The 56634-nt window shown below is 69.3% G+C and carries 51 protein-coding genes and 2 pseudogenes (1 of these 53 only partly in view); 19 read left to right on the top strand and 34 right to left on the bottom strand.

Annotation, left to right across the window (positions count from 1 at the left end; translation table 11 throughout):
* From E8A74_RS37080 to E8A74_RS56120, 3 genes and pseudogenes are all read right to left on the bottom strand, one after another.
* Positions 1-110: the start of a cellulose binding domain-containing protein gene (locus E8A74_RS37080; RefSeq protein WP_136933821.1), read on the bottom strand. 1249 nt of this gene lie to the left of the window's left edge; 110 of the gene's 1359 nt are visible here — the first part of the coding sequence; the start codon lies at positions 108-110; its stop codon lies off the left edge, out of view.
* A 229-nt stretch (positions 111-339) separates the two neighbouring features.
* A pseudogene (locus tag E8A74_RS55130) lies at positions 340-552 on the bottom strand (CocE/NonD family hydrolase C-terminal non-catalytic domain-containing protein); the annotation flags it as partial.
* 247 nt (positions 553-799) lie between these two features.
* Positions 800-1102: pseudogene (locus E8A74_RS56120) on the bottom strand (CocE/NonD family hydrolase); the annotation flags it as partial.
* Positions 1103-1139: 37 nt separating this feature from the next.
* Here E8A74_RS56120 and E8A74_RS54275 point away from each other — a divergent pair.
* Complete coding sequence (locus tag E8A74_RS54275) at positions 1140-1493, top strand: hypothetical protein (RefSeq protein ID WP_211365536.1); 354 nt, start codon at positions 1140-1142, stop codon at positions 1491-1493.
* A gap of 207 nt (positions 1494-1700) precedes the next feature.
* A complete protein-coding gene (locus tag E8A74_RS37070) occupies positions 1701-1997 on the top strand; it encodes a hypothetical protein (protein WP_136933820.1) in 297 nt (98 codons plus the stop codon).
* A gap of 43 nt (positions 1998-2040) precedes the next feature.
* Here E8A74_RS37070 and E8A74_RS37065 read toward each other — a convergent pair whose 3' ends face one another.
* The 10 genes from E8A74_RS37065 to E8A74_RS37020 form a co-directional block, all read right to left on the bottom strand.
* Positions 2041-3174, bottom strand: a complete 1134-nt coding sequence (locus E8A74_RS37065) for an alpha-hydroxy acid oxidase (RefSeq protein WP_136933819.1) — start codon at positions 3172-3174, stop codon at positions 2041-2043.
* A gap of 12 nt (positions 3175-3186) precedes the next feature.
* Complete coding sequence (locus E8A74_RS37060) at positions 3187-3690, bottom strand: hypothetical protein (RefSeq protein WP_136933818.1); 504 nt, start codon at positions 3688-3690, stop codon at positions 3187-3189.
* A 64-nt stretch (positions 3691-3754) separates the two neighbouring features.
* Entirely contained in the window at positions 3755-5440 is a 1686-nt protein-coding gene (locus E8A74_RS37055; RefSeq protein ID WP_136933817.1) for a hypothetical protein, read from the bottom strand.
* On the bottom strand, positions 5437-6744 hold the full coding sequence (locus E8A74_RS37050; protein ID WP_136933816.1) for a hypothetical protein: 1308 nt from the start codon (positions 6742-6744) through the stop codon (positions 5437-5439). The genes E8A74_RS37055 and E8A74_RS37050 overlap by 4 nt, the downstream gene beginning before the upstream one ends.
* Entirely contained in the window at positions 6741-8456 is a 1716-nt protein-coding gene (gene cysC / locus E8A74_RS37045; protein WP_136933815.1) for an adenylyl-sulfate kinase, read from the bottom strand. Before cysC ends, E8A74_RS37050 begins: the two co-directional genes overlap by 4 nt.
* A 6-nt stretch (positions 8457-8462) precedes the next feature.
* Positions 8463-9011, bottom strand: a complete 549-nt coding sequence (locus E8A74_RS37040) for a M67 family metallopeptidase (RefSeq protein WP_136933814.1) — start codon at positions 9009-9011, stop codon at positions 8463-8465.
* The gene (locus E8A74_RS37035) at positions 9005-9955 is read right to left on the bottom strand and encodes a PLP-dependent cysteine synthase family protein (RefSeq protein WP_136933813.1); all 951 of its coding nucleotides are present in this window, start codon (positions 9953-9955) and stop codon (positions 9005-9007) included. The genes E8A74_RS37040 and E8A74_RS37035 overlap by 7 nt, the downstream gene beginning before the upstream one ends.
* Before the next feature lies 1 nt (position 9956).
* A complete protein-coding gene (locus E8A74_RS37030; protein ID WP_136933812.1) occupies positions 9957-10235 on the bottom strand; it encodes a MoaD/ThiS family protein in 279 nt (92 codons plus the stop codon).
* A 34-nt stretch (positions 10236-10269) separates the two neighbouring features.
* Positions 10270-11235, bottom strand: a complete 966-nt coding sequence (gene cysK, locus E8A74_RS37025) for a cysteine synthase A (protein ID WP_136933811.1) — start codon at positions 11233-11235, stop codon at positions 10270-10272.
* Positions 11236-11242: 7 nt separating this feature from the next.
* On the bottom strand, positions 11243-11701 hold the full coding sequence (locus E8A74_RS37020) for an RrF2 family transcriptional regulator (RefSeq protein ID WP_136933810.1): 459 nt from the start codon (positions 11699-11701) through the stop codon (positions 11243-11245).
* A gap of 536 nt (positions 11702-12237) precedes the next feature.
* On the opposite strand from E8A74_RS37020, the gene E8A74_RS37015 reads away from it, so the two are divergent.
* The 4 genes from E8A74_RS37015 (at position 12238) to E8A74_RS37000 (ending at position 15085) form a co-directional block, all read left to right on the top strand.
* Positions 12238-12759, top strand: a complete 522-nt coding sequence (locus E8A74_RS37015; RefSeq protein WP_136933809.1) for a hypothetical protein — start codon at positions 12238-12240, stop codon at positions 12757-12759.
* A gap of 380 nt (positions 12760-13139) precedes the next feature.
* Positions 13140-13598 (top strand): DUF6978 family protein, encoded by a 459-nt coding sequence (locus E8A74_RS37010; protein WP_136933808.1) that lies wholly within the window; start codon positions 13140-13142, stop codon positions 13596-13598.
* Positions 13595-14368 carry a DUF1828 domain-containing protein gene (locus E8A74_RS37005; RefSeq protein WP_136933807.1) on the top strand — a complete coding sequence of 258 codons (774 nt, stop codon included), beginning with the start codon at positions 13595-13597 and terminating at the stop codon, positions 14366-14368. The genes E8A74_RS37010 and E8A74_RS37005 overlap by 4 nt, the downstream gene beginning before the upstream one ends.
* 246 nt (positions 14369-14614) lie before the next feature.
* Complete coding sequence (locus tag E8A74_RS37000; protein ID WP_136933806.1) at positions 14615-15085, top strand: NUDIX domain-containing protein; 471 nt, start codon at positions 14615-14617, stop codon at positions 15083-15085.
* Positions 15086-15095: 10 nt separating this feature from the next.
* Here E8A74_RS37000 and E8A74_RS36995 read toward each other — a convergent pair whose 3' ends face one another.
* The gene (locus tag E8A74_RS36995; RefSeq protein ID WP_136933805.1) at positions 15096-16244 is read right to left on the bottom strand and encodes a hypothetical protein; all 1149 of its coding nucleotides are present in this window, start codon (positions 16242-16244) and stop codon (positions 15096-15098) included.
* 65 nt (positions 16245-16309) lie between these two features.
* Between E8A74_RS36995 and E8A74_RS36990 the strand changes: the two genes are divergently transcribed.
* The 3 genes from E8A74_RS36990 (at position 16310) to E8A74_RS36980 (ending at position 20405) form a co-directional block, all read left to right on the top strand.
* Entirely contained in the window at positions 16310-18004 is a 1695-nt protein-coding gene (locus E8A74_RS36990) for an acyl-CoA dehydrogenase family protein (RefSeq protein WP_136933804.1), read from the top strand.
* 13 nt (positions 18005-18017) lie between these two features.
* Positions 18018-19844 carry a feruloyl-CoA synthase gene (locus tag E8A74_RS36985; RefSeq protein WP_136933803.1) on the top strand — a complete coding sequence of 609 codons (1827 nt, stop codon included), beginning with the start codon at positions 18018-18020 and terminating at the stop codon, positions 19842-19844.
* Between the two features lie 234 nt (positions 19845-20078).
* The gene (locus E8A74_RS36980; RefSeq protein WP_136933802.1) at positions 20079-20405 is read left to right on the top strand and encodes a hypothetical protein; all 327 of its coding nucleotides are present in this window, start codon (positions 20079-20081) and stop codon (positions 20403-20405) included.
* A gap of 6 nt (positions 20406-20411) precedes the next feature.
* Here E8A74_RS36980 and E8A74_RS36975 read toward each other — a convergent pair whose 3' ends face one another.
* The 7 genes from E8A74_RS36975 to E8A74_RS36945 form a co-directional block, all read right to left on the bottom strand.
* Positions 20412-21341: an RpnC/YadD family protein gene (locus E8A74_RS36975; RefSeq protein ID WP_136933801.1), complete on the bottom strand. Its 930-nt coding sequence runs from the start codon at positions 21339-21341 to the stop codon at positions 20412-20414.
* A 99-nt stretch (positions 21342-21440) separates the two neighbouring features.
* Positions 21441-22994: an ATP-binding protein gene (locus E8A74_RS36970; RefSeq protein WP_136933800.1), complete on the bottom strand. Its 1554-nt coding sequence runs from the start codon at positions 22992-22994 to the stop codon at positions 21441-21443.
* A gap of 62 nt (positions 22995-23056) precedes the next feature.
* Complete coding sequence (locus E8A74_RS36965) at positions 23057-24469, bottom strand: inorganic phosphate transporter (protein ID WP_136933799.1); 1413 nt, start codon at positions 24467-24469, stop codon at positions 23057-23059.
* 261 nt (positions 24470-24730) lie between these two features.
* Entirely contained in the window at positions 24731-25702 is a 972-nt protein-coding gene (locus E8A74_RS36960) for a tetratricopeptide repeat protein (RefSeq protein ID WP_136933798.1), read from the bottom strand.
* Between the two features lie 16 nt (positions 25703-25718).
* Positions 25719-27524 (bottom strand): DUF885 domain-containing protein, encoded by a 1806-nt coding sequence (locus E8A74_RS36955; RefSeq protein WP_136933797.1) that lies wholly within the window; start codon positions 27522-27524, stop codon positions 25719-25721.
* An 81-nt stretch (positions 27525-27605) separates the two neighbouring features.
* Positions 27606-28811, bottom strand: a complete 1206-nt coding sequence (locus tag E8A74_RS36950) for a hypothetical protein (protein WP_136933796.1) — start codon at positions 28809-28811, stop codon at positions 27606-27608.
* Between the two features lie 165 nt (positions 28812-28976).
* Positions 28977-30428 (bottom strand): sigma-54-dependent transcriptional regulator, encoded by a 1452-nt coding sequence (locus tag E8A74_RS36945; protein ID WP_136933795.1) that lies wholly within the window; start codon positions 30426-30428, stop codon positions 28977-28979.
* A gap of 224 nt (positions 30429-30652) precedes the next feature.
* On the opposite strand from E8A74_RS36945, the gene frr reads away from it, so the two are divergent.
* From frr to E8A74_RS36935, 3 genes are read left to right on the top strand one after another with little or no spacing between them, the layout of a single operon-like run.
* The gene (gene frr / locus E8A74_RS36940) at positions 30653-31210 is read left to right on the top strand and encodes a ribosome recycling factor (RefSeq protein ID WP_136933794.1); all 558 of its coding nucleotides are present in this window, start codon (positions 30653-30655) and stop codon (positions 31208-31210) included.
* 33 nt (positions 31211-31243) lie between these two features.
* Positions 31244-31402 carry a hypothetical protein gene (locus E8A74_RS53170; RefSeq protein ID WP_170229649.1) on the top strand — a complete coding sequence of 53 codons (159 nt, stop codon included), beginning with the start codon at positions 31244-31246 and terminating at the stop codon, positions 31400-31402.
* A gap of 14 nt (positions 31403-31416) precedes the next feature.
* Positions 31417-32265, top strand: coding sequence for a Stp1/IreP family PP2C-type Ser/Thr phosphatase (locus E8A74_RS36935; protein ID WP_136933793.1), 849 nt, complete (start codon positions 31417-31419; stop codon positions 32263-32265).
* Positions 32266-32454: 189 nt separating this feature from the next.
* On the opposite strand, the gene E8A74_RS36930 is transcribed toward E8A74_RS36935, so the two are convergent.
* The 4 genes from E8A74_RS36930 to E8A74_RS55125 form a co-directional block, all read right to left on the bottom strand.
* Positions 32455-32997, bottom strand: a complete 543-nt coding sequence (locus E8A74_RS36930) for a hypothetical protein (RefSeq protein WP_136933792.1) — start codon at positions 32995-32997, stop codon at positions 32455-32457.
* A gap of 106 nt (positions 32998-33103) precedes the next feature.
* Positions 33104-34270: a cystathionine gamma-synthase gene (locus E8A74_RS36925; RefSeq protein ID WP_136933791.1), complete on the bottom strand. Its 1167-nt coding sequence runs from the start codon at positions 34268-34270 to the stop codon at positions 33104-33106.
* A gap of 14 nt (positions 34271-34284) precedes the next feature.
* Positions 34285-35142 (bottom strand): protein kinase domain-containing protein, encoded by an 858-nt coding sequence (locus E8A74_RS36920; protein ID WP_136933790.1) that lies wholly within the window; start codon positions 35140-35142, stop codon positions 34285-34287.
* Positions 35143-35215: 73 nt separating this feature from the next.
* Positions 35216-37477, bottom strand: coding sequence for a DVUA0089 family protein (locus E8A74_RS55125; protein ID WP_232379919.1), 2262 nt, complete (start codon positions 37475-37477; stop codon positions 35216-35218).
* 186 nt (positions 37478-37663) lie between these two features.
* Between E8A74_RS55125 and E8A74_RS36905 the strand changes: the two genes are divergently transcribed.
* Positions 37664-38008 (top strand): sigma-70 domain-containing protein, encoded by a 345-nt coding sequence (locus tag E8A74_RS36905; protein WP_136933788.1) that lies wholly within the window; start codon positions 37664-37666, stop codon positions 38006-38008.
* Positions 38009-38025: 17 nt separating this feature from the next.
* Positions 38026-38514 carry an LptA/OstA family protein gene (locus tag E8A74_RS36900; RefSeq protein ID WP_136933787.1) on the top strand — a complete coding sequence of 163 codons (489 nt, stop codon included), beginning with the start codon at positions 38026-38028 and terminating at the stop codon, positions 38512-38514.
* Positions 38515-38519: 5 nt separating this feature from the next.
* Here the strand turns inward: E8A74_RS36900 and E8A74_RS36895 are convergent, their stop codons facing one another.
* Entirely contained in the window at positions 38520-39224 is a 705-nt protein-coding gene (locus tag E8A74_RS36895; protein ID WP_136933786.1) for a hypothetical protein, read from the bottom strand.
* Positions 39225-39804: 580 nt separating this feature from the next.
* Positions 39805-41070, bottom strand: a complete 1266-nt coding sequence (locus tag E8A74_RS36890; RefSeq protein ID WP_136933785.1) for a PucR family transcriptional regulator — start codon at positions 41068-41070, stop codon at positions 39805-39807.
* A 151-nt stretch (positions 41071-41221) separates the two neighbouring features.
* Here E8A74_RS36890 and E8A74_RS36885 point away from each other — a divergent pair, with 151 nt between their 5' ends.
* Positions 41222-41683, top strand: coding sequence for a hypothetical protein (locus tag E8A74_RS36885; protein WP_136933784.1), 462 nt, complete (start codon positions 41222-41224; stop codon positions 41681-41683).
* On the opposite strand, the gene E8A74_RS36880 is transcribed toward E8A74_RS36885, so the two are convergent.
* Entirely contained in the window at positions 41675-42268 is a 594-nt protein-coding gene (locus E8A74_RS36880; RefSeq protein ID WP_136933783.1) for a GNAT family N-acetyltransferase, read from the bottom strand. The two genes, E8A74_RS36885 and E8A74_RS36880, sit on opposite strands and share 9 nt — an antisense overlap.
* Before the next feature lie 92 nt (positions 42269-42360).
* Between E8A74_RS36880 and E8A74_RS36875 the strand changes: the two genes are divergently transcribed.
* The 4 genes from E8A74_RS36875 to E8A74_RS36860 all read left to right on the top strand — a co-directional run bounded on the left by E8A74_RS36875 (position 42361) and on the right by E8A74_RS36860 (position 46920).
* Entirely contained in the window at positions 42361-43212 is an 852-nt protein-coding gene (locus E8A74_RS36875; RefSeq protein WP_136933782.1) for a hypothetical protein, read from the top strand.
* A gap of 19 nt (positions 43213-43231) precedes the next feature.
* Entirely contained in the window at positions 43232-45157 is a 1926-nt protein-coding gene (locus tag E8A74_RS36870; RefSeq protein WP_136933781.1) for a redoxin domain-containing protein, read from the top strand.
* Positions 45158-45241: 84 nt separating this feature from the next.
* Entirely contained in the window at positions 45242-46051 is an 810-nt protein-coding gene (locus E8A74_RS36865; RefSeq protein WP_136933780.1) for a hypothetical protein, read from the top strand.
* Positions 46048-46920: a hypothetical protein gene (locus E8A74_RS36860; RefSeq protein ID WP_170229648.1), complete on the top strand. Its 873-nt coding sequence runs from the start codon at positions 46048-46050 to the stop codon at positions 46918-46920. Before E8A74_RS36865 ends, E8A74_RS36860 begins: the two co-directional genes overlap by 4 nt.
* Before the next feature lie 22 nt (positions 46921-46942).
* Here E8A74_RS36860 and E8A74_RS36855 read toward each other — a convergent pair whose 3' ends face one another.
* The 6 genes from E8A74_RS36855 to E8A74_RS36830 all read right to left on the bottom strand — a co-directional run bounded on the left by E8A74_RS36855 (position 46943) and on the right by E8A74_RS36830 (position 56471).
* Positions 46943-48421: a sensor histidine kinase gene (locus E8A74_RS36855; RefSeq protein WP_136933778.1), complete on the bottom strand. Its 1479-nt coding sequence runs from the start codon at positions 48419-48421 to the stop codon at positions 46943-46945.
* A gap of 4 nt (positions 48422-48425) precedes the next feature.
* Positions 48426-48878, bottom strand: a complete 453-nt coding sequence (locus E8A74_RS36850; protein WP_136933777.1) for a response regulator — start codon at positions 48876-48878, stop codon at positions 48426-48428.
* On the bottom strand, positions 48875-51217 hold the full coding sequence (locus tag E8A74_RS36845) for a PAS domain-containing sensor histidine kinase (protein ID WP_136933776.1): 2343 nt from the start codon (positions 51215-51217) through the stop codon (positions 48875-48877). The genes E8A74_RS36850 and E8A74_RS36845 overlap by 4 nt, the downstream gene beginning before the upstream one ends.
* A 51-nt stretch (positions 51218-51268) precedes the next feature.
* Positions 51269-52015 carry a hypothetical protein gene (locus E8A74_RS36840; RefSeq protein ID WP_136933775.1) on the bottom strand — a complete coding sequence of 249 codons (747 nt, stop codon included), beginning with the start codon at positions 52013-52015 and terminating at the stop codon, positions 51269-51271.
* 342 nt (positions 52016-52357) lie between these two features.
* Positions 52358-53059 (bottom strand): hypothetical protein, encoded by a 702-nt coding sequence (locus E8A74_RS36835; protein ID WP_136933774.1) that lies wholly within the window; start codon positions 53057-53059, stop codon positions 52358-52360.
* An 82-nt stretch (positions 53060-53141) separates the two neighbouring features.
* Positions 53142-56471: a class I SAM-dependent DNA methyltransferase gene (locus tag E8A74_RS36830; RefSeq protein WP_136933773.1), complete on the bottom strand. Its 3330-nt coding sequence runs from the start codon at positions 56469-56471 to the stop codon at positions 53142-53144.
* Positions 56472-56634: the final 163 nt, after the last annotated feature.

Genomic DNA, 56634 nt, shown 5'->3' with positions numbered 1-56634 from the left:
TGCGCAAACGTTTCCGCGTCGTCGACCTCGAAATCCTCCCCGCCGCAACCAATCAAGGCGGCAGGGACGCAGAGGGAGACAGCGCTGAGCAGGGAAGCGAATTTCGTCATGAGGACTCTCCATGCCGCAACTCGCAGCGGCGCGGTCGGGTTCACGGGACGGGGGGGGCCCGTCGATGTCAGGGCGTACTTGCAGGTTATGGGCCAGCCCTGGTCGCACAGGAAGACCGCGGAAATCGCAGCGCTCGACGGGCTCGACCGATGCGCGGGTGATCGGATCGATCATGAGGGGATGAACGAATCGATCACCCCCCACAGGCACGAAGCGGATCCCGCTCGCTCAGTCGAGCACCGAGAGGAGGATGGCCGAGGGGCGCTCTGGGTCGTGATGAATCGTTTGGTCCGCGCCGACGAGGCGTGTCGTCGTGGCGAGCGGCTCGCCGGTGCCGGGGTTGCGGGCGAAGCGCGGGTGCGCGCCGCTCGAGATCTGCACGCGAATGTGGTGGCCGCGGCGAAAGCGGTGCGCGGTGGGGGAGAGCTCGACGGTGATGGCCAACGTGCCGTCGGGCCGCGGCGCCGGTCGGCCCGGTTCGAGGCCAGCTCGGGTACTCGCGCCATTCGTCGGCGCCCATCACGTAGATACGCACGGGCGCCTCGCGCAGGAGGCTGCGATCGCCGAGGAGATGCGCGCGAAACCAGGCGAGTGATTCGCGCACGCTGGTCGAGAACACGGGCCTCGAGGTATGGGACCAGGGGCCGATCGTGAGGTACGGGGTCCGGCCCGCCGCGACGAGCGCGGCATAATCTCGAAGTTGCCAGGGCAGGAAAACATCATAGAAGCCGCCGATGAACAGCACGGGCGCCGTCACGTCGGCCACGGCGCCGCTATGGTCCGCCGGCGCCCACCACGGGTCGCCCGGGGCATTGTGTTCGAGCCAGTCCTGGAAGAACCCGACGCGGTGACCGGTGGCGACGCGATCCGCCTCGTTGAGCGGGAGGTGCGCGAGGCCTTTTTCGAGCGAGCGGCGCGAGGTGAGGCGGCCGAGCAATTGCTCGTGGAGTGGTTTTTTCTGCTCTTGCATCATCTGCGTCCAGCGCAGCATGGTGTCGAGCGAGAAGCTCTCGCCGGGGTACTTGAATTTGGAAGAAGCCGCGCTCCGTGAACGGGCGGGTGAGAAACGAGAAGAGGGGATTGCGGCGGCCATACGGGGAGCGGAGGAGAAGGAGCGGGCGCTTGCGGGCGTCGCGCGCCGTGTGGAGATCCGCGAGGAGGACCGCGCCGTCGGACATGGGCACGCGAAGATCACGCTGGACGACGATGTCGCGCGTCTCGGCGGGCGGGAGGTCGAGGAGCCATTCGAGGAGGTGGCTTGGGAGGGTCATGAAGTCGTTCACAGGCTTCAGGAAGACGCAGATCCGAGGAAGACGCAAGGCGGAGGCGGGAGCGTCTTCTCCATGGCAGCCGCGAGGGTCTCCTCGGTCGCCCGCGAGTGATGCCCCTCCTGAGGGCTGTAACAGAGGTGTATCTTTTCCGGTTACAGGTACACCTCTGCCTCCCTTCAACCGATGACGTCGGCGCTCAGCTCCCACGGATTCGTCCAGGAAATCGCCCCCGCATCGCAGGTCCGAGCCGTCGAGTGCCACTGGCACGTGCCGTGCTCCCAGGGGGCAGCCGTAACGATAAGGAAAGGTGGTATCGTCATGGGACAAGCATTTGGATGTATCAACGGCGACGGCTCGATCGACAGCGGCTCGGGCAATTTCCGGGTCGTCAAAAAGGCCCCCGGTCAGTACTTCTTCACGGTGGACGGCGAATCATCGTCCGATCCCGTCGTGGTGGTCACTCCGGGTAGCGCCTACATGACGGCCAATGCCATTATCACGGCGACGAACGGTGGCAACGCACCGAACTTCACCATCTCGACCGGCTTCACCGATCAGGGCAGCACCAAGACCATGGATGTCGACTGGTTCTGCTTCGTCGCGTTCTGGAGCTGAGCGCTCCCCGCCAAGCGCATGAGGCCAGCGGCAGCAGCAGCGACTACCGCGGCCGTCGTTCGACGAGCGCGCGGTCAATCGACGCAAGCGAGGGGCACCCTGCGAGCGCCATGGCCGTCGCGAGCTCGTCGCGCAGAATGTCGAGCACCCGCAGGACGCCCGCCTCCCCCGCCGCCGCGAGCCCCCACAGCACAGGCCTGCCGAGCAGGACCGCGTTCGCCCCGAGCGCGAGCGCCTTGAGCACGTCCGTCCCCCAGCGCACGCCGCCGTCGACGAGCACAGGCACCCGGCCCGCCGCCGCCTCGACGACACGCGGCAGCACGTCGAGCGTGGCCGGCGCGGAGTCGAGCTGACGCGCGCCGTGGTTCGAGACGATGATCCCCGCGGCGCCCGCGTCGATCGCGAGCATGGTATCGTCCGGACGAACGATTCCTTTGAGGAGCAAAGGCAAGCGGGTGATGCCGCGCAGCCACGCGACGTCGCGCCAGGAGAGCGAGGCGTCGTGCCGCGACGCGATGTACCGGTGGAGGGCCGATCCCGAAGCACCGGCGGCGACCTTGGCGTCCACGAGGTTCGCCATGACGAGGCCATTCGGCAGGCCGAACCCGTTGCGCACGTCGCGCAGGCGGCGACCGAGGACGGGGGTGTCGACCGTGAGCACGATGGCGCGATACCCGGCCGCCTCGGCGCGCTCGACGAGCGAGCGGGTGAGCTCGCGGTCCTTGTGCACGTAGAGCTGGAACCAGAGCGGGCCCTTCGAGGCGCGCGCGATGTCTTCGAGGGAGGTCGTCGCGAGGGTGGAGACGGTGAAGATCGTGCCGGCGCGGGCGGCGGCGCGCGCGGTCGCGAGCTCGCCCTCGGGATGCGCGAGCTTGTGATAGGCCGTCGGCGCGACGAGGATCGGCATCGAGACGGGCGCGCCGAGGATCTCGGTTTCGAGGGTGAGGCGCGAGACGTCGACGAGGACACGCGAATGGATCTGCCAGCGGCGATACGCGCGCAGGTTCTCCCGGAGCGTGCGCTCGGCGTCGGCGCCGGAGCGGTAATAATCGTAGGCCATGGCCGAGAGGGCTGCGCGCGCGGCCCTCTCGAAGTCACGCACGGTGAGGAGGCCGGAGGAGGCGTCCTTCTGCGGCGCGTGGAGCGTGGTTTTGCCGGTGTCGTCGCTCGAATGCATGCCGCGCGGTCTTTACCACTGAACGGTGATGATCGACGAGAAGCCCGAGGAGGGGCGCGAGGACGGGCTCGATTGCGAGATCGTGTCGGGGACGTCGAGCGTGGAGAGGGCTTCGAGCACGCAATGGCGCATCTTGTCGTTGGCCGTGGAGCCAGGGTCGACGGCAAACGACGCAGACGTGTGGTTGCCCGCGACCCGGATGCGGACCGTGCCGCCGCCGCTGTTCCCGCGGCACTCGTTCATCGGCGCCTTGGAGGCGGCGACGATGGCGTCGGCGAGCGCCTGCTGGCCCTCGGCCACGCCCTCGACACCGACGCGCGGCGCGAGCGCTTCTTGTCGAACGCCCTCCGCAGGGGCCGCGGGCTTGGGCGGCGTGGCTTCTGCGGTCGCGGCGGTGGCGCCGGGCGAGGCGCTCCCGCGGGGATACAAGGGCGGAGGCGCGGCCTCGATCTCCGCACAGGCGGCGAGCCCGAGCAGGGAAATCACGAGGAGACAGGAGCGGAACGAGGAGAACATCGGCCTCCAGCATAACGCCGGGGGGCAGCCCCGGAGGAGGGGTCGGGCGTTTTCGGAGACGTGTTCAGGGCGGCAGCGGTCGCACGAGCACGAGGGCGTCGGCCTTGCCCGCGAGGAGGCGGATCTCGGCGTTGCCCTTGGCCCCCGCGTCACCGGCGCAGAGGCGATCGCTCAGCACGAACCGGCCGCGGGTGACGGTGTTCTCGCCGGTGGAGGCGTCGGCGAGGCGCAGATCGAGGCCGCTGCCGCCTCGATCGAGCGCAGCCGTGACCTCGACGCAGCCGCGCGCGGAGACGTCGAAGGGCAGGGTGGTGCGCGCGCCGGCGTCGAGGGCGACGACCTGGGCCGACGAGGCCGCCGCGGCCGAGATGCGCGCGCCGCCGGCGTCGAGCACGGCGAGCAGGCGCGCGGCTGCGAGGGGGTGGGCGACGAGCGCGGCGGGCGCGGCGTCGTCCTTGCGCAGCTCGACGGCGAAGGGGCCCGGCCGCGCGAGGGCCTCGACGTCGATCCGCGCCGGGCTCGTCGGGCCACACGAAAAGAGCGTCACGCCCGCGCCGCCGCGGCCCTCGGCGAGCAGCGCGCCGCGATCGTTCCAGAGCGAGGCCGCGGCGTCGGCGAGCGGCTTGCCCGCGACGACGTCGATGCGCGCGCAGCCGGCCGGCAGTTCGAGCGCGGCGGCCGCGCGGCTGCCGAGCTTGGCCGAGCCGACGAGGACGGTCTTCGGGGCGCCGAAGCCCTTGCCGGTGAGGTCCTTCGCGAGCGCCGCGCGCGCCGCGTCGAGCTCGCGTGTCTCGGTCACGTGCTCCGCGCGGGCAGACACGTCGAGGGCCGCGCCCGCGCCGGGGGCGGAGCGGCTCGCGACGACGGCGACGATCCCGGTGGAGGCGCGTGGCCGCATCGCCACCGTGACCTCGTTCGCCGTCGCCGAGCAGAGGACGATCGCGCGGTCGCGCCCGCGCTCCTTGCCACGCGCGAGGATGCGGCCCGCGGCATCCTCGGCGACGACTTCGAGGGAGCCGACCTCGTCGCTCGGGGAGACGAAGACGTCGAGGCAACGGCCTGCCTCGACCGTGACCGTGAGGCGCGTGGGGGCGCGCGGCGCGACGGGCACGGCCGCGCGGCGCACGTCTTCCCAGCGGCCGCCGAGCCAGGCGCGGTGCGCGAGGAGCTTGGCTTCGAGCCCCGGCCACGCTTCGAGCCGGCCCGTCTCGCCGCCCGATCGACCCCGCGCGCCGGCCGCTTGCTCCACCGCGGCCATCGCCGACGTCGGCACGCTCTGCACGCCGAGGCTCACGAGGCCCGAGCCCGACACGACACGCGCCGCGAGCCAGAGCCGCTTCGGGTGCGGCGGGCAGACGAGGATCGCCGGCCGCGCGTCGGTCGACTCGTCCACGGCGAAGCTCGCGCCGTCGTCCTCGTACGCGAAGAGATCCACGTCGACGACCGAGGGGGATCCGCGCGCCATGACGAGCGCGCACGCGTCGAGCGGGACCTCGACGAACGCGCCGGCCTTGTCGCCCTCGGAGAGGTACTCCGCGGCGACGACCTCGAGCGCGCCCGCGCCCGCATCCTGCACGCGCGCGGCGTCCATGGCGAGCAGCGCGCGTCCATCCGCCTTCCCCGGGAGCACGCGGGGAGGGGCAGGGGGCGCCGCCGCGGGCTTCGTGGGGGAGGCGGGCGCGGCGCCGCCGCAGCCTGCGGCGAGCGCGGCGAGCACGAGCGAGGCGATCCGCACGGGCAGGCGCGTCAAGGTTCGCCCCCTCCGAGCGCGAAGAGCGCGAACGTCCACCAGACGCCCGAGCCACGCGCCTCGACGTCGATCCGCGCCGATTCCTCGCTCTCGGCGCAGAACGCGAGCACGGCGCCCTCGGGCCGATCGACCACCTCGTCGCGCATGTACCTGTCGCCGACGGTCGCCGCGAGCCGGAGCCCCCGCGACTCGCCCCGCGCCACCGCGAGGGCCGCGAGGTAACAGCGCCCCGGCTCCAGCGTGACCGGCACCATCGTCGGACCCGCGACGCCGAGCGACTCGAAGACGGGCGCCGCCGTGGGCTCGGGCGCGTTGCGCCGCCGCAGCGCGAAGGCGAAGCCGGCGCGCGTGCGTGCGCCCCAGTAGTTCGGGATCACGCGCGGGATGGGCCAGACCGCGTCGATCACCATCATCGGCACCATGCCCGCCGCGCCCGCGAACGGCACGGTCACGCGGGTCGCCTCGCCGAGGCAGAAGTCGAGCCGCGCGTCCGCGGCCTCGCTGCGATCCCGCGCGAGCATGCGGCCCGCGTCGTCGCGCGCCTCCGCGTCGACGTCGGTCGCGCGGTGCGGGAACGTCGACGGCACGGCGGCCATGACCTGCACACGGTGGCAGCCTTCGCCGAGGCGGAGCTGGTACTCGCCCGCGCCCTCGACCGAGGCGACCATGGGCACGCGCGTGAACCGGTCCGCGCCCTCGGATCGCGCCCGCTCCTCGGCGCGGACCGTACGCTCGGCGAGTGGCCCCGGCTCGATGGGCCTCCCCGGATTGCCGCGCGGCGCGACGAGGCCAAAGGCGCGCTCGGGCAACGCGTCGCGCAGATCCCCGAGCGGCGCGGGCGAGCGCGCCACGAGGATCTCGATCGCGCCGCGGGGCGAGCGCATCGAGACGACGAGCGACGCGAGGTCCTTGCGGCGCGGCCCGCATCGCACGAGCGACACCACGCCGAGCGAGCTCTTCGTGCCGCGGTCCTCCGGGTCGAGCGCGGGATGGCCGTGCGGCAGCAGGCCCGCCGGCAGCGGGGGCAGGTCCGCCTCGGAGGCCGTGAGCACGGCGAAGTCCGCGCTCGGCGCGCCGAGGAGGACGACCGTCGTGCAGCCGGGCAGCTCGTCGTCGGCGATGTCTTGCGGCACCACGAAGCGCTTGTTCCGGCCGTGGTCGAGGAAGAGCGGCGCGAGGCGCGTGGTCACGGCGCCGCGGTCTTTCCAGGTGCCCGCGAGGCGATCGGCGTCCTCGGCGAGATCGGCGTGCGCGTTCGTGGAGACGAGCGTCGCTGCCACGAGCGCCACGAGGGCGCCGATCAACCGCCCTTCGCGCGCTCGTACATGCTGCGGATCTCGCGCGTGATCTCGGGGCGCACGACCTCCGGCGGGGGCGCCTCGCCGCGCTGGATCCTGTCGAGGATCTCCGCCTCGGTCGCGGTGATCCGGGTGGACGTGTCCCCCGGCGCGCTCCTCTCGGTGGCCATCGCGTTCAAGGTGGTGGAGTAGAACGGTTCCTCGATGCAAAGCGGCGTGACCCCGAGCTCTCCCGGAGCATAGACGCGGAACGCCCGCTCTGCACCGCTCGCGCCGCCCTCCTCCGCGGAAAGCGTGACGACGGCGTGAGAGGCCCCGTGGTTCTGGCTGAGGATCGCGTCGAGCACCGCCCTGCGCGCGCCGGAGCGCCGCACCTCGATGCCGTCCGAGACGAGGACACGCCTGGGCGGAAAGGACGAGGCGAGCACCTCGTAGAGGGATCGTCTCCCGCGGGCCCCGGGGTCGACGCGGGAGGCGTCGCCGCCCTCGACGTTCGTCAGCACCTGGATCCAGAGGGCCCCCGTGAGGTCGAGGGCGAGCCGCGCGAGGTGCTCCTCGGCGCGCCGGGGGATCGATCGGACCCGCAGCGCCGTGACCTTCGTTTCGCCCTCGTGCTGGAAGAGCTGCCGCGTCCTCCGGGGCGGATCCGTAGCCCCGGTGGCGGGGAAACCCTCGCGGAGCACCTGCACCTCGCCGCCGACGAGGAAAGGCCCACGGCGGAGCTGCCTCGTGATCTCGGGGTCGTCCTTGCCGAGCGGCCCGAGGAGCTTGCGGCCTCGCACGAGGTCCTCCGGCCGGTAGACGTCGCTGACCTCGACGATCGCGACGACCTCCCCCGCGGCCGTGCAGAGCGCCGCTTCCCCACGCGCCTGCGCCGCGCGCGCCGCCTCTTCGCTCGCGGCGAGCGTGACGAACGTCGGCCACGGGAGGCCCTGTTCGAGCCGCATCTCGTCCGCGACCCGCAGCCAATCCTTCGAGCCCAGGAAGCCCTTGAGCGGCGAGAGCGAACCGTCGGCGAGCCGCGCGAGATCAACCTCCGCCTCCCTGTCGAGCGTGATCGTCGGCAGCGAGCGGGCCCGCTCGGCGAGCGCCTCGCGTCGCTCCTGCGCCTGCACCGCGCGGATCACGAGCTCACCGCCGTGCGGCGCGACGAGCGAGAGGGCCGTCCCGGGCCCGAGGATCGCCGACGCTCGCCGCGGGACGAACCCGAGCTCCTCGAGCTTGCCGACGATCTTCGCGAGGCTCTCCTCCTTGCTCTCGTGGTCCGTGGACAGCGTGACCTCGGGCGCGAGGGGCGGCTCGTAGGGATCATCGACCCCCGTGAACCCCTTGATCTCTCCCGCCAGCGCCTTGCGGTAGAGCCCCTTGGGATCCCGCGCGGCGAGCGCGTCGATCGACGCGCTGCAATACACCTCCACGAACCGCTCGATCTGCGCGCGTTGCTCGTCGCGGATCGCTCGGAACGGGCTGATCGCGCCGGTGATCGCGCACGCGCCGCTCCGCGCGACGAGCTTCGCCACGAAGCCGATACGTCGCACGTTCGTGTCGCGATCCTCCCGGGAGAACCCGAGCCCCTTCGACAGATGCGTCCGCACCTCGTCGCCGTCGAGCACCTCGACGTGCACCCCGCGCGCGCGCAGCTCCGCCGCGAGCATCGCGCCGAGCGTGCTCTTGCCCGCGCCGGAGAGGCCCGTGAACCAGACGACGAAGCCGCCCACGAGGCGTTACTCCTCGACGACCGTGATCGCTTGGCCCACGAACGATCGCGTCTCCGCGTCCCACACGAAGAGCCGGTGCTCGTCGATCACGCCGTCGCGCACGCTCGTCACGAGGAACGCGAGCGGCCAGGCCGGCCCTGGGCCCATCGTGATGGCGCCGCCTTCCTCGGCGGGCGGCTCGCCCATGCTCATCACGGCCGCGTCCGTGGGGCTGAAGTACGCGCCCGCGTCGAGGTGCGAGTGGTAGAGGATCTTCACGGGCCGGCCTTCACGCGCCGCGGCGCGGACCGCGTCGTCGAACTTCTTCTCGTTGAACGAGAAGAACGTGCGCGCCGTGCGGAAGTACAGCTCCGGATCGATCGCGTGCAGCTTGTTCGCGACGTTCTGCATCACCACGGCCTCGTCGCAGCGGAGCGGGCTCTCTGCGGGCCCACGCAAGTACCCGCACGCCTCCTCGTCGGCTGCGTAGCCGCGCAGCGCGTCCTTCTCCACGACGGCGAGCGCGCTGCGCGTGATCGTCAGGTCGCCGCGCGTCCACGGAGCATCCGTCACCATAGATATCGCTTCTCCCATTTCATCGGCGCGAAGTACCGATCGCCGCGGTCGCACACGATCGCCACCACGCACCCACCGCCGACCGTCTCGTGCAGCTTCTTCGCGATCTCGACGGCCGCGAACACGTTCGCCCCGCTCGAATGCCCGACGAGCAACGCCTCCTCGCGCGCGAGCCGGTCGGCCATGTCCCAGCCGTCCTCCGTCGTCACGCGGAACGTCTCGTCGTAGGCGCTGCTGTCGTGGATCGCCGGCACGAGCGAGCTCGGCAGGTGCTTCAGCCCTTCGAGCCCGTGCATGGCCTCCGTGGGCTCGACCGCGACGCAGCGGACCTTTCGCGTGTGCTCCTTCAGCCGCCGCGACGTGCCCACGATCGTCCCGCTCGTGCCGATCCCGGCGACGAAGTGCGTCAAGCGATCGCCGAGCGCGTCGAGGATCTCCGCGCCCGTGCCGTGGTAGTGCGCGAGTGGGTTGTGCGGGTTCGAGTACTGGTCCGGGTAGAAGTACGTCTCCGGATCCTTCGCCACGATCTCCCGCACGTAGCGGATCGCGCCGTCGGAGCCCTCCATCGGGTCGCTGTAGATGATCTCCGTGCCGAAGGCGCGCGCGATGTCCTTGCGCGCCTTCGTCACGTTCGAGGGCATGACGAGGCGCACGGGCACGCCGAGCGCGGCGCCGAAGATCGAGTACGCGACGCCCGTGTTGCCGCTCGTCGAGTCGATGAGGATCTTGCCCGTGCCGAGCTTCCCCTCCTCGATCGCCTTCGTCATCATCCGGAGCGCGGCCCGGTCCTTCACCGAGCCGCCGGGGTTCGCGAACTCGAGCTTCGCGTACACCTCGACGCTCGGCGCCTCCCGGGCCACCCGATCGAGGCGGACGAGCGGCGTGTTGCCGACGGCCTCGGTCACCGAGCCGAGGCGGCGCGACCGCACGAGCGTGGCGCGCATCCTAGGCGTCGCTGCCGCCCGCGATGGCGGGCACGATCGAGATCTGATCCGTCGACTTCACCTCGGTCTTGAGGCCGTCGAGGAAGCGGATGTCCTCCTCGCCGACGAAGATGTTCACGAAGCGGCGCACGCCCTTCGCGTCGAGCAGCCGATCGCGGATGCCCGGGTGGCGCTTCTCGAGGTCCTCGATGATCTCGCCGACGGTCGCGCCCGTCGCCTCGACCTCGTCTTTGCTTCCGGTCAGCGTGCGCATGGGGGTGGGGATACGAACGACAGGCATGGGGATCTCTCCGTGGGTGCTTGGGGTCTCGCTGCTACTTGAAGTACTCGTCGAGGCTGAAATACCGCTCCCCCGTGTCACAGAGCACCGTGACCACGTGGGCGCCGGGGCCAAGCTCGCGCGCGACGTCGAGCGCGACCCGGACGGCCGCGCCCGCGCTGATGCCCACGAGCAGCCCCTCCTTGCGGGCGAGCGCGACCTTCGTGTCGTACGCCGCCTGCTCGCTCACCGTGCGCACCTCGTCGACGTGCTCGGGGCGATAGTTCGCGGGGACGAACCCCGGCGCGAGGCCCTGGATCTTCGTGGGGCCGCGCTCGCCGCGCGAGATCGTGGCGCAGGCCTCGGGCTCGACGGCGATGATCCGAGGGGCCGGGCTCTTCTGCCGCAGCACCGCGCCGACGCCGCTCACGGTGCCGCCCGTGCCGACGCCCGCGACGAATGCGTGGATCGGCTCGTTCGCCATCGCCTGCAAGATCTCGCGGGCCGTGCTCTCGGCGTGGATGCGCGGGTTCTCGGGGTTCTCGAACTGCCCCGGCATGAACGCGCCCTTCGTCGTCCGGACGATCTCGTGCGCCTTCGTGATGGCGCCTTCCATCTGCGCTTCGGCCTCGGTCAGGATCACCTCGGCGCCGTATGCTTCGAGGAGCTGCCTGCGTTCGAGGCTCATGCTCGCGGGCATCGTGAGCACGCATCGATAGCTCTTCGCCGCGCACACGAGCGCGAGGCCGATCCCCGTGTTGCCGCTCGTCGGCTCGACGACGACGCCGCCCGGCCCGAGCGCGCCGCTCGCCTCGGCGGCCTCGATCATCGCGAGGCAGATGCGGTCCTTCACGGAGCCGCCCGGGTTCTGCTGCTCGGCCTTCGCGAAGACACGGCCGCGCGGATGTTCTGTGTCGAGCCGCTGGATCTCGAAGAGCGGCGTGTCGCCGACGAGGTCGAGCACCGAGCCGACCACGCGCGGATGCGAGGGCAATGCAGGCTTTTGTCCGGGCTCGTGCATCACGCTCCTAGATGATGAAGTCGACGCGCTCGCTCTCGCCGCGGCGGAGCCCGAGGGCCTCGCCGCGCCGCACGACGTCGGCGATGGAGATGTCGTCGAAGGCTTTTTCGATGGCGACCGCGAGGTCCTTGAAGGCGGCCGCGGTCGCGTCCGGGCCGCAGGGCTCGGCGCCGCGCGGGCCTTCGTCCTCGGCGGGGCAGACGACGATCGGTCCTTCGAGCGCGCGGAAGACGTCGCCGATCGTGATCTCGGCGGCGGGCCGCGCGAGGTGGTAGCCGCCGCGGGGCCCACGCTTCGCGCCGAGGATGCCGGCCTTCTTCAGGTCCTGGAAGATCTGCTCCAGGAACCGCGCGGGGATCATCTCGCGCCCGGCGATCTCGCGGATCTGCGTGGGGCGGCCGTCGTTGTGGAAGGCGATGTCGAACAACGCGCGCACCCCGTAGCGGCCTTTGTTGGACAGCTTCACGGGGCATGGTTTAGGTTGTCGCATCGGAAAAGTAAAGAACCCGGGTGCTTGAACCGACGCGATGTGTTCTTTGGCACAAGGTTCCACCGCCTCGACCCGGTCGATCGACCGCCTCGACCCGGTCGTCGAGTCCCTCGAGACCTTTGATCGAGGGGCTCGACGCGGTCCGAGACCTCCTCGAGACCTTCCGTCGAAGGTCTCGAGACCCTCGATCGGAGGTCTCGACCCGGTCGTCGAGTCCCTCGAGACCTTTGATCGAAGGTCTCGACCCGGTCGCAGAGCCCCTGGAGACCTTCGCTCGACCCCCTGGAGACCTTCGCTCGACCCCCTGGAGACCTTCGCTCGACCCCCTGGATGCTTTTGATGAATCAGCAAGATTCAGTCTGTAGGGGTCTTCGAGTCCTCGCGTCAAAGGAGCACGCATCGATTCCGAAGGCTCGATAACCTCATCATTGCCCCTTCAGGATCTCCATGGCCCCCGCACCTCGATGCGTCCCGCGTGAGGCCGATCCTGGAGAGGGATCTCGGAGAATGCCATGCCTGTCACGCCCATCCCCGTTGGCTCGCTCGTCTTCGATTGCTCGGCGCTCGGCCCGTACCTCGTGGATCTCCCGCCTCGCGGCATGCTCGGGCTGCTCGTCGAGCGCCCCGGGTATCCCAGCGTCGTCGGGGAAATCCTTGCCAATCAGGCCGGTGTCGGCCCCAAGGCCGGCGTCACGCAGGAGGAGGTCGAAGCGATCATGCTCGACAATGCACACATCGACGATATCGACGCAATCCTGCCCGCCGCCCGCAAGCTCGTGGAGCTGCTGGAGGAGAGCCGCGCGTTTTACGACAACGACAGGCAACGCCGCGTCCACGCCATCGCGAACCTGATCGAGGGGCGCGCGCGCACCACGGGCGTCGTCGAGCTGCTCGCGAAATACGAGAAGACCCGGGCGTACCGCTCGGCGACCGGCGTGAAGGGCCTCAAGACGCGCAAGGCCAACAAGAAGAAGGCGGAGACGGAGACGCCCGCCCCGACCACCCCGCCGATCGTCCGGGCCGGTACGCAATAATCGTTTGCTGTCCGTAAGAACCGTCGCCGCGCGCTCAGTCTCGTATGGCACGAGCTGGGCGAAGGGCGCTCGTATTCGTGTACCGCCGCCTGCACTCCCCATATCGACTTGACGCATCCGCTTGGCGAGCTTGGCGAGGTGTTCTTTAGCGCCTCATGGGATGTCCCGTCCTGGCCCGAGCGCTCGGGCGCGTGCACGATCCGATTGGCACTCCTTCATCAGACCGAATGGCTGGATCCCCCTACGACTGGGAGCCCGTGGGACATGGCGCAGGCCGCCGCAACCGCCGTCTGTGGGAAGCCGACGGTGGGGCTTCAACCGTTCCGGACTTGACAGGAACTCCAACTTCTTGTGTTAATGAGGCCGCTTGAGGAGAAGGCATGCTCACTCAGTCCGAGTTCGAGGCCATGATCGCCGACGCCAGCAAGCGCATCGAGGGCGACATCTCTTGGCGTGAGGACGAGGATCACTCTCCCGCTGTCGAGTTCCGCGTGGAGGTGCTGTCCAACGCTGGGCACCCGCTTACCTTGAAAGGTAGCTACAACCCGCTTTCCGGCTCCCTGTCCTACACGCTCATCCACCGTGCAGCCGGGCGAATCTACGCTCTCGACATGGGCAAGGATCACCGTAACCCTTCTGGCGTGCTCGTCGGCGAGAAACACAAACATCGGTGGAAAGAAAGATATCGAGATAAAGAAGCGTACGTTCCGGATGACATCACCGCTCCGCTGACCCAGCCTGTTCAGGTCTGGTCTCAGTTCTGTGCCGAGGCCAAGATCACCCACCGGGGCATGCTGCACCAGCCGCCCTCTGCAAGTGAAATGGACCCGTTCTCATGAACATCGAACCGTGCAGGCTGGTCGTGGAACAAATAGGAGCGCTCTTCGTTTGCACTCCCCACGCTCCGTATATCCGGATGCGTACGCCGCTCCTCTACCCCGATGGGGATGTCATCGACATCTTCGTGCGCCCGCAGGGGAACGCGATGCTCGTGACGGACCTCGGGGAGAGCCTTCGGTGGCTACGGACGCAGACCAGCGCGGGTCGTAGGTCGCCCAAGCAGCAGCAGATGATCCAGGACGTTTGCCAAACGCATGGAATCGAGCTGTTCAATGGCATGCTGGTGTTGAGAGACGTGGAACCAGCAAAGTTGGCAGGAGCTGTCTTGGGGCTGGGGCAGGCGGCAAGCCGGGTAGGCGACATCTGGTTTACGATGCGCACGAGAACAACGCAGTCGGTGACCGACGATGTAGAGGATCTTCTTCGTGCCAACGAACTGCCCTTCGAGCGGGGCAGAAAGATGCGCGGGCGTTCCGGTCGCGATTACAGCGTCGACTTCGAAGTGCATGCCCCGAAGCATCTGTCTTTGGTCCAGGTTCTCAGCACGGGAAGCCGTGCTGCCACCTCGGGTTTGGTTGATCACGCCTATACGCTATGGTCGGAACTTGCGTACCACAAGGCGCCTGGCAACCCAATGCAGTTTGTATCGCTGTTCGACGATACCGTCGACGTGTGGGCCCGGGAAGACTTCAAGCTGCTCGAGACTGTCTCGGATCAAATCGTGATGTGGTCGCGCCCAGACGCGGTGGTGCAGGCATTGGCCGCGTAATTTTGTTGACGAACGAGGTCTGGACGTATCTCGTTCCGTCTACCTCGATGCGTGTTCTCGATCGGCGAGACCGCAACGTGCTCGTGGACACCCCCGTCACGCCCCCGACGCCGGGCGATAGGCAATAACGTTCGCAGCCTGTTAGCTGCCCCGCCTCTCTCCCGCTTCATCCGGTCTTTCGGGCCGGCCGTTTGGCCGGCCCATCGAAGCCTTCCCCTCCTGACGAGCGCCGAGTATCCTGCACGGGTGTCCCGCAGGCCGATCCCTACTTGGTTCTTCGCGATGGTCGTCGTGCGGCGCGGTGACGAGTACTTGCTCGTGCACGAGCGCGGGCACGGGCAGACGTGGTACCTGCCCGGCGGGCGCGTCGAGCCGGGGGAGCGGATCGTCGACGCCGCCGTCCGCGAGACGCTCGAAGAGGCCGGCGTGCGCGCGGCGATTCAGGGCGTCCTGCGCGTCGAGCACTCGCCACACCCGAGCGGGACGGCGCGCTGCCGCGTGTTTTTCCTGGCGAGGCCCGACGGCGATTCGACGCCGAAGAGCGAGCCGGACGAGCACTCGCTCGGCGCCCGGTGGGTGAAGCTGGAGGAGCTCGCGGGGTTGTCCCTGCGCGGGGAGGAGGCGCGCGAGATCCTGAATGCGGTCGCGGCGGGCGCCCCCTCGTACCCGCTCTCCGTGCTCACGTACGAGGGCGCCGCGTGGGCGCCCCGGCGTTAAAAGCGATTGCTCATTTGGGGGTGGTGAGCGCGGTCGCTTGACCGGCGATGGTCTTGTCCTTGTCGTTCTTGAACTTGGCGACGTAGGCCGGGCCATCCTTGGGATCACAGCCGATGGCGGCCTCCATCGCGTACGAGCGCGTGTTCGCGTGGACGGTGGTGGCGTCCGTGAGGCGGCGGGCGGCCTTGCTCCCCTTCTTGCGCTGGGCGGGCGTGAGGTCGCTCCGCTTGCAGACCTTTTGCAGCGCCATTCCCATCTCGAAGCTGACGTTTTTCTTCACGTCGACGGTGGCGAGGTCGTCGAGGAGCTTGTCCGTGAAGGACGCGCACTTGCCGATCGAGGCGATCCGCTCTGACGCGCGGCTCTTGACGAAATCGTCCTTGTCGGCGCGAAGGGCGTTGATGACCTTGCAGGCTTCGTCGGGGAAATACGGGGCGAGGTCGCTGAGCGCATTCAGCGCGTAGGCGCGCCGCGTGGAGGACGCGTCTTTGCTGGCCTCGCTCGCGTAAGCCACGACCTTGGGGTCACGATTCGTGGAGCCAAAGCCCACGATGCGCAGGAACCCGTCCGTGTAATCCGATGCCGGGTGCGCCTTGGCGATCGCGATCGCCCTGTCGATTTTGCCCACCTTGACGAGGGGGAGGCCGCCGACGAGCCGCCCGAACAGCTCGACGAGGTTCTCGTCGCGCTCCTTCTCGGCCAGGTTGAGCACGGCGTCGACCTGCGCGGCGTCGGCGGTCTCTTCGGTCAGCGTCCGGTCGAGCTTCTCGGCCGCGACGCGTCGCTCCTTGGGATCCTGGCTCCCGAGCATCTTCAGGAGCTCCGGGGTCGCCTTGCCATTCTCGAACGCTTGCTCCGCGTCGCTCCATTGCTGGTAGGCTTCGCAGTCGTCGAGCGAGCCGTTCTCCCCGACAGAGCAGGCCATCACGGCCTTGCGCAGCTCCGCGAAGCTCGGCTCCGGGGGCTTGGCCTCCTCTTCGCCCTCCTCGGAGGAAGGCGCCTCGGCCGCCGCTTCGCCCTCGGGCGCGGGCGCGGGCGCCGCGGATTTCGCGGGTGCCTTCGTGGCGTCGGAGGCGGGCGGAGGCGTGGAAGCGCCGCAACCCGCGGCGAGGGAGGCGATCGAGAGAACGAGTGCGAGGGAAAACCGGCCGACGTGCATGGAACGCGTCCGTAGTCGATTCTGCGCCACGCTGGAAGCCGATTTTGCGTATACTCCCCCGCGCGATGGCGTTCTACCAAGCTCCCCCCTCGATCGGTAACCAGTACGACGACGACCGCGTCCTGCGTTCGCTCCTCCGGCGTGTGCTTCCGCCGGACGTCCTCCGCGAAGCCGAGCCCGGGCTCCGCGAGATGGGCGAGCTCGCCGGCGGCGAGCTCTACCGGCTCCAGCTCGAAGACCGCCTGAACGAGCCGAAGCTGACGCAGTGGGACGCGTGGGGGCACCGCATCGATCAGATCGAGGTGACGCCGCTCTGGAAGCGGGCGGCGCGGATCGCGAGTGAACAAGGCGTCGTCGCGACGGCCTACGAAAAGCGGGGCGGCGCGGTGTCGCGTGTGCACCAGTTTGCCCTGGTCTACCTTTTTGATGCCTCGACCGACGTGTATACCTGTCCGCTCGCGATGACGGACGGCGCGGCGAAGACGCTGCTCTCGCACCGCGACGTGCGCGACGAGAACGATTTTGCGGCGAGGGCCTTCGCGCGCCTGACGAGCCGGGATCCGGCGAAGGCCTGGACGAGCGGGCAATGGATGACGGAGCGGACCGGCGGGAGCGACGTGGGGCTCTCGGAGACGGAGGCGCGCAAGGACGCGGAGGGGAACTACCGGCTCTACGGGACGAAATGGTTCACGTCGGCGACGACGTCGCAGATGGCGCTGACGCTGGGCCGCCCGGAGGGCAACCCGCCCGGGGGCCGCGGGCTCGCGCTGTTTTACGTGGAGGTGTTCGGGCCGGACGGGCGGATGAACGGGATCGAGGTCAATCGGCTGAAGGACAAATTCGGGACGCGGAAGGTGCCGACGGCGGAGCTGACGCTCGCGGGGGCGTTGGCGGTGCCGGTGAAGGGGCTCGGGGACGGGATCCGGAACATCTCGCCGATGCTGAACGTGACGCGGACGTGGAATGCGGTCTGCGCGGCGGCGGGGATGCGGCGCGGGATCGCGCTCGCCCGGGATTACGCGCGTCGCCGGGTGCAGTTCGGCGCGCCGCTTTCGGACAAACCGTTGCACGTCGATACGCTCGCGGACCTCGCGGCGGAGGCGGAGGGGGCGTTCCACCTCGCGTTCCGCGCGGTCGAGCTGCTCGGGCGCGAGGAGGCGGGGGTGATCACAGAGTCGGAGGCGCGCCTGTTGCGGCTCGTGACGCCGCTCGCGAAGCTGACGACGGGCAAGCAGGCGGTCACGGTGCTGAGCGAGGTGCTCGAATGCTTCGGCGGCGCCGGGTACGTGGAGGATACGGGGATCCCGCGGCTGTATCGGGATGCGCAGGTGCTGCCGATCTGGGAGGGGACGACGAACGTGCTCTCGCTCGACACGCTGCGCGCTTTGCAAAAGGAGGGGCCGCTCGAGGATTTGCTCGCGGATATGCGATCGCTCGTGGCGGCGGCGCCGGACGACGCGCTCCGGAAGGCGGGCGAGGCGGCGGTGGCCGCGGCGATGCACGCGGCGCGGTGGCTCGCTTCGACGTTTCAGAAGGATCCGCTCGGGGTGGAGGCGGGCGCGCGGCGGTTCGCGTTGACGCTCGGCCGCGCCTACGAGCTCGCGCTGCTCGTGGGGCACGCGTCGTACGCGCTCGTGCACGAGAAGGACGGCCGGCCGCGGGCCGCGGCGCTGCGATTCCTCACGCGGGGCGTGGACCTCGTGCGGGACGAGGAGGATCGCACGCTCGCCGTCGCGCTCGCCAACGACATCGCGTTCTGACGAGGGAGTTAGGATGGAAAAGGCCGCCCGCCTCGAATTCGCGCCGCCGGAGGTCGTCGTGACAGACCTCCCGGGCGGAGGGATGATCCTGCGCTCGCCGAGGCCGCTCCCGGCGTATCCGCGGCACCTCGGCGAGCTGCTCTACGCCTGGGCGGATCACGCGCCGGATCGGGTGTTTCTGGCGGAGCGGGAGGTGAGCGGGGGCGTGCGTCGGGTGACGTACGCCGAGGCGGCGGCGGTCGTGGCTTCGATCGGCGAGGCGCTCGCGCGGCGGGATCTCTCGGCCGCACGGCCGGTCGTGATCCTGAGCGAGAATGGCATCGACCACGCGCTGCTCGCGCTCGGGGCGATGGTGGTGGGGGTGCCGGTATGCCCGGTGTCGCCGGCCTATGCGCTGCTCTCGCGTGATTTCGAGAAACTCCGGTACATCCTCGGCCTCGTGAAGCCGGGCCTCGTGTATGCGCGGGACGAGGGGCGGTTTGGCAGGGCGTTCGGGGCGCTCGACCTCGGAGGCGCGGAGGTCGTGGTGAGCGAGGGCCGCTCGTCGGCGACGCGGTTCGAGGAGCTGTGCCGCGAGCTGCCGGGCGAGCGCGCGGGCCGCGCGATGGAGACGGTCGGGCCCGATACGGTGGCGAAGATCCTGTTCACCTCGGGATCCACGGGCGAGCCGAAGGGCGTGATCAATACGCACCGCATGCTCTGCTCGAACCAGCAGGCGATCGTGGAGGTCTGGCCCTTCCTCCGCAGGCGGCCGCCGGTCGTCGTGGATTGGCTGCCCTGGAGCCACACGTTCGGGGGCAACCACAACTTCAACATGGTGCTGTTCCACGGCGGGACGCTCTTCATCGACGAGGGGCGCCCGATGCCCGAGCACATCGAGAAGACGGTGCGCAACCTGCGCGAGGTCGGGCCGACGCTGTATTTCAACGTGCCGCGCGGGTTCGACGCGATCCTGCCGCACCTCGAGAACGACGCGGGTCTGCGGGACCATTTCTTCCGGGAGCTCGACCTGCTCTTTTATGCGGCGGCCGCGCTGCCGCAGAGCACGTGGAAGCGGCTCGAAGAGGTGAGCGAGAGGGCGCGCGGGGAGCGCGTCACGATGGTGTCCGCGTGGGGCTCGACGGAGACGGCGCCGATGGTGACGACGGTGTTTTTCCCGATCGACCGCGCGGGCGTGATCGGCCTGCCCGCGCCCGGTTGCGAGCTCAAGATGGTGCCGAACGGGAGCAAGCTGGAGATGCGCGTGCGCGGGCCGAACGTGACGCCCGGGTATTTCGGGCGTGACGACCTGACGCGCGCGGCCTTCGACGAGGACGGGTTTTACAAGATCGGCGACGCCGGCAAGCTCGCGGATCCGGCCGATCCGGCGAAAGGGGTCGTGTTCGATGGGCGGGTGGCCGAGGATTTCAAGCTGACGAGCGCGACGTGGGTGCACGTGGGGCAGGTGCGGATCACGGCCCTCGCCGCGGCGGCGCCCGTGATCCAGGACGCGGTGGTGGCGGGGCACGATCGGGACGAGATCGGCCTGCTCGTCTTTCCGAGCCTCGTCGGGTGTCGTTCGCTCTGCCCGGGGGCCGAAGGCGAGGCGCTCGAAGCCCTCGTGCAGCGTCCGGAGGTCCTCTCGCACCTCACGGCGGGGCTCCGGGCGTACAACGAGGCGCACCCCGGGAGCAGCACACGAATCACGCGTGTGATGTTTCTGATCGAGCCGCCGAGCATCGACGCCGGCGAGATCACCGACAAGGGGTACATCAACCAGCGCGCGGTCCTCACGCGACGCGCGGACCAGGTCGCGGCGCTCTACCGCGAGGGCGAGCCGGGCGTGATCGTGATTCCGTGACGATTCGTGACGTTATGGGAGGCGTCGACGCGTTTCGACGCCGGCGGTAACGCGGCGTGTCACCTTGGGACCGGACGTTTTTGGATCCCGGAGCCTGCCGCGGGGATTATGATGCCGGGCTCACGGGGGTGCGCGAGGCCGGAGGGGCCCCGCGGCCCAGGCCTTCCCGCGCGCCGCGCGCATGCGGTTTGCCTGCGGGGGGGCGGACGCTTGCGCGAGAAGGGAGCCCGGATCATGTACGTTGCGCGTTGGCAGTTCACGGCCCGGTTCGGTCGCAGGGACGAGTGTCTCAGGGTGCTGCGGAAGTGGTATGTCGACGTGGCACAACGCGTCGGCTGGCGATCGCTCCGTGTGCTCTCCGGCAGCATTGGTGGGCCCGAGTCGCAGATCGAGCTCGAAGTGCAGATCGATAACGTGGAGGACCTCGAAGCGGCGTGGCGCGATATGGCCGCCGTGCCGTACCACGCGGAGTACCAGAAGCAGCTCGCCGAGGTGATCGTGGACGGCACCGAGCGCTGGACGATCCACCGCGTGGCCGACCTGACGCCGTCCGAGTCCTGAGCGGAGCTACGCCACGACCTCCTCCGGCGTCTTCGCCGCGAGGACCCGCACCGTCCACTGATCGAGGGCGGCGGAATTCGCAGCTTCGATACGAGCAACGACCGCCTGCGGCAACTCGCCAAAGCGAAGGCGCAGGAGCTGGAGCATGGTGCGACGTTGCCCTTCCAGGTGGCCTTCCAGGCGTCCTTCTTGGCGTCCTTCCAGGCGTCCTTCTTGGCGTCCTTCTTGGCGTCCTTCTTGGCGTCCTTCCAGGCGTCCTTCCTCCTTGGCCTGGCGCTCCCACATGTCCATGATTTCCTGCGTGTTCATCAGCAACTCCTCGTCCATGGGGGTGACAGGGGCCGTGCCGGCTTCGATACGGTAGCGTATCAGGATCGGCAGCGCGATGCATCGCTCGAAGTCGTCCGCCCCGAGTGTCTTGAGCTCCCCGACGGCTCGCCGAAGGGTTCGTCCGCGTCCCATGAGCCGGAGAAGCAAGGTCGAGCGGTCTTCGGGGAGCTCGCTCGTGACGACGACCGAGGTATGGAGGCCGGGGGCGAACGCATAAACACCACGCGGCCAGGCCCGCTTGCTGCGCGCCGCGAGCGCGCGCAGGCCTTTCGTGGGGCGACCGGAGGAGAGGACCCATAGATGAGGCAAGGGCGGGGGCGACGCGCGTCCCAGGAGCACGTGCCTCAAATTGAGCTGCTTGCGGACACACGAGACGATTTCGGTGTCGTCGGGGGTATCCGAGAAGACCTCGAAGGTGCACGCCGAGCGGCTCATGCGGCCGAGGAGGCTCGCGCCCACGGGAGAGGCGCGTGCTGGGTCGGGGACGAACCAGCCATCGACGCGCTGAGGGTCCGGGCTCACCTCGACCTCGGGCGTAAAGGCCCCGAGGGGCGCGAGCGCCGCGCGGAGGAGCTGCTTGATGGCCTGGTCGTAACGCGTGTGCACCCCGGCCACGCTTCCACGCGGGCGTGCATTCGTCAAATGGGTGTGTCGAGGCCAGCGTTCGTCTCGGTAAATTTGCGTTTGGCCGAGCGAAACTTCCTGTTACGCCCGGAGCACCCGCGCCGGCCGTCCCTTCGCCGTCGTCGTCTCCTTGAGCTTCACGCGTTCGCCCGCGGCCCGCTTGCTCCGGCGATCGAAGAGCACGACCGTGCCACGCGTGAGCTCCTCCGCGTCGAGCACGTCCTCCAGGAAGCCCAACGCGCGCGCCTTCACGCCCGGTTCTCCTTTGCGCCGTGACGAAAGGACGAACGCCTCCTGTTGCTCGTCCCCGTTCGCGAGCGGCACGCGCAGCGTCACGTCGATCCGGCCATGCGAGCCGCCCCAGTGGACGGAGGCCCAGCCACGGTGCTCAATCGTTCGATAAAGATATCCCAGGAAGACGAGCTCCGGCGCGACCGCCGGGTATGCGGCGTCCGTGACGAGGTGGCGGGCGTGTGTCGTGTAAAACACGGCGAATGCGTGGAGGAGGGTCTCGACGTCGAGGGCGCCGTCGGTCTTGTAAAACCGCGCGGGGTCGTCCGCGACGGCGCGGCCGATGCCCGAGGCGAGCAGGCGCGGGACGAGCGCGTGGTGAATGCCGCCCTCGATACGCGCAGGGTCGTCCTCGGCGAGGAGGCCGAGGTCGCGCGCGTGGCGGATGTCGTCGTCGTGGGCCCGCGCCACGAGCGCCGTGCCCGCGAGGAGAGGCTCGACGACACGGCGGACGCGTGGCTCGGCGAGGCGCGCCGCGAGGGCGTCGATCGGGGTCGCGCGGCGATCGATGAGGTGATGGACCGCCGCGAGGACGTGCGCTTTGTGAATGGGTTCGGCGCGCGGGACGGTCGTCACGAGCTCGCGGCCAAGCGCTTGCACGAGGAAGGGGTGGCCCGCCGTCGCTTCAAGAGCGGCCCGGATCGCGGCCTTGTCGAAGGCCTGGCCCGTTTCGTGGGTGTGCTGCACATACAGCGCGCGAATCTCGTCCTCCGTGAAGCTTCGAAGGGATTCGGGGGAGAGCGCGATCTCGAAAGGGCCGGTGAGGCCCGGACGAACGGGCGCGTCGTCCGCGGCGAAAGGTTCGAGGCGCAGGTCGTGCTGGCCGGCGAGGACGACGGACCAGGGAAAGGACGCGGGGCGGCGCGGAAAGCCGATCTCGAGCTGGCGCAGGACCGTCCGGAGCGCGGCGCCGTGCAGCGTGTCCGCGCCGTCGAGAAAGAGGACGAGGGGGCGCGGACAAACGCGCGCCCAGGCCGAGAGCGCGGCCCAGATGCGCGTCCCTTCCGCCGACGCGGGGAAGGGCGGCGGGCGCAGCTCGGGCGGCAAATCGTGCTCCGCGGAGAGGCGCAGCGAGGCGAGGAGCGCTTCCTCCACGCGGGCGAGGTCGGCCCCGAGGGGCTCGGCGACCTCGGCGGAGGCCACGAGCGCGGCATACCGACCCGACGAAAGGAGCGCGGCGGCGAGGGCGCGCAAGGTGGTCGTCTTGCCCGTGCGCCGCGGCGCTCGCACCAGGAAATACGCGCCTTCGTCGACGAGGCGGAGGGCCTCCGCGAGCCGCGGCGCCGCGGGCAGGTGGTAGTGGCGCGCGGGATCGCAGGGCCCCTCGGTGCTGAAGGTGCGCATGGGCGAGGCGCAGGATATCGAAGGCCACCCCGGCCGAGAAGCCTCGGGGCCCGCGCGAGGCGTCAGTTGAAGATCGCGCGGAAGAGCAGGAAAAACAGCGCGGAGAGCGTCATCGACGCGGGCAGGGTGAGCACCCAGGCGAGGCCGATGTTGCGCACCGTCGAGCCCTGCAGGCCCGAGCGTTGCGCCACCATCGTGCCGGCGATGCCCGAGGAGAGGACGTGCGTCGTGCTCACCGGCAGCCCGAGCCAGGCCGAGACGCCGATCGTGCTCGCCGCGACGATCTCCGCCGAGGCACCCTGCGCGTACGTGAGGTGGCTCTTGCCGATCTTCTCGCCGACCGTCACGACGATGCGCTTCCAGCCGAACATCGTGCCGATGCCGAGCGAGAGCGCGATCGCCACGAGCACCCAGGAGGGCGCGTATTCGGTGAGCCCACGCAAGGCCTTGCGCTCGTCCGCGAGCTTCGCCTCCTCGACGGGCGTGAGGCCGAGGTGGCCGCCCTTCAGCATGTCGCCGATGGACTTGTCCGCGAGCAGGAGGTCCTGCCGGAACTTGAAGCGATCCATCGCCGGGATCTCGGCCGCCGTCTTGCGGCCTTCGAGGAACTGGTGGAGCTCGCCGAGGCGCACGAGCGTCTTGTCGGCTTCCGCCTTCGAGTGCTGATCGTGGTGGTCGCGGACGAGCGCCGCGACGTTGTCCGCGGCGCGCAGCGTGCGCTCGAGCTGCGTGGGGGTCGCGTCCATGTTGATCGCGAACCCGGCCGGGACGAGGCCGATCAGGATGAGCATGACGAGGCCCACGCCCTTCTGGCCGTCGTTCGAGCCGTGCGCGAAGCTCACGGCGGCGCAGGTCGAGACGAGCAGGGCGCGAGTGCCGCGCGGCGGCGGCTGATCCTTCGGCGGCGGCTCGAGCAGCGTCTTGTTCGTCGTGTAGCGCTTGATCAGGACGACGAGCAGCGCCGCCAGGCTGAAGCCGAAGAGCGGCGAGACGAGCAGCGCGATGCCGATGTCGGCGGCCTTGCTCCAGCTCACGCCGTCACCGAACTTGTGGCCGGGCAGGAGCGAGTTGGCGATGCCGACGCCCAGGATCGCGCCGATGAGCGTGTGCGAGCTCGACGCGGGGAGGCCGAGGTACCAGGTGCCTAGGTTCCAGGAGATCGCGGCCAGGAGGAGCGCGAGCACCATCGCGAGGCCCGCGCCCACGCCGCTCGAGACGAGCAGCTCGACGGGCAGGAGCTTCATGATGCCCATGGCGACCGCGATGCCGCCCATGAAGACGCCGACGAAGTTGCAGATGCCCGAGAGGACGACGGCGACGTGGGGCTTCAAGGTGTTCGTGTAGATGACCGTCGCGACCGCGTTGGCGGTGTCGTGAAAGCCGTTCACGAATTCGAAGCCGAGGGCAATCAAGAGGCAGAGGACGAGGAGCGCGCGCACCCCGTTGCCAAGCGACGGATCGAACAGAGCCTCCATGGACACGAGAGCCTTTCGGCGCCCCGACCGCCCATCCGCGCGATGACCCGAGGGCCATCACGCGCCGGAGACGCGGGGCGCCGTCTCCTTAGTGGAACGAGCGCTCGCATGCTAGGGACAGCTCCGTCACAAGGACGTGACAGACCGATGTCTGAAGGGTGGACAATCGGTTAACGATTGCAATCGCGTGTCCTGGGCTGCGTTTCCCCGGGGGGGTTGCGGTTCGGGCGGGAAGGGCAGCGCGAGCAACAAAATCCGCGGTCAACGGGGAGGCGGGGGTCTCTTCTGGGCAGCCTCGCGGAACGCGCGGATGCCGAGCGTGACGGCGTGATCCGGCCCGAGGTCACGCGCTGCCAAGGACAACGCGCGGTCGTAGAGAGCGAGCGCCTCGTCCACGCGGCCCTTGGCTTCGAGGAGGTTGCCGAGCCGGACGAGCGTCGGGCGGATCTCCGGGGGATCGCCCGCGTGGGCGGCGAGCGCGCGCCGGTAGAGGTCCTCGGCCTCGTCGGCGCGGCCGTCCGCCTCGACGAGCGTCGCGAGGTTGTGCTGCGCGAGCGCGAGGATCCCCCCGTCGGTCCGCGTGTCGCCCTCCGTGAGGATGCCGATCGCGCGTCGCAAGGATCGCGCGGCGTCGTCACGCCGGCCCGCCGCCGCGAGGACCGTGCCGAGGTTGTAGAGGGCCTCGGCCGCGGGACGCGAGCGCGCGCCGAAGACACGTTCGGTGAGGGTGAGGGCGCGGGCGAGGAGGAGCTCGGCCTCCGCGGCTTGTTTTTGCTTGCCGAGGAGCAGGCCGAGCCGGCCCGCGACGTCGGCGATCGCGGCCTCGTCAGGGCTGCGCATGCGCTCGTACCCCGCGAGGAGCCGGCGGTAGAGGCGGGTCGTTTCCTCCAGGCGGCCGGCTCGCTCGTGGATCGCGGCCGCGAGCTCGTAGAGCTTCGGCAGGCGGGGCTCGGTGGGCGTGCCGGCGAGCGCCTCGGCGATACGGAGGGCCCGCGTGCAAGCGGCGAGCGCGTCCTCCGTGCGGCCCGCGGAGAGACGCGCCGCGGCGAGCACGTAGAGCGGCGTCGTGAGCTCGGCGGCTTCGTCGCCGAAGACCTCCGCGCCGATCCCGAGCGCGTCCGCTGCCGCGGCCTCGGCCTCGGTCACCCGCGCGCCTTCGAGCAGCGCGGGCAAGGCCGCGAGCTTTCGCTCGAACGCTCGTCTTCGCAGGGCGCGGCGGAGGCGACGGAGCATGCGCTCGCGCTCCTTTCTACGGCCGGACGAGGTCGCGCAGGTGGCGCATCGACGGCGAGCCGAAGCTCAGCACCTTGTCGTGGAAGGCTCGCTCCGTGAAACCCGGAGCCCCTTCGTTCGCCGCGCGGAGTTTCATCATCTCGGTGAAGCCGTAATAGTAGGTCGTGAGCTGAGCGCTCGTGAGCAGGGCGCGTTTCCACTTGCCCACGGCCTCGCCCTCCTCCTGGAACGCCTCGTTCGTCATGAGCGCGAGCCCCTCGGCTTCGGTCATCGTGCCGGCGTGCACGCCGTGGTCGAGCAGCGCGTTCACCGCGAGCCGGAGGACCATCTTCTCGCGCTGGATGCGCACCTTGGGGCCGCCGAAGCCGTGCTTGGCCATGACCCACTCGCTGTAGACGGCCCAGCCCTCGACGAAGGGGCCACTCGAGAACACGGCGCGGAGCTTCGAGGGGAAGCGGTTGTTGTGCATGAGCTGGAGGAAATGCCCGGGCATCGCCTCGTGCACGGTGAGGTCGGCGAGCATGCTGCGGTTGTACTCGCGGTAGAACGAGAGGCGGCGCTTGTCGTCCCAGTCGTTCGGCGTGGGCGCGATCGCGTAGAAGGTCTCGGCGCGCTCTTCCAGCGGGCCCGAGGCGTCGCAATACGCGATGGAGACGCCGCGCCGGTACTCGGGCATCTCGATGACCTGACACACCTCGTCGGGCACCCGCACGATGTCGCGCTCGCGGACGAACGCCGTCGCTTTCTGCACGAGATCCCGCGCCTCCGAGACGATCGTCTCGTTCGTCGGGTGATCGTCGCCGAGCGCGGCGAGGACCTCGCGCACGAGCGCCTTGCGATCGACCTGCGTCGTCGTCGTGGGGAGCTTGCGCTTCGGGAAGAGCGTCGGCCAGAGCTGCTTCGAGGTCTCGACCATCTCGGCCTGCGTGCGTTCGAGCAGCGCGCGGGCGCCCTTGGCGATCCCGTCGACGTCGACGTCGTCGTCGAGGTAGAACCGGAGCTTCTTCTCGAAGCGCGCGCGGCCGAGGCGGATCTCGCCGTCGCTGCGGGGGAGGAGGTCCTTTTCGAGGAAGCTCTGGAAGTCCTCGAGCGCCTTGGCCGCCCGCTCGCTCGCGGCGGCGAGCTGGGAGACGAGCGCCGCGTCGGGGAGTTTTCCGTAAGGGGCGAGGACGTCGCCGCGGCAGAGCGAGATGAGGCCACGGTTCTGCACGATGGCCGTCTCGGTGTGCAGGCGCGGGGGACGGCCGAGCCGCTTCTTCGCGACCGCGACGATCGCGGGGATGCCTTCGAGCCGGCCGACGAGGCTCTTCGCGCGGGAAGACGGCGTGCCGAAGCTCCGCGTGACGAGCGGATCGAGGCCGTCGCCGACGAGGCGCGTGGAGTAGAGCGGGCTCGCGGACGCCTCGCGGAGCTCGTCGATCGCGAAGAGCGCGTACCGGAGCTGGTTGCCCAGCATCGCGTGATCGACGCGGCCCTGCATGTCGAGGGCCGAGGCGGGGATGCGGTCGAGCTCTTCGAGCAGGCCGACGTAGAAGCGGCGGGCCTCGGCCTCGCCCTCGTCGCTGCGATCGGGCCAGCGCGCGTCATGCGCGTGCTCGCCCGCCTCGGTGGCCGCGACCGGCTCACGCGCGAGGTAGCCCGAGAGGAAGCGCTCGGCGAGCGCGGCGAACGCGCGATCGGGCGTGTCGGGCGGGGCCGGCGGAGCGGCGGGGCCGGGCGTGGACGAGCTCTCCGCCGAGGCGAGGGCGCCTTCGGCTTGCACGGGCGGCGCTCCCCCGGCGGGAGAACACGACAACGAGGAGACGGTGGAGGCGGTGGACATGGCGGCGATCGCAGCGAGACGTCGAACAGACGCGGGGAGCACGATCGACGCTCTAGCCTTTTGCGAGCGCGGAGGGAACGGCTAGACGCCGGACGCGTCCCTGGCGAACGTCGCGGCGATCGCCATGTCCTCCTCGACCGATGTGACGAGCGGCGCGAGCGCGGCCGCGAGCTGCGTTGCGTCGCCATGGCCGACGGTATCGACGAGGTGCTGGCAGAGCGCGGGGACGAAGCTCTCCGCGGGGATCGAGACGTAACGCGCCATCTCCAGGACCGTGCCGCGCTCGCCGCCGAAGGCCGAAGGCGCAGCCTCCTGCAGGATCGGCAAGCCGACGCTGGGCGGCACGCCGAGGCGGCCGAGGGCCATGTGCGCGAGGTAGATGGCCGCGACCTGACTCTCGCGGCGCACGCGCTGGAAGACGGCCTCGCCAAAGGCATTTTGCCAGCGCGCGAGCTCGGACGTGCGGCTCGCCTCGTAGCCGCCGAGCGGCGCGTCGGAGACCGGGACGAGCGCGGCGAGCATCTCGGCCGAGCCCTCTTCGAGCGCGAGGCCGCGCAGCGCGAGCAGGTCGTAGCCGCGGAGGAAGCCGACGAGGATGCGGCCCGCGCAGTCCCGCACGAAGGGCGCGAGCGCCTGGCCGATCGCCTCCGGCGGCGCGCCGGGCGCGAGCATCATGCCCGGCATGATCGCGCGCATCCGGCCGAGCGTGCCCCGCCGCGTGGGCGGCGAGGAGGACCGAGGCCCGGACGTCGAGATGGGACCACTCGCCGGCCCAGCGCTCGAGATCGGCGCGCGGAAGGTGCCCGACGTCGAAGCCGCGAGCTGCGACACGCGGAAGCTGGCCGAGGGAGCATCGCCGCTCGGGGGCATCGACGAGGGCGAGCGTCCGCGTATCGTGTTCGGCGCGGGCGTGGAGACGGGCCCGGCCACGGCGCGCATCGTGGTGGTCGACGCGCGCCGCAGCGCCGCCGACGTGCTCGGATCACCGACGACGTGCAGGGCCGCGAGGTCGAGCGAGCGGATCGAGGGGAAGCGCGGCGGTAGGCGGAGGCGCAGCGCGGCGGCGAGCTCGGCCTCGGCGCCGATGAGCTGCTCGTGATCGTCGGCCTCGCCGAAGAGCTCCTCGGCGAGCGTCGCACAGCGATCGCCGGCGTCGTCGGCGTTCCCCTGCGTCTGCGCCTCGGCGAAGTGCAAGGTCAGCTTGCCCCGCACGCGGCGATCGTTCTTCGTCTTCGCCGTGACGACGCGCGAAACGAGCTCCACATCGGCCGTGCTCCAGAAAGCCATCGCCTCTCGTCGTCCTCTTCGCGGCGCCCAGGCGGCGCTCCGGAAATACCGGGAAACCACGGGATCATCGCGCAGGCGAGGAGGATCCGTCAACTTTTCGCAGGCGCGCACGCGCGCATCTTTCCCCGCGTTCGCCCGCGACGCGGAGGATCCGTTCCCCACGAACTACACGTCGATCCCGAGGCGCTTCAGCCGGTAGTAGAGCGTGGTCCGCTGGACGCCGAGCAGGCGAGCCATCTCGGCCTTGTTGCCGCCGCAGCGATCGAGCGCGGCGAGCATCTCGCGGCGCTCGATCTCTTCGAGCTGCGAGTCGAGGTTCTGCCTTCTTGCGCCGCTCTCGGGCTCGGCCGGCGTCACGGGCTGCGAGGGGGGCGACGTCGCCGCCTTCTCCCACGCGGCGACGGGCGGAACGAAGGCGAGGTGCTCGGGCTGGATGATGTCGCCGCGCGCGAGGATGGCGGCGCGCTCGACGACGTTCTCGAGCTCGCGCACGTTGCCCGGGAAGCCGTAGGCTTCGAGCTTCGCGAACGCGTCGTTCGAGAGGGCGCGCGCGGCGCGCGTGTTGCGGCGTGTGTACTTGCGGAGGAAGTGCTCGGCGAGCGGGCGGATGTCCTCGCGGCGCTCGCTGAGCGGCGGCAGGCGGATGGGGAAGACGGTGAGCCGCGAGGCGAGCTCGGGCAGCACGTCGCGGCCCCACGCCTCGTCGAGGTCGGGCGTGACGGAGACGACGAGGCGCACGTCGAGCCTTCGTGACTCGGCGTCGCCGACGCGCTCGGCCTCGCTGCCCGCGAGCAGCCGCGCGAGCCGCGCCTGCAAGGCCGCGGTCGGCGGGCCGGGGTCTTCGAGGTAGAGCGTGCCGCCGTGCGCGAGCTCGACGCGGCCCGCTCGATCGGCGGTCGCGCCCTCGAACGCGCCGCGCCGGTAGCCGAAGATCTCCCGTTCGAGCGCCTCGCCGCGGAACGCCGCGCACGTGACCTTCACGAAGGGCCGCTCCTCGCGCGGCGAGCCGACGTGGATCGCGCGCGCCACGATCTCCTTCTCTGCGCCGACCCGGCCCTCGACGAGCACGTGTGTCGAGGTCGGAGCGACCTCGCCGATGCGCGCCGAGACCTCCTTCATCGCGGCGGAGTTGCAGATGAGCTCGCCGAAGTCGATGGGGTCGCGCTGCTCGCGTTCGAGGTAGCCCGCGTAGTGCGCGAGCTGATCGCGGAGGCGCTTGTTCTCGCGCATCGTGGCGAACACGCTGATCCCCTGGCGCAGGATGGCGGCGAGCTCGCTGCCGTCCCAGGGCTTCTGCACGTAGCGGTAGACCGTGCCCGAGTTCAGCGCGTCGACCAGCACGGGCAGATCCGCATACGCCGTCAGCAAGATCCCGAGCGCGTCGGGCCGCATCTGCTTGGCGCGCCGCAAGAGCTCGAGCCCGCTCATCCCCGGCATGCGCTGGTCGGTCACGATGAGGGCCGCGTCGAGCCGCGCGAGCTCCTCCAGCGCTTGCGTGCCGCCGAGGGCGTAGTGGAGCGAGAACGTCTTGCGGAAGGCGAAGCGGAAGGCGTCGAGGTTGTCCTGTTCGTCGTCCACGACCAGGACGTCGAAGCTCTTCCAGTCGAGGTCACGCATTGTGCCTCCCTTACACCTACTACGGGCGACCGCCCTGGGGCAGCGGGCAGGGGCGGGCTGCCGCGTGAACTTCGGGCGCTGGCTTGCCTGGCCTTGGCCGGCGGGGACCGTCGGGGCCGCCCTGCTTCCGCGGTTCCGTGCGCGGGGCCCCTCCGCAACTGCCCCCTCCTGCACAAAAGAGAGCTAAGCTCGCCCCCGCCGCACGAGACCGAGGAGAGACCGGCATGCTGGAAGACGTGTTGAATGATTTGCGGACAGGCATCGAGAAATCCATCGAGGCGCTCCGCCGCGATCTCATGCGCGTGCGCACGGGCCGCGCCCACGCCGGGATGCTCGACGGCGTCCGTGTCGACTACTACGGCGTTCCCACGCCGCTCCACCAGATGGCCACGGTGAGCGTGCCCGAGCCTCGCCTCATCACGATCAAGCCCTGGGAGAAGAACCAGGTGAAGGCCGTGGACAAGGCCATCCGCGAGAGCGACCTGAACCTGAACCCGCAGGTCGACGCCGACCTCATCCGCATCCCGATCCCGGCGCTCACCGAGGACCGGCGCAAGGAGATGGTCAAGCTGACCAAGAAGTACGGCGAGGAGGCGCGCGTCGCGATCCGCAAGCACCGCAGGGACGCGAACGAGCTCGTCGACACGCTCGACAAGGACGGCGAGGTCAGCGGCGACGACGCCGATCGGGCGAAGAAGAAGATCGAGGACGTGGTGGCCGAGGGCATCAAGCAGGTCGACGGCGTCATCGCCCACAAGGAAAAGGACATCCTGGAGGTGTAGGGGTCTCCGGAGGAGGCAAGGGAGGGGGAACGCATGGCCCAAGGCAGCCGAGATCCAAGCTTCACGCGCGGCGGGGCAAAGAGAGCCGAAGGCCTCGCGCGGCGCGTCTTCCTTGCCCCGAGCGAGGAAGACGGCTTGACAGCGGAAACGCTGCGTGAAACCGTGAAAATCGTCGGTTTTGACCCGGTCTAAGGTTGCCGAGGTTTATGCGCGCATTTGCTTCCGGGATGACCGATGTCGGTCTCCAGCGCGATCACAACGAGGACAGCTACGCTGTCCTGCAGGAGTTCGATCTGTTCATCGTCGCCGATGGCATGGGGGGCCATCGCGCCGGTGATGTGGCGAGCCGCCTCGCGACCGACTCCATCACCGAGTTCTTTCGCTCCACGGCGAACGACGACGCGACCTGGCCGATCCACTTCGACGCGAACCTGACCGAGGATGAAAACCGCCTGCTCAGCGGCATCATGGTCGCGAACCGGCGGATCTTCGAGCGCAGCATCCGCTCCCGCGAGTGCGCCGGCATGGGCACGACCGTGGTCAGCGCCGTCTTCTCGCGCAGGCGCAACCGCATCTACGTGGGCCACGTCGGCGACAGCCGCGCCTACCGCGTCCGCAGCGGCGCGATCCAGCAGCTCACGCGTGATCACTCGTTGATCAACGACTACCTCATGGCGATGCCCGAGCTCACGGAAGAGCAACGGGCGGAGCTGCCGCGCAACGTGATCACCCGCGCGCTCGGCATGCAGGACAGCGTCGCCGTCGACCTGATGAGCGACGAGCCGCACCTCGGCGACGTCTACATCCTCTGCTCCGACGGCCTCTCCGGCATGCTCACCGACGAGCAGATCCGCGACATCGTCGCGACCTCGCAGGACACGACCGAGATGTGCAGGCGCCTCATCGCCAAGGCGAACGAGCTCGGCGGCGAGGACAACATCACCGTGCTGGCGATCCGCTTCCTCCAGGACGACGTGGAGTACGGCGACGAGCCCACGCTCCAGGTCCCGGCGCACCGCATCGCCGTGACCGTCGGCGACGACAGCGACTCCTGAGCCTCCGCCTCACGCCCCCTGTTCACCCCTCTCCCCGTGGGGAGAGGGGCTAGCAGCCTGTGGACTTATCGTCGCGAGCGCCCCGAAGCTAGGGCGACGGAGCGAGGAATCCTCAAGGATTTCGAGCGATGTCGACCGACGATTCGGGGCGCGCAGCAGATAAGTCCACAGGCTGCTAGCGGGTGAACGTCACAGATCGCAGTTCTCGAGGATCAGGTGGCTCTCGGAGATGCCACACGTGTTCGTCGACTCGACGACCTCGGGGCACTTGAACGAGACCCAGAGCTTGCCCCCCGCGATGCCCTCGCCCGTGCCTTCCTTGAAGTAGAAGTCGCACTTCGACGAGCTGAACGCGTCGCCCGCCGTCCGGTCCGAGAAGAACGCGAGAGAACCCACGGCCGGGCTCGCCTCCGTCGCGCCCACGTTGATCGCGGGGATCGACAGGTTGATCCCGTCGCTGCCGAGCCGGACCTGCGCGCTCACGTTGAACGGCCCCGCGCCCGAGACCGAGCAGGTCACCGTCGCGCCTTCCACGCCGTCGATCACGACGGCCGTCTTGTCCGAGGCGCTGATCGTGCCGACCTCGGACCTGTGCGAGGCGATCGGGCAGCCGCTCGTCTTCGTGAACTGCACGTTGAACGCGCCTTGCGGCGTGGGGGGCACGGGGTCGCTGCAACCGCCGAGCATGGCGAATGCGACGAGCGGGAAAGCAAGACAGGCAGCACGCAGCATGGAAAGTCTCCCTGGTTTCCGCGGCGCGCCGATGCGCCGTCGCCCCAGGTTCTACCGCATTTCGGGCTCGGGGGCGTAGCTCCGGCTACGCCCCGAGCTTCGTCTCTCAGCCGAGCGCGTGTTCGAGATCTTTCCAGAGATCATCGACCGCTTCGAGCCCCACCGAGAGCCGCACGAGGCCGTCGGAGATGCCGAGCACCTTGCGCGTCTCCTCGGGGACCGACGCGTGCGTCATGATCGCCGGATGCTCGGCGAGCGACTCCACGCCGCCGAGGCTCTCCGCGCACGAGAACACGTGCAGCCGCTCCAGCACGGTGCGCGCCGCCATGAGCCCTCCCGCGACCTCGATCGAGATCATGCCCCCGAACCCGCCGCGCATCTGCCGCGCCGCCACGGCGTGATCCGGATGCGACGCGAGGCCCGGGTAGTGCACACGCTCGACGCGCGGGTGACGCGCGAGCCGCTCGGCGAGCGCGAGCGCCGCCATGCTCTGGTGACGCACGCGCACGGGCAGCGTCTTCAGCCCGCGCAGCACGAGGTAGCAGTCGAAGGGGCTCGGCACGCCGCCCATCGCGTTCTGCAGGAAGCCGATCCGCTCCGCGACCTTCGGGTTCGATGTCACGATCGCCCCGCCGACGACGTCCGAGTGCCCGTTCAGGTACTTCGTCACCGAGTGGACGACCACGTCCGCGCCGAGATCGAGCGGGCGCTGGAGCATGGGCGTCGCGAACGTGTTGTCGACGACGAAGGTGATCTTCGCCTCGCGCGCCACCGCTGCGAGCGCCGCGATGTCGAAGACCTTGAGCATCGGGTTCGTCGGCGTCTCGATCCAGAGCAGGCGCGTCGAGGGCCGGATCGCCGCGCGCACCGCCGCGGGATCACGCATGTCGACGAAGCTCGACGAGATCCCCATCGGGCCCATGACCTTGTCCATCAAGCGGAACGTGCCGCCGTAGACGTCGTCGCCGCAGAGGATGTGCGCGCCGGGCGAGAGCGTGTGCAGGAGCGTGGTCGTCGCCGCGAGCCCGCTCCCGAAGCTGTAGCCGTGCGTGCCGCCTTCGAGGGCCGCGATGCACGCTTCGAGCGCGCGGCGCGTGGGGTTGCCGCTGCGCGAGTACTCGAAGCCCTTGTGCACCCCCGGGCTCTCTTGCGCGAACGTGCTGGCGAGCACGATCGGCATCATCACCGCTCCGCTGATCGGATCGGGCTCCTGACCGGCGTGAATGGCGAGGGTGTCGAGGGAAACCGGGAAAGGCGCGTCCTTGGTCTTCATTTGGCTGCGCGACTCTAGCGCAGGTCCGGCGCACGTGGCACCGGCGCGAGCGCGTCGCACAGTTCGCGCGCCGACGCGCGCCGCCGCGACGGATCCGGATCGAGCGCCTCGAACAGCGCCGCGCGCTCCTTCGCCTCGAACGCCTCTGCGTGAAGCACGAGCTCGCGCCGAAGCCCGCGCGTCGCCACCTCGGCGAGCATCGCGGCCTCCGTCTCGGCCTCGCAGAGCCGCTCGCCCGTCGCCAGATGCAGTAGCGTCGCGGCCATCGCGTACACGTCGGTCGCCTGCGACGGCTTCGCCTCGCCCGATGCGATCTCCGGCGCCGCGTACGGCAGCGTGCCGCGATCGTCCGTCTCGAGCTCGGCTTCGAGCCCTCGGAACCGCGCGGCGCCGAGGTCCACGAGCCGCACCTCGCCGAGCGGGCCGAGGAGCACGTGCGCGGGGCCGAGATCGCCGTGCACCACGTCGAGCGGCCCTGCCTCGTCTCCGAGCGCGTGGATCTCGGCGAGCGCTTCGAGCGCGTGGATCGCCACGTGCCGCACGAGCGTCCGCGGCACCCGCGCGCCTCGCTCTTGCCATCCGCGCACGAGCGCCGCCACCGACGTCCCCGCGGCGAACGTCTCCAGGAAGAAGGGCCCGCGCGCGTCGTTGCCCACGCGTACGAGCGAGGGCAGCGCGGGGTGCGCGATCGTCGACAGGAGCCGCGCCTCGCGCACCATCGCCACGCGCCCTTCCCGCGCGGCGAGCGCGCGCGGCACGAGCCGCTTGCACACGAGCTCGCGCCCCCCCTCGCGCACGAGGGCCACCTCGAACACGCTCCCGCCGCCCAGCAGGCGAACGAACTCCGTCCCTTTGGGCGCGAGGAACGTCACGTGGTCGAACCCCTAGCCGCGAGGAGCGCGGCCGTCACGACGAAGGACGAAGCGCGCAGCATCGCGGGCCGCGTCACTCGAACGTGAGGCTGAGCTCGTATCCCGTGATCTTGGAGTCGTTGTTGTATTCCTGGATCCACACGTAATACGTGCCGGCCGGCAGGCTCGCGAGCGTCGTGTCGTTCGCCTTCGACAGCATCGAGCAGTTGCCCGGGCCGTCGTCGTCGTCCTCCACGATCTGCACGCCGTTCGCGTCGAGCAGGTGGATCACCGTGTCGAAGTCGCAGGTGGCCGCGTTGCCGATCGCGTGCGACGTGATCACCGGGCTCTGGCCCTCCGGCAGATCGAACACGAAGTAGTCGACGTCGGCGATCGGATCGATCTTCCCGTACCAGCTCGTCGTCATGGGCCAGACCGGGCTCGCCGTGGCCGTGCTCGCGTTCGGCTCGATCTCCCACGGCGTCTCGGCCATGCACGTCGGGCTGCAGCCGTCGCCGGCGACCGTGTTTCCGTCGTCGCATTGCTCGCCCGGGCTCGTGAGGATGCTGTCGCCGCAGCCCGGCGCCGCCACCTTTACTTTGAGCACGTACGAGCTCTGCGCGTCGTCGTTCAGGTACTCCTCCACCATGACCACGTACGTGCCGACGGGCAGGTTCGTGGCGGCGCTCGGGTCGAGCAAGGGGTTGATGAGGGAGCACGACTCCACGCCGTCCTCGTCGTCCGACACGAGGAGCTGGTTCGAGGGCGAGTAGAGGTAGATCTTCGAGTCGAAGCCGCTCGGGCAGCCGCCGTACCCGTCCGTCACCTCGATCGTCACGCTCGATCCCGGCTCCGTGACCTGGAAGCTGAAGTAGTCCTGATCCCCCGCGGGCAAGATCGACCCGACGACGCCGTCGTAGCCGACGACCGAGTTCGCCTGGTTGTTCGGCTGGTTCGGCTCCGTCTCGGTCAGGTAGTTTCCTTCGAGCTGGCACGTCGGCGAGCAGCCGTCGCCCGCGGTCGTGTTCCCGTCGTCGCACTGCTCGCCGACCTGCACGAACGTGTCGCCGCAGCCGGGCTCGGTGAGCTGGAGCTGGAGCACGTACGAAGCCTGCGCCTCGTCGTTGCTGTACTCCTCGACCATCACCGTGTACTTGCCGGCGGCGAGGTTCGCGACCACGGCGTCGAGCGTGGGATCGAGCAGCGAGCACGTGCTCAGCCCGTCGTCGTCGTCCACCGCGATCTCGGTCCCGGCCGCGTTGTAGAGGTACATCTTCGAGTCGAAGCCGCTCGGGCAGTTGCCTTGTCCGTCCGTGACCTCGATGCGCGCGCGGGTGCCGGACACGGCCACCTGGAACGTGAAGAAGTCCTGATCGCCGATGGGCTGGATCGCCGCGACCACGCCGTCCGTGCCCGAGATCGAGTTCGCCATGTTGATCGGCTGGTTCGGCTCCATCTCGGTCGGGTAGTTGCCTTCGAGCTTGCAGTCGGCCGCGCAGCCGTCGCCGCTCGTGTTGTTGCCGTCGTCGCACTGCTCGTTGCCCTGCACGAGCCCGTCGCCGCAGCCGGGCGCTGTGACGGCGATGTCGACGACGTAGAACGGCAGCGGTGAGAACGTCGCGCTCTCGACCTGCACGGAGTACTTGCCCACGGCGAGGTTGCCCATCGCGGGGTTGGTCGCGGGCATGATCTGCGAGCAGGAGGCGGGCCCGCTGTCGGTGTCCGAGCCGAGGAAGCCGCTCGGCCCGAAGACACGCACGAGCGTCGCCGCGCCGGCCGGGCAGCCGCCCATGCCGTCGCCCGTCGACACCTTGAGGACCGAGCCGGCCACGGTGACATCGACCGAGAACACGTCGACATCCCCCGTCGGGTAGATGGCCGCCGTGAACCCCTTCGTCCCTTCGGCGAGCGGATCCGCGGTCGCGGGCAGGTTGTTTTGCTCCGTCTCCGCCGGGTAGTCCGCCGTGCCCACGGGCGGCATGAACCCACCCCCACCCCCCGAGCCGCTCGACGAGGACGACGAAGAGGACGAGGACGACGACGAAGAGGACGAGGACGACGACGACGCGCCGCCCATGCCGCCCATGCCGCCGACGCCGCCCATGCCGCCGACGCCGCCGACGCCGCCGACGCCGCCGTCGCCGCCCATGCCGCCCATGCCACCGAGGCCGCCCATGCCGCCTTCGCCGCCGACGTTTCCCGTGCCCCCCGAGCCTCCGGCGTTTCCATCATCGCCGCCCCCGCCACGCGTGTTCGTGCTCGTGGCGCAGCCCTGGAGCGTGGCGGCGGCGAGGAGGAGGCCTGTCGTCATGGAAGCGAGCGAGCTCGGGAAGAAGATACGGCGGCGTTGATTCATCGATCGTTCCTCGTGGACTGCGGAGGAGAAAGGTCCCTGCGGCGCGGCCGTTCGGCGCGCCAAGCAGACGTCATGCTTACGGCTTACGGTAGCCGACGGGCCGACGCAACGTCCGCGCACGGCGCGCGCCTTCGTCCTCCGGGTGCAGAGGACACGTCGACGTGCCAAGACCGACGCGTGCGCCCCGTGATCCAGAGCATCATCGACGAGCTGTACGCACGTCATCACGCGTCGGGTCGAGTCGACCTCAACGACATCGCAGAGATCATCGGCCCTCGTAGCGTCTCCTACGAGGAGGTCGACCACATCGTCGAGCGTCTGGAGGCGCGGGGCCTCGTGGTCGGCGAGCCGATCGACGCGATCGAGGTCTCCGTCATGAAGCGCGTGCTCGGCGCCGCGCGATCCCTGCGCTCGTCGCTCGGGCGGAATCCGACCATCGCGGAGATCGCCGCGTCGTCGGGCGACCCTGCGCACGTCGTGCGTCGCGCGCTCGAGCGAGGCGTCTCGCCGCGCGTGGTCAGGAGCTACTAGCCTGATAAGGTGAGGCCGTGCCCTTCGGCCCGCGCCTCTCCTTGGCCCTCGCGCTGCTCGCGACGACGATCGCGCCTCGATCGCTCGCGGAGCCGCCCAAAGCCGCGCCGCCGCCGAAGGAGCCGGTGGAGCTCTCCGCCGATCAGCTCGACATCGACATCGCGGCGAAGCGCGCCGTGCTCGAAGGCCATGTGCGCCTGACGAAGGGCGCCCTCGTGGTGCGCGCGCCGCGGGTGGAGGTTCGGTACGACGAGGTGCCGAACGTGACGTGGGCGAAGGGCGCGGGCGGGGTCGTCGCGGAGGTGAAGGGCGTGCGCGCCGAGGCGCCCGAGGTGGAGATCGACCTCGCCAAACAGACGCTCGCGCTGCGAGGCGGCGTGCGTCTTCAGCGAGGCGCGGGGTGGATCAGCGCGGAGAAGGCGACGATCGATCTGGTGAGCCTGAAGGTGTCGCTCTCGGACGTGAAAGGCGCGCTGCCGGTGCCGGAGGGCGCGGAGAAGAAGTAGGGGGGTCAGCGCGGGACGGGCGCGACGCGTGTCGGTTCGGGCTCGCTCTCGTCGGTCGACGCATTTTCCCTCCGCCGGCTCACCTCGACGATCGGGAAGAGGACGTCCTGCAGGTCGCGATCCCGCGGGAAGGCGGCGCGGACGATCCCGATCACCTTGTCGACCACGTCGTGATGCGCGTCGCGGAGCGCGAGCTCGACCTGGAAGGCCTCGTCGTGCGCGGCGAGTGCTGTGCCGTGTGCGTCGACGGTGGCTTCGAGGGTCGCGAGCGCGGCGTCGAGCTTCGGCGCCCAGACGGCGCGGTAAGCGTCGATTCCGGCGACGTGTGCATTGTGCAGCCGTTCGACGAGCTCCTTCAGGGGTTTGACCTGGCGTTTCCCCATGGGGAGGACGACCGGCCGGAGCCCTTTCGGAAACAAGCAGGCGCAGATACGACCCCGCCGTCCGCCGTCCGCGATCTCTGCGGCGCGGAGGGACGTGCGAATGACGCGCTCGGCGCTGAGCTTCGCGAATCGGAGCGCGGCGCGGGTCTCGATGACGGGGACGTGCAGGGCGTGGCGCTTGTCTTCTTGGGCGCCGAGGGCGTCGTTGATGGCCCGGATCTCGTTCGCGGCGGCGGTGGTCTCCGGGAATTGCGAGAGGCCGGCGGCGAGCTCGATGCCATATGCGAGACGAACGGCCGACGAGACGTTGGAGCGATACTTGCGCATGATGTTTCCCTGGGCCCTTGGGGCCCGGTAGGTGGATGTTCGTCAAACCCGCGCGGGGGGCGCGCGAGCGGGTGCTCGTGGAACGGAAGGCGGAAGGTTTCCTTGGGGAGGAGCAGGAAGGCGACATCGGCGCGGTCAGCGGGGGTTGATGCGCGTCGGGAGTCGTTGATCGCGTTGGACAGCGAAGGTTGATGCGTGTCGGAGGGGCGCTGATCACGATGACCCGCGTGGGTTGATGCGCGTCCGAGGGGCGCTGGTCACGATGGACAGCGTGGGTTGACGCGCGTCAGGCGCCTCGGATCAGGACGGACAGCGTGGGTCGACGCGCGTCCTGGGGGCGCTGGTCATGAGAGGCAGCGAAGGTTGACGCGCGTCGGGGGGCGCTGGTCACGAGGAACAGCGAAGATTGATGCGCATCGAGGGGGCCGGGTCGTCATTTCGACGACGGCGCGCCGAGGCTCGGGTGAAGCGGCCATGAATGGACGTGCACCTTCCCGTCCGCGGCCGCGTAGGCGATGCCCTTGCCGTCCGCGAGCAGGAACTCTCGTGCCTCGTCAGCGGTGGAGGACCTGGTTCGTCTCTACGCGGCGCCGCTCGGGGAGCTCTGCCAGCGGAGCACCTGGAGCGCGACGGCGACCTCCACGCGGTTGTGCTCGAGCGGGCGCGGGAGCAGCTCTTCCGCGCGGGCGAGCCGGCGGAGCAGCGTATTGCGATGCGTGTGGAGCCGGGCCGCGGCGCGGGAGGCATTGCAGCCTTCGTCGAGGAACGTGAGCAATGCGCTCCGGAGCTCGGGGCTCGCCGATTCGAGGTCCCCGAGCGTGTGCTTGACGAATTGGTCCGCGCCCTCGGAATTCTGCGTGACCAGGGAGACGAGCCGGACCATGTCGAAGCTGACGACGCGCGGATCGGAGCCCAGGCGGGCGATCATGCGCTGCGTGGTGAGGGCGTCGAGGTGGCTCCGACGAAATCCCTCGATCTTGCGGCTCTTGGATCCGATTGCGACACGGACGCCTGGCAGCGGTCCTATCGCTGCGCGCAATCGCTCGACGTCTGGTTCGGCTTCGCCGGGCACCCATACCCACAGGGTCGCCGCGCTCGCCACGACGACGAGGGGGCGCTCCGCGCCGGCGGCGCGGGAGAGGGCGTCGGCCGCGCTTTCGAGGGCGCCGAGGTCGGACGCGGGTTCGTCGCTCCAGAGGACGGCGGCTTGGTGCGTCTGGTCGAGCTCGTACCCGAGGCGACGGGAAGCGATTTGCGGGCTGATCGGCGCGCCATTCAGGAGGAGCGCGACGACCTCGCGGCGCTCGGCGTGGGTGCCGCGGGTCAGCTCGTCGCGCTCCGCGTTCATCTGGGCGGAGAGGACCGCCATCGTCGCGTCGAGAAAGAATGAAATGGACCGGGCCGAGATGTCGAGCAACTCGCGTAGCTCGTCCGGATCCGAGGTCAGCTCGAAGCCGATCGACATCCACCGGAGCCAGGCCGCGTTTTGCCCGGTGCGATAGGCGTGCACGGCGGACTCGGTCACCCCACGGCGCACGAGGTCCCGTGCCATGCCGAGCGACTCGGCGCCGAGGTGGGGCGCGACCGGCGCGCCCGGGTCCTTCAGGTTTGCCTCGGCCCAGTGGAAGAAGTACGCGCGGCTCGTCCTGCGCGTGGCCGCCGCGAGCACCGGGTCCTCGGCGATGACCTTCATCCTCTCGATGGAAAGCGTCGCCCGGTCGAGCTCCTCGAGCCACTCGTGTGGCGTGTCCAGGGCCCTCTCGGCGCCGCGCCGGATCAACTCGCGCACGCGCTTCGACGGGCGCGGCCACGGCCACGCGCCCAGGTTGTCATCCCGCTGGTGCATATTGCCCAAGTCCTAACGAATTTTGGTGCAGCGTGCACCTTGCCGTCCCCGGCCTCATTCTCCACGTTTCGCGTCACCGGCATGCGCGAACCGCGTGGCAAGCCGGGATGAGCATTCTATCACTCCCTATCGCCAAGGGACGGAGCGAACCATGGCCCACCGCCTGCGCCTCGATGGCCGCGCCGCAGCCGCCACCGGCGCCGCGAGCCGCATCGGCCGCGCGATCGTGATCTCGTTCTTCGTTTTCGGCTGCGCCTCCGAGGAGCCTCTGGACGGGCAAGGCTGGCGCAGAGAGCCGCCCACGCTCGATGAATCGTGGGACAAGGACTGCTCGGGCGAGCATGATTGGAATGGTTGCGACGACTGCAACCCGTGCACGTGGGACGCATGGTGCGACCCGGACGAGTGGGATGCCTGGATTCCCGAATGGTGCCGGGAGGTGGCCACGCTCGGACATGCTGTCTGTGTGCACTTCGATCGGACGACGCCGGACGGGCAGATCAACGACTGCTTTCCGATCACGCCCGTGACCGACGTTCGGGCGGGAAAATGTTGCGCCGGGAGATGCGTGGACAACGTGTCGGAATGCGAAGCGGACCCGGTTTCACGTTGAAACAGGCTTCGTGGGATCGCTGTCGAGGCGCGCGGCCGCCCAATCCGAGCGCAGCAAACCGTACATGTAGAAGTCGTGCGGTTGCCCGCGACAGATACGATACCTCCTCAAGCAACCCTCACGCACGAACCCACTGCGCTGGAGCAAGCGCTCCGACCGCCTGTTGTCGACCCTGACGTAGGCGTGTACGCGATCGACCTGGTCCTGTTGGTACGTCCACTGAAGGACTGCATCCACAGCTTGGCGCATCCGTCCCGTGCCCCAGTGAGCCTGCGCCAGGTCGTACGCCAGCTCCGCCCAGCGGTGCACCTTGGACCACTCGTTGAATCCGCAGGTGCCGACGAGCTGATCCTCGTGCTGGAGGGCGATCCCCCATTTGGAGAGCTCGCCCTCCGCCCAGCGGCGCAGATACCGCTCGATCATGGCTTCGACCATCGGTAGCGATACGACAGGATAGCTGGTCAATTCTGTAACGGCAGGATCCCGCAGGTAGGCATAAAACGCGGCAGCGTCGGATACCCGAAGCGGGCGCAGGCGTGCTCCCTGGAGGTCGATCGTCGGCGGATGTCGTGTCTCGTCTGCCATGGGTCTCCTGGCTCCGACACAAGGATACAAATCTCACGGCCTTTGTCGCCTACAAACCAACGAACCCCCGGATTTGCATCTCCATTCGGCCCATGCGACCCTCCGAAGGCCGCGAGGCGACGACCGAGCGGAGCTTTGGTGAAGAGATGCGCCACATTGCCCCTTTTGCTTTCCTTGTCCTCCTCGCCGGCTGCGGAACCCCGCCTCCCGGCACGAATCCCACCGAAAAAGACGCCGGCGCGGACGGCTCGGCCCCCATGGGACCCGGGATCCTGGGCGTCCTGAAGGACCACGCGGATCAGCCGATCGGCGGCGGCAAGGTCCTCGCCTGCATGGCGACGATTTGCCTCTTCGGCGACGCCGAGCCGGATGGCAGGTTCTTCTTTCCGATCGAGCCCACGGCCGAGGTCGCATTAAAGACCCTCCCGGACCCGACGGCCACGCCCCGGAAGTCCGCCGCGCTTTGCCCCGTGCGAATCGTCGACGATTCCCTGATTGACGTGGGCTCCCTTCACGTCCCGAGCCTCCCGGAGGGCGCGCTCCTCGGGCCCGCCGCCGCGGACCCGCAGACGTTGATGGCCGGCGACGGCATTGCGTTGACCCTGCGCGTCGCCGACCTCACGCCTTACCTCGGGGACACCCTGGTCGACGTCGCTGCGCGGCGCATTCCGCCGTCCCAAGCGTGCCCGTGGGTCGTGCCCGCGGGGGAGGAGCTCGTCGCCGTGTATACGTTGCACCCCTTTGCCGCCGTGAGCGCTTCCCCCATTGCGGTCCGCGCTCCCTCGGATTTGCCCGCCGGGACGAAGGTCCGGTTTCGCTCGATCAGCGAGATCGACGGCGCCTTCTCGGAGCCAGTCCCGGGCGAGGCCGATGGCACGAGCGTTGCGACGGCGCCGCAGACGGGCTTGACCGAGCTGACTTGGCTCGTGATATCAAAAGAGTGACCTGGCACAGAAAGGCACGATGATGACACTTCCTTCCTTGGTACGAACGATCTCTCGCACCGGCGCCGCGCTCCTCGGCGCGTCCTCGCTCCTGCTCGTCGCCGGTTGCTCCGACGACCCGCCGTCCCAGGCCCCGGGCCTCTCGTGCGGCGAGGGCACGCAGGCGGTCGGACGCGAGTGCTTGCCGACCGCGCTCGAACCCGGCCGTTACCTGAGCCCGCTCGTCCAGCTCCAGAACCTGGCCGAGGTCGGTAGCCATACCGACGAGGTGCGCATCCGCGAGGACAACCTGCTCCTCAATTGCAGCTACACGTTCAACGTGATCGACGCGACGCACGCGAACGACATGGAGACCCTGACGGGCGAGGGCCTCAAGCACACGATCCCCGGCGATACACGCACGCCCGGCTGCAAGCACCTCGCGTGGGACGACAAGCTCGTCTTCACCACCCACCTCGGCAACATCCGGAACCCGGCCTTCCTCAGCGGTTGGGACATCACGGACCCCGAGGCGCCCGTGCAGCTCCCGGTCCTCCAGGAGCCCGGCATCAGCTACGAGGGCGTCGACGTCGCGAATCACCACATCTTCGTCGGCCTCCACGAAAATGGCCTCGGCGTGTACGATTACGACGCGGCCAATGGCTTCACGCGCGTCGGGAGCCTCGGCGGGTTCACGAATGCGTGGGGCATCGCCGCGCGCGACAAGCACGTGTTCGTCGCCGACGGCATCGGAGGGTTTGCCACGGTCGACGCCACGGATCCGGCGAAGCCCGTGGAGCTTGGCCGCGTCGCGATCGGCGGCCAGGCCCGCGGCGTCGTCGTCGACGGCAACTTCGCTTATGTCGCCGCCGGCTCCGCGGGCGTCGCCGTGGTCGACATCGCAGACCTCGCGAGCCCGAAGGTGGTCGGCCGGGCGGAAATGCCCGGCACGGCGCTCCGTGTCGCGTTCTCCGAGGGCCGCATTTTCGTGGCCGCGTGGAACGACGTGCGCGTCTACGACGTGAAGACGCCGTCGGCCCCGACCTACGTCGCCTCCGTCCGTATTCCGCGGCCCTTCGATTACGAGGATGCCGACCGCGAGCTGCCGACGATGCGCACGTTCGGCGTCGCCGCGCGCGGGCAGGACGTCTTCATCGGCGCCTGGGAAAACCCGTATTCGTACCGCCTGGAGCCGGACCGCCTCGCCCCCAACATTCGCCTCCCCGAGACGGCGGCCCGCCTCGATTTCGGCAAGGTCGCGGCCGGCGCCGCGAAGACGATCCAGATTCCGGTCACGAACCAGGGCACGGCGCCGCTCACGCTCGTGGACAACTGGATCAGCGGAAAAGCCTTCCGCGTCGAGCCGAAGCAGGCCCGGATCGAGCCGGGGGAGACGTTCTCGCTCGAAGTGACGTATGTCGCGTCGGCGGCCGAGGAGGAGGTCGGGTATCTGCACATCGTCTCGGACGACCCCGCGGCCCCGGTTCGCAAGGCCTACCTCGTCGGCAATGCACCCGGCGTGACCCTCGGCAGCCCGCTGCCCGCCACGACGGCCACCTTGCTCGACGGCACGACGTGGACGTCGGAGGCGTCGGCCGGGAAGGTGCTCTTGCTCAGCTACTTCGCCACGTTCTGCCCGGTCTGCGCCAATCACCTCCCGGACGTGGAGGAGCGATTCTGGCAGTCGTACCGGGACAAGGGCCTCGAAATCGTCGCCCTGAACCCGCGCGAGACGACCGACAAGATCGGCGACGTGCAGGCCTATTGCGAGAACCTCGTCGTCTCGTTCCCGCTCGGCATCGAGGAGCCCGCGAGCACCTACGCGGCCGTGACGACGAACTTCGTCGGGCCCAATCCCTTCCCGGTCGACGTGATCGTCGGCAAGGACGGGACCGTTCGGTATGCGAGCCACGAATACGATCCGGACGCGATGGCCGCGGTGATCGAAGAGCTCCTCGCCGAGTGACCCCGCCGCGTCCGCGCCCCGTCAGGGCGTGAAGCCCAGCCGCGCATCCCCATCGTCGCCCGAGGGCGTGTTAGACTCGCCCCGATGCTCATCCCGTCGCGCGTCCTCGCGGTAGGCGTCCTGCTCGGCGCGTCTACGCTCTTTCTCGTGTCGTGCGACCGCGCCCCCGATGCTTCGTCGACGCCCCCGGCCACCCCTACGTCGGCCTCGACCGCGCTCCCGCCGCTCGGCGGGGATGGGCTCGTGCGCCTCCCGCTCGAAGGGTTCTTGGATGCCGTGATCGCCGCGCCCATCGGGGCGACGTCGCCGCGGCCGATTCTGATTGGCGTGCATGGGTTGCGTGATCGCCCGGAATCGGCCTGCGGCGCGTTTCTCGGCGTGACGAAGGGACATCCGTTCCTCCTTTGCCCCCACGGCGTCCCCGAGCACGGAAACCCGGTGTACGGGTTCACGACGGCCGAGGCCCTGAAGCTCGAAATCGACGCGGGCCTGAAAGCGCTCCGCGCGCGCTTCGGGCCTCAGGTGGCCGAAGGGCCGATGATTTATGCAGGGGTTTCCATCGGCGCGATCCACGGCGTGTCCATCGTCGCGGACGATCCCGCGCGGTTTCCCGTCGCCCTCTTCGACGAGGGCGGGGGAAGCTACTGGACGGACGACCGCGCCTCCCGGTTCGCGCGTGGCGGAGGCAAGCGTGTCCTCTTCGTTTGCTCCACGGCGAACTGCGAAAGGGAGACGCCGCCGGCGCTCGAAAACCTGAAACGGGCGGGCGTCGAGGCGAAGATGATCACTGCCGGGCACATCGGGCCTATCGTCGATGATCGCGTCGTCACCCTGATCCGCGGCTCCTGGCCTTGGCTCGTGCAAGATCGAACGGGGGCGCTCGGGCCCTGGTGAGCGAGCGGCGCGCCCCGATGCTCGTCCGGTCGCGCGTCCTCGCGATAAGCGTCCTGCTCGGCGCGCCTACGCTCCTGCTCGTGTCGTGCGACCGAGCCCCCGATGCTTCGTCGACGCCCCCGGCGCCGCCTCCGACGGCGCCGCCCCCGCCGGCCTCGACCGCGCCTTTGCCTTCCGCCTCCACGCTCCCGCCGCTCGGCGGGGATTGGCTCGTGCGCCTCCCGCTCGAAGGGTTCCTGGATGCCGTGATCGCCGCGCCCATCGGGACGACGTCGCCGCGGCCGGTCCTGATTGGCGTGCATGGGTCGCGTGATCGCCCGGAATGGGCCTGCGGCGAGTTTCTCGGCGTGACGAAAGGACATCCGTTCATCCTCTGCCCCCACGGCGTTCCCCACCACGCCGGGCCGGAGCCGCTCTATGGGTTCACGAACGCCGAGGCCCTGAAGCTCGAAATCGACGCGGGCCTGAAAGCGCTCCGCGCGCGCTTCGGGCCTTACGTGGCCGAAGCGCCGATGATTTATGGAGGGTTTTCCCGCGGCGCGTACCTCGGCGTGTCCATCGTCGCGGACGACCCCGCGCGTTTTCCCGTCGCCGTCTTCGGCGAGGGGGGGCAAAGCTCGTGGACGGACGACCGCGCCTCCCGGTTCGCGCGCGGCGGAGGCAAGCGTGTCCTCTTCGTTTGCTCCACGGCGAACTGCGAAAGGGAGACGCCGCCCGCGCTCGGGATCCTCAAACGAGCAGGGGTCGAGGCGAAGATGATCACCGCCGGGCACATCGGACATATCGTCGATGATCGCGTCGTCACCCTGATCCGCGGCGCCTGGCCTTGGCTCGTGCAGGATCGAACGGGGGCGCTCGGGCCCTGGTGAGCGAGCGGCGCGCGCAGCCCCTTCAACGGGCCTCCACCTTCGACGCCGGCAGCCGGACCGTGAATGCGCTGCCTTGACCCGCCCCCTCGCTCTCCGCCGTCACGGCCCCGCCGTGCATCTCGACGAGCTGCTTGACGAGCGTCAATCCCACCCCGAGCCCCCCTTGCGCACGGTCGATGGACACATCGCCCTGCGTGAACAGATCGAAGATACGCGGCAGGAGCGCCGCGTTGATTCCCATTCCCGTATCCGTGATCCGCACGACCACGTCCTCTCCGCTTTGCGTGGCGGTGATGCCGATCTGCCCTCCCTGCGGGGTGAACTTCGCCGCGTTGTTGAGCAGGTTCGCGAAGACCTGCGTCAGCCGCGTGAGGTCCGCGCGCACGGGCGCCGGCGCCGGAGGCAATTGCACGACGAGCTTCTGCCGCCGCGCCTCCACGAGCGGACGCACCATTTCTACGGCCTGCGTCACGGCCCATCCGAGGTCGATGACCTCGGGGTGGAGCGTGATCTTTCCCTGGCTCACCCGCGACGCGTCGAGCAGGTCGTCGACCAGCCGCGACAACGTCATCACCTGACGCTCGATGATCATGCAGGCGTCCCGCACCCGCGTGTCCGCGAGCGAAGCCGTCTTGTATCGCACGAGGGTCGCCGCGTTGAGGATCGGCGCCAGCGGATTGCGCAGCTCGTGGGCGAGCATGGCGAGGAATTCATCCTTGCGCTGGTCTGCTTGCTGGAGCTCCAGTGTCCGCGTCCGGAGGCCCTCTTCCAGCGCTCTGCGTTCGCTGATGTCCTCCACGAGCCCGTCCACCACCGTCCGGCCGTCGTCCACCCTCACGCGCTCGCTCACCCGCGCCCATACCCGCGAGCCGTCCGGCCGGCACACCTCCATGTCCCGCTTGGTCGTGGCGTGCCCGCGCTCGCTCGCCCGGACCTCGTCCACCGGCGGCCAAAGGAGGCATTCGATGCTCCTCGCCCGCGCCTCCTCCAGCGTGCGCTGGCCGATGATCCGCAAAAACGCGGGATTGCACGAGAGAAGCTCGCCCTCGGGGGTGGCGCGAAACACCCCGACGTCGAGCGCGTCCGTGAGCTGCTGGAGGTCGGCCTCGACCTGGGTGAGCCGTCGCTTGGCCGTGGCTCGCTCGATCGCGTGCCGGACGGCGAGCGGCAGCCGGACCCTTCGGTGGGGGCTCTTGGCCACGTAATCGTCGGCCCCGGCCTTCATGGCCTCGACCGCCACCTCCTCGTTCCCGCTGCCCGTGAACAGGACGACCGGGCAATCGGGCCACTGGCTCTTGACGAGCTGGAGGACCTGAATGCCGTCCGTCCATTGCATCATGTAATCGGTCACGACGGCGTCGTACCCGCCGCGGGCGAGCGCCCGTTCGAACCCGGCCCGATCGAAGACCTCGTCCGTCTCGAGCTCCGGAAATTCGTGCGAGAGGAGCCGGATGGCCATGAGGCGGTCGTCCGGGTTGTCGTCCAGGACGAGGAAACGCATGAGTTCAGGCGACCTCCGTGTCGGGCTTCCGATTGAGGATGAGCCAGTAGACCCCGAGCGCCTTCACCGCGTCGAGCAGCCCCTCGAAGCTGACGGGCTTGACCAGGTACGAATTGCACCCGAGGTCGTACGCTTTGCGGACGTCGGTGCTCTCCATCGACGACGTCAGCACGACGACCGGGATCCGCCGGAGCCCCGGCTGGCTCCGCAGCCATTCCAGGACCTCCAGCCCGGAGCGCCGCGGCAGCTTCAGGTCGAGCAGGATGAGCGCCGGCAGCGGGTGCTCCCTGCGATCGTCGTACGGCGGCCTCCCCGAGAGGTAATCGACGGCCGTGTCGCCGTTGTCCACGAAATGGAGCGGGTTCAAGAGCTGCGCTTTCTTGAAGGCGCGGCGAATCATGAGGACGTCGGTCGAGTCGTCCTCGACCACGAGCACGCCGAGGTCTTCGATGTTCATGCGTTCTCCTGCTTCGGCAGCTCGACCCAGAACCGGCTCCCTCCGCCCGGATTGGCCTCGACCCCGCACGATCCGCCCATTCGTTCGGCGCCCTTTCGAACGATGGCAAGGCCGATGCCGGTGCCCGGGTAGGCCTCCTGCGCGTGGAGACGCTCGAAGACCCGGAAGATGCGCTCTCGGTGCTCGGGCTCGACGCCGATGCCACGGTCTTCGACCCAGAGCCGGACGCGATCGCCGCGGTCCTCGGAGCGCACGTACGCCACGGGCGTCTTGCCCGCTTCCGCGAATTTGATGGCATTGCCGAGCAGGTTCGTCACGACCTGCCCGAGCGTCGTCCGATGGGCGATCACCCGGCCGAGCGGCCACGCCACGCGCACCTCGGCCCCTCGCTCGCGGATCTCTGGGCGCATTTGCCCGAGAACGTCGGTCAGCACGGCGTCCAAGTCGAGCGGATCGAGGCGAATCGCCTCCCGCGCCAGCCGGGCGTACGCGAGCAAGTCCTTGATGAGGTCGTCCATCCGGACCGCGGCCGAAACGATGCGCTGCGTGTAGCCCCGGGCGTCGGGGGAGAGCTCCTCCGCATGATCCTCGACCAGCGCGTCGGCGAGGGAATGCATGTTGCGCACGGGGGCCCGGAGGTCGTGGGCGATCGTGTAGGAGAACGCCTCGAGCTCGGCATTCGCGTCGGAGAGCGCGCGGGTGCGTTCGTCCACCCGCAGTTCGAGCTCGGCATTGAGCCGGCGCACTTCCTCTTCCGCATGCTTTTGGTCCGTGACGTCGCGCGAGACCCCGACCAGGCCGACCACGGCCCCGCTTTCGTTCCGGAGCGGCGTCTTGATCGTCGAATAGGTCCGGACCGCGCCCGGCGGCCCGAACTCCTCCTCTGCCCTGATCTCCTGGCCGGTCGTGAAGACGCGCCGATCGAGCGCGGCGATATGGCGGCCCTGCGCGGGTTGCGGGGCAAAATCGGTGTCGCGGTGCCCGATCGCTTCTTCCTCGGTCCGCCCGAGGACGCGCAGCGTGGCCGGGTTCGCCAGCGTGAGCCGACCGGCGAGGTCTTTGGCGTAAATGAGGTCGCTCGTGGCGTCGGTGACGGCCCGCAAGAGCGCTTTCCCATGCCGCAGCGCCTGCTCGGCCTCGGCCCGCTCCGTCACGTCGTGGAAGACGAACAGGGCGCGCAGCGGCTCCCCCTGCGCGTTGCGAACGATGGTCGCGGTCACCCGCACCTGGATTTCCCGACCGTCCTTGCGGACGTACCGTGTATCGCTCTCGAACATGGGGCATTCCCCCCGGACGGCCGCCTGGAATCGCCTCCAATCCGCGGCCCGGTTGTCCGGGTGCGTGAGCTCGGAGAACGTCATGCGCGCGAGCTCGTCCGCCGTGCACCCCGTGATTTCACTGAGCATGTGGTTCACGCGCAGGAATCGCCCGGTCGACAGCTCCACCTGGGCCTCGCCGACCCCGGCGCGCTCGAAGGCCTCCCGGAACTCCTCCTCGCTCGCCGCGAGCCGCTGCGCGGCCTCGTGCTCGGCCGTCCCGTCCTGGAACACGAGCACGACCCCGCGGATCCGGCCCGTATCGTCCAGGATGGGGGCCCCCGAATTCGAAATGGGGTATTCTTTTTCGTCGCGCGCGAGGAGCACCGTATGATTGGCGAGACCCACCACGGAGCCGTCCCGCAAGACCCGCGTGACCGGGTCTTCCATGGATTCTCGATCGGCCTCACCCACGACGCGGAACACGTCGCCGAGCGGCCGGTCGATGGCGTCTTCGGCGTCCCACCCCGTGAGCTTCTCCGCGGACGGGTTCATGAATGCGACACGCCCCGACTCGTCCGTGGCGATGACCCCGTCGCCGATGCTCCGGAGCGTGACCCGCAGCCATTCCTCGCTCGCCTGCGCCTTTTGCTCTGCGGCCTCGGCGCGGATGCGCGCGCGGTGGAGCGAATCCGTCAAGTAACTCAGGCCCATGCCGGTGCATAGAAAGAGCACCAATTGCACCTGTCCCATGACGCTCGGGAGAACGAATTCGAACTTCGGGTGCAGGACGAAAAACGTGGACGAGAGGGCGGCCAAGACCACGGCGAAGAGCGCCGCCCGCAGCCCGCCGTACCAGGCCGCGGCCATGACGGCCAGGGTGAAGAGCAGGAAGGGAGACTGCTCCCCGAGCACGGGATCGAGCGCGAGCCGAATCGCCGTCACCACGGCGACGGCCGCGACGGCTACGCCATACCGCGCAAAGAGGCGTTTCCCCGTCCGCTCCGGGGGCGGCTTGGGGCTCGCGCTCGTCGTCGCGGGGGGCGACCAGACCGGCGCGCTCGTTCGGGCGTCGTACCACATTTCATAGCTGTACGTAGCCCTGCGTGAAGCGCTCGGTAGAGCATCGCGACGTCATTCACCGTCGATTCGGCTCGGCCGTCGGGCGTCGGGCGTGCCCATGACGCGGCGCTCGACGACGACGAGGCCGATGCCCCAGACGAAGTAGAGCGCGACCGCGGGAAAGAACTGCCAGGCCGCGACGTGGAAGTCGCGCTGCACCAGCGTCACGAAGCCGATGACGGGCGGGGCGACGAGGAGCGGCAGGAAGAGGCCATAGTAGAAGCCGTAGACGCGGCGGTTGCGCGGGCGGTCGACGGGGAGGCGCTCGACGGTCTGGAGCGGGGTGGTCTGCCAGGTGAGGACGAAGGGCAGGCCGCGCTGCTTCTCGGGGCCGAGGAAGCGCAGGCGCTCGCGACGGACCGGCGCGACCGGCAGGAAGGCGATGGTCAGCCAAAGGGTCATCATCAGGACGCCGCCGGGGCCGTGGTGGTGCGGGTCGAGGTAGCGCAGGCCAAAGCCATTGAAGCTGAAGGCGCTCTCGAAGAGGCCGGGGTTGGCGAGGGCATAACGCTCGAGGAAGCCGCGGGTCTCGGTGGTCTCGCTGCGCTGCGGGCGGGTCCGGCGCCAGGCCTGGAAGAGGCGGAGCGCGCCGAAGGACGAGAGGGCGATGAACACGGCCAGGCCGATGCACGTCGGCAATGCGGTATCGTCGACGACCAGCCTGCCGGCCGCGTACTCGACGGCGAGGCCGACGGCGGCGAAGCAGAGCGGGAAGGTGACGAAAAGGGCGAGGACGAGGCTCGCGAAGAGGCGCCACATGGGCGCACCGTACTCCAAACTCGCGTCAACGCGTGAAGTCGCCGCGGCCGGGGAGCTTTCGGCTCGGCGCCCTCGCGAAGCGCCCCACGCTCGCCACGACGCACCCCGCTGCTCGGTCACGAGGGCGCCGCGTCCCTCGGCCTGCGGCGCGCCTCCCTCACGAACCGCCCGCGCCGACGTTCCTCCGCAACGTCCACCCCGACGCAAAGGCCCCCGCCTCCCCGAGCGAAGGAGACCGCCTCCCCGAGCGAAGGAGCCCGCCGACCGATCGAAGGAGCCCGCGCACCGACGCCCGGACCCCGCGCACCGGTTTCCGGACGTCCCTCCCGATGGCCCCGCAGCCTACTCGCCCGTCGGAAGCGGCGCGCCCTGGGCCGCAGGCGTGACGGGCGCGGGCGGCGAGGGCGCCGCCGTGTCGTCCTCGTCGTCCTTCTGCGACGCCCGCTCGACGCGCAACTTCTGAAAATCCTTGTCGTTTCGCCCCACGGCATGCGCGAGGCTCCGGCGGAACGTCTGGATCTCCTTGTCGAGCACGGCGCCGGTGGCGCGGCTCTCCTTGAGGAGCTTTTGGTACGTCGCGTCCGCGGCTTCCGCCTCCGACCATTCCTTGTTCGCCGATGCGAGGGAGGGATGCAGCGCTTCGAGCGCCACGAATTTGTAGGCGAGCGGCTTGCCGTCTTCCGTGGTCGCCTCCTCCAGCACCTCGGCGAGGCGGCTCCCGTCCTCGATCACGTCATCGGGCACGTCGGGCTTGTCGCCGAAGGTCGAGGGGTCGAACCCCGGGATATCGCGCGTGAGGAGAGGCAGCCAGCTCTGAATATGGCGGAGCAGCGCGGCGACGGCGCCTTTGCCCTCGCGCATCTCACGTCGCCAGGTGTTTTCGTATTTCGCGGCTGCGTCGTAGGAGGCGACGAAGGCATCGACCTTCGCAGGCAGGGTCGACGAATACGCGGCGAGGACGGGCGACTCCGCGGCCCTGCGCTCCTGCACGCGTTTGGCGCGGGTCGCGAGGCGGCGGAGTTTCCATGCGGGGGTGGTTGCCATTGAGGGGGTCCTTTCTGGAAAGGTGCGGCTGGAAGGAAAACCGGAGGGAGGGGGGAAGGTCAAGGTGGATCTGCTGCTGCTGCTACCGTGCCGGCGTCGATGCGTACTGCTCCGGGCCGACGGTCTGCACCTCGCCTAGGATCGCGAGGGTCTCCAGGTGGCGCGCTACGATGTCGCGCCGGGCGCCGGCAAAGCGGCGTGCGGCTTCGTCGACGGTGATGGGGGCGGCGGTGACGAGCGCACGCAGGGCGGTGATCTGGCCGATTGCGTCGGATGGCCAAGGGGCGAGCGCGGGCGCGGCCGTGTCGGCGGCATCGTCGTCGGGGGCGATGAGGTCCGCGCCCGCGCCCTTGGCAAAGCGCGGTTTCTGATAGTCGGGGCGGAGCCAGCGCACGGTGCCTGCACGCTCCTCCTCGACCCGGCGGTCATGAAGCGCCACGAGACGGGTGAGAATTTCGGCAGGCTGTTCGGGCCACTGCCAACCGTAGGCTTCGGCGACGAGGCGATCGAGTTCATCGTGCAGATCGCGGAGTGTGCCGCAGGCGGCCAGTTGGTGGACCTCGCGCTCCAGCTTCGAGAGCTCAGCGCCCGCGCGAAGCTTGTCGACGACGTTGTACATCGTTGTCATCCCGACCTTCTCGCTACGAGCGAGCGCTGCCTTGCGGTGGGTGTCGATGGCTTCGGCAATGGCGGCGATCTTTTTCCGGAGAGCGGGTGGAGGATCGGGGAAGGGGAATGCCTCGAAGCAAGGGCCCTTATTGTATCGCGGGGTCCCGTCGATGCCGAGGCGGCTGCCGGCAGCCAGCGCCCAAACGCTATGCACCACCGACGAAAGGACACCGAGAACGAAAGCGTCAGCCGTTGGCATAACGATCAGGCTATTGTCGGGAGCGGTGACGCCGTCGAGAAACTCGAATATTCGATGCTTCGACGTTTCAGGGGTGACAATGTACCGAGGGAGCCCGATGAGGGCTTCACGAAGGAACTCGCGGGGACGCGCCAAACGCCACCATAGCTCCCGACGAGTCCGGTCCGGCTTCACATCGCGCTCTGGTTTTACCCGATCCCGCACAATATCATACAACACCGGGTACCCACGAGCGTCCGACTCGTCCATCGCACCGAAGTCGATCAAGAACACGTTGCGCGGGCGCGTGGTAAAGTCCTTGCCGTTGCGATATGGCTTCAGGATTGCCGCATTTCGGGGATCGGCCTGAAAGAGTCGCTTGGCTTCGCGCGCGTCAATGATGAATCCAGCAGCATCCAGCTTGAAGCCTGGTGACGATAGCCCATCATTGGCGCGGAGAGGAACGCCTGCTGCTGTTGGTACATCTGCATGCGCTGTGAGATCCGCGTTGAGCCGCGGCACCTCCACGGTCGCCACCACGTTTGCGTCCCCATCCACAGTCACGAGCGTGGCGGATGGGGGATTCTTGGCGATCACCGTCATCGCAACGCGTACACGCGCATCGTCGCTGCCATCGTTCCAGTAATGATCGGCGATAGCCCAGGCAACGCGCGCCCCGCGCGCCTCCGCATCCACGATGACCTGTCGGTTCTGCTTCTGTGTGATCGACTGCGTCGTGATCAGACCAGCCCTGAACGCCCGCCCCTCGGCGACCTCCTTGGCGGCCTTGTACCACCAGTACACCACGAGATCGGCAGAATCGGGGACGTGTGGATATGCCGCGCGCAGGGCGTCCACGTATCCGTCCCCGAGCGCCTCCCGCTGGCGGAACTGGCCCAGGAATGGCGGGTTTCCGATGATGAATTCAGCCGGCGGCCACGACGCCTCGCGTGCGTTGATCAGCTCGACGTATTTGAGCTTCGCTTTCGGGTCGGGGACGAGTTCCCCCGTCACGGGGTGAGGGATGCGAGGCGTCGGGTCCGGTCGGTCGCGGCTTGGAACGCGCCGCTCATCGTCCCACACAAGCACCGCGTCCCGATGGTCGAGCGTCCCGGTATCACGCAGGATCGGCTCCTCGGGTTGGATTTCGCCATGGACGCGCCGCCAGAACTGGTGGAAGCCGATCCATAACGAAAGCTCGGCGATCTCGCGCGCCCAGGGCTTCACCTCGATGCCGTAGAACTGGCTCGGATCCACCTCCTGAAACCGCAATTCGCGGTTCCCCGTCACGTCGGCGAGCTCGTTCAGGACCTCCACCTCGACGCGCTTCACCGCGTGCATGGTGACATAAAGGAAGTTCCCGGAGCCGCAAGCCGGGTCCAGGAATCGAAGCGATCGAAGCCACACGTGGAAGTCGCGTAAACGCTGCTCGGCTGCCTTGCGGTTCTTCTTCGTGTCCTTCTCGCGAAGCTGGAGCACTTCGGCCTGGACCGCGGTCCAGCGCTCGCGGATCGGCTCCTCGACCGCAGGACGGATCACGCGCGCGATGAACTCGGGCGGGGTGTACTCCGCCCCCAGGCGGTGGCGCTCTTTCGCGTCGAGGGCGCGCGTGAGCAGCGTGCCGAAGATTGCGGGCTCGACCTCGGACCAGTCTTTCCCCGCCGCCTCCCGGAGGATGACGAGGTCCTTGTGTTCCAGCGGAAGCGCCTCGGCGTGCTGGAAGAAGTGACCATTGAACAGCAGGAGCTTGCGGGAGCCGAAGCGCTTGCCGTGATCCATGGCGCGCCAGAGATCCTCGGCCGCAGGGACGAATTCCGAGGGGTTCGGCAGCGCCACGTCGTCGAGCATGCGGCGAAAAGGCTCGTCGCGAAGGAGTCGCACGTCTTCGGCAAACATCGTGAAGACGCAACGCATGAGGAACCGGCTCACGCGCTCCTGGGGGTACCCACGCGTCTCCAGCGACGCAGCAAGGCGAGCGAGCTTCTCCGCGATCTCTTCCGTGACAGCCTGGGCCTTCGCGCGTGGATCACGCGCCTGGGGGCGCTCCCAGATGTCGCGGAGGAGCGCGATGTCGGCCTCTCGCTCGTGGAGCGTGGGCAGGTCGATCCGCTTGCCGGCGCCGAACCCGCCGAAGGTGCCGTCCCAGCGATCCCACACGACGAGCGTCCGGGCGACGTCGAGAACCATGATGTAGGGGGGCGTGTTGCCGGGGAGATGGGCGACATAGTTCCGAGCCTGCCCATAGGCCTTGCGGAGCATCAGCTCGTCGGAGCGCCCCGGCTCCTTGTCCTTCGCCTCGATGAGGAAGTGATCCTGCTTGAAGAGGTCCACGAAGTTCGATGTTTCCTTGCCGGTGCGGTCGATGACCTTGACAGGGAACTCGTACTCGTAGCCGCTGCCTGCCGGCCTCGGGCCCTCGACGCCGAGGGCTTTGCACAGCTCGCCGAGGTAGAGCTGGTAGTTGGCACGCTCGCGAGCTTTGGCGTCGACCCAGCGCTCGGCGAGCTTGCGAAGTGCTGGGGTGATCCCTGCGGGCAGTTGGGTGGGAGCAGTCGAGGCCGACATCGGGGCGCGTAGAGTGCCCTGTTGAGGAGCTTTCCGCTAGTTCCTCGACACAGGGATCCTGATCGATTCGTTTCAGGGTCTTCGAAGCACGGGAAGCAGCTCGGGGTCTACGAGGAGCTCGATGCTACGAGGCTGTCCGGGTTGGCGACGGATCAGCCCTTTG

This window comes from Polyangium fumosum, from assembly GCF_005144585.1.
GTDB classification, from domain to species: Bacteria; Myxococcota_A; Polyangia; order Polyangiales; family Polyangiaceae; genus Polyangium; species Polyangium fumosum.
The sequence above is the reverse complement of the archived record's forward strand: the minus strand, read 5'-3'. Positions and strand labels throughout refer to the sequence as shown.

Excerpts from the sequence above, each read along its gene's own strand:
- E8A74_RS55125 (WP_232379919.1), bottom strand. The coding sequence starts at position 37,477 with ATGAATCAACGCCGCCGTATCTTCTTCCCGAGCTCGCTCGCTTCCATG.
- E8A74_RS37070 (WP_136933820.1), top strand. The coding sequence starts at position 1,701 with ATGGGACAAGCATTTGGATGTATCAACGGCGACGGCTCGATCGACAGC.
- E8A74_RS37010 (WP_136933808.1), top strand. The coding sequence starts at position 13,140 with ATGCTCACTCAGTCCGAGTTCGAGGCCATGATCGCCGACGCCAGCAAG.
- E8A74_RS36840 (WP_136933775.1), bottom strand. The coding sequence starts at position 52,015 with ATGTGGCGCCTCTTCGCGAGCCTCGTCCTCGCCCTTTTCGTCACCTTC.
- E8A74_RS37060 (WP_136933818.1), bottom strand. The coding sequence starts at position 3,690 with ATGTTCTCCTCGTTCCGCTCCTGTCTCCTCGTGATTTCCCTGCTCGGG.
- E8A74_RS37005 (WP_136933807.1), top strand. The coding sequence starts at position 13,595 with ATGAACATCGAACCGTGCAGGCTGGTCGTGGAACAAATAGGAGCGCTC.
- E8A74_RS36845 (WP_136933776.1), bottom strand. The coding sequence starts at position 51,217 with ATGTGGTACGACGCCCGAACGAGCGCGCCGGTCTGGTCGCCCCCCGCG.
- E8A74_RS36880 (WP_136933783.1), bottom strand. The coding sequence starts at position 42,268 with ATGGCAGACGAGACACGACATCCGCCGACGATCGACCTCCAGGGAGCA.
- E8A74_RS37035 (WP_136933813.1), bottom strand. The coding sequence starts at position 9,955 with ATGCGCGCCACGCTCGTGCGGTCGCGCCGCCTCGGCTCGGTGACCGAG.
- E8A74_RS36960 (WP_136933798.1), bottom strand. The coding sequence starts at position 25,702 with ATGCTCCGTCGCCTCCGCCGCGCCCTGCGAAGACGAGCGTTCGAGCGA.
- E8A74_RS36850 (WP_136933777.1), bottom strand. The coding sequence starts at position 48,878 with ATGAACATCGAAGACCTCGGCGTGCTCGTGGTCGAGGACGACTCGACC.
- E8A74_RS36925 (WP_136933791.1), bottom strand. The coding sequence starts at position 34,270 with ATGAAGACCAAGGACGCGCCTTTCCCGGTTTCCCTCGACACCCTCGCC.
- E8A74_RS37030 (WP_136933812.1), bottom strand. The coding sequence starts at position 10,235 with ATGCCTGTCGTTCGTATCCCCACCCCCATGCGCACGCTGACCGGAAGC.
- E8A74_RS36930 (WP_136933792.1), bottom strand. The coding sequence starts at position 32,997 with ATGCTGCGTGCTGCCTGTCTTGCTTTCCCGCTCGTCGCATTCGCCATG.
- E8A74_RS36870 (WP_136933781.1), top strand. The coding sequence starts at position 43,232 with ATGATGACACTTCCTTCCTTGGTACGAACGATCTCTCGCACCGGCGCC.
- E8A74_RS36990 (WP_136933804.1), top strand. The coding sequence starts at position 16,310 with ATGGCGTTCTACCAAGCTCCCCCCTCGATCGGTAACCAGTACGACGAC.
- E8A74_RS36970 (WP_136933800.1), bottom strand. The coding sequence starts at position 22,994 with ATGCGCACCTTCAGCACCGAGGGGCCCTGCGATCCCGCGCGCCACTAC.
- E8A74_RS36955 (WP_136933797.1), bottom strand. The coding sequence starts at position 27,524 with ATGTCCACCGCCTCCACCGTCTCCTCGTTGTCGTGTTCTCCCGCCGGG.
- E8A74_RS36830 (WP_136933773.1), bottom strand. The coding sequence starts at position 56,471 with ATGTCGGCCTCGACTGCTCCCACCCAACTGCCCGCAGGGATCACCCCA.
- E8A74_RS37040 (WP_136933814.1), bottom strand. The coding sequence starts at position 9,011 with ATGGTGACGGATGCTCCGTGGACGCGCGGCGACCTGACGATCACGCGC.
- E8A74_RS36985 (WP_136933803.1), top strand. The coding sequence starts at position 18,018 with ATGGAAAAGGCCGCCCGCCTCGAATTCGCGCCGCCGGAGGTCGTCGTG.
- frr (WP_136933794.1), top strand. The coding sequence starts at position 30,653 with ATGCTGGAAGACGTGTTGAATGATTTGCGGACAGGCATCGAGAAATCC.
- E8A74_RS36995 (WP_136933805.1), bottom strand. The coding sequence starts at position 16,244 with ATGCACGTCGGCCGGTTTTCCCTCGCACTCGTTCTCTCGATCGCCTCC.
- E8A74_RS36935 (WP_136933793.1), top strand. The coding sequence starts at position 31,417 with ATGCGCGCATTTGCTTCCGGGATGACCGATGTCGGTCTCCAGCGCGAT.
- E8A74_RS37065 (WP_136933819.1), bottom strand. The coding sequence starts at position 3,174 with ATGCATTCGAGCGACGACACCGGCAAAACCACGCTCCACGCGCCGCAG.
- E8A74_RS53170 (WP_170229649.1), top strand. The coding sequence starts at position 31,244 with ATGGCCCAAGGCAGCCGAGATCCAAGCTTCACGCGCGGCGGGGCAAAG.
- E8A74_RS36945 (WP_136933795.1), bottom strand. The coding sequence starts at position 30,428 with ATGCGTGACCTCGACTGGAAGAGCTTCGACGTCCTGGTCGTGGACGAC.
- cysK (WP_136933811.1), bottom strand. The coding sequence starts at position 11,235 with ATGCACGAGCCCGGACAAAAGCCTGCATTGCCCTCGCATCCGCGCGTG.
- E8A74_RS36965 (WP_136933799.1), bottom strand. The coding sequence starts at position 24,469 with ATGGAGGCTCTGTTCGATCCGTCGCTTGGCAACGGGGTGCGCGCGCTC.
- E8A74_RS36865 (WP_136933780.1), top strand. The coding sequence starts at position 45,242 with ATGCTCATCCCGTCGCGCGTCCTCGCGGTAGGCGTCCTGCTCGGCGCG.
- E8A74_RS36890 (WP_136933785.1), bottom strand. The coding sequence starts at position 41,070 with ATGCACCAGCGGGATGACAACCTGGGCGCGTGGCCGTGGCCGCGCCCG.
- E8A74_RS36855 (WP_136933778.1), bottom strand. The coding sequence starts at position 48,421 with ATGCGTTTCCTCGTCCTGGACGACAACCCGGACGACCGCCTCATGGCC.
- E8A74_RS37015 (WP_136933809.1), top strand. The coding sequence starts at position 12,238 with ATGCCTGTCACGCCCATCCCCGTTGGCTCGCTCGTCTTCGATTGCTCG.
- E8A74_RS36950 (WP_136933796.1), bottom strand. The coding sequence starts at position 28,811 with ATGGCTTTCTGGAGCACGGCCGATGTGGAGCTCGTTTCGCGCGTCGTC.
- E8A74_RS36885 (WP_136933784.1), top strand. The coding sequence starts at position 41,222 with ATGGCCCACCGCCTGCGCCTCGATGGCCGCGCCGCAGCCGCCACCGGC.
- E8A74_RS36895 (WP_136933786.1), bottom strand. The coding sequence starts at position 39,224 with ATGCGCAAGTATCGCTCCAACGTCTCGTCGGCCGTTCGTCTCGCATAT.
- E8A74_RS36875 (WP_136933782.1), top strand. The coding sequence starts at position 42,361 with ATGCGACCCTCCGAAGGCCGCGAGGCGACGACCGAGCGGAGCTTTGGT.
- E8A74_RS36980 (WP_136933802.1), top strand. The coding sequence starts at position 20,079 with ATGTACGTTGCGCGTTGGCAGTTCACGGCCCGGTTCGGTCGCAGGGAC.
- E8A74_RS36835 (WP_136933774.1), bottom strand. The coding sequence starts at position 53,059 with ATGGCAACCACCCCCGCATGGAAACTCCGCCGCCTCGCGACCCGCGCC.